Below are 56,988 nucleotides of genomic sequence, written 5' to 3' on the forward strand. Positions count from 1 at the left end.
AGATCTCGAGCGAACGCGCCCAGACGGGAAAGAGCGTGACCAGCTCGCGGAAGATCTCCGACGATCGCGCATCGCCGCGACGACTGCGCCCCGCCCACAACGAATGGAGGAAGGCGAAGTCGAAGCCCTCCTCGGGCGTTGCGGCCGAGGCCAAGGGGGTGACGTCGAAGACGGTGCGCAGGGTGCGCTCGCTGCGGGGGACGTCCAGCAGCGTCTGCACGTAGGGCAGCGCCGTGCGCACGGTGGGAGCCTCCTCCCACGCCGCAGCGAGCTCGAGAAGACGTTGATCGACGTGCTCCCGGAAACCCCGCACCGACAGCGCCACGCTTGTCGGGGCGAGAACGCCCGGAGTGAAGGACGCGGTCTCCGAATCGGCCTGCAGTCCCGCGAAAGCATGACCCGAGGTGTCGAGGAAGAAGTCCTTCAGCGCGGGCGGGTTCAGGGCGATGCTGTGGCCTGCCGATGTGGTGGTCATCGAGATCAGGCCGCGCCCCTCGAGGTCTTTCACGGTCTGCTCGTCCACCCGAGTACAGGCCTCGGGTTGCGGGCGTGAGTGGACGACGGCCAGATGCTCCAACCCGTCGAACGATGCGGGATCGAGGCCGGCGAGCCGCGTTTCGAGCCAGGCGTCCGTATGGGGGTTGCGGAGGTTCTGGCCGGTCATGACCCATCGGTCCCCGCGAAGCTCGATCAGGCCGTTGTCGCGGGCGCCGTCGAGGGTCGCGAGCGCGAGGCCGGTGATGCCGTGCGACTTGGCGAAGATGCGCGACACGATCTCGGTGTCGGGGCGCCCACCCAGGCGATCCTGGAGCAGCGCCGCAGTAGCGACGAAGTCCAGCGGGCGCAGGTCGACGCGCCGGCCCGGGTCTCTCGTGTAGCGCACCCCGTTGCGCACGAGCGCCCCGATGCTCCACGCTCGAGACAGCACGACCGGTGCCCCCGTGCGGTCGGCGGCCGCCTGGATCACGCTCAACGTGCTCCGGTCCACGTTCTCGATGCTGTCGATGATCACGGCGCGCTGCGCAGCGCCCAGAAGGGCAGCGGATGCCGCATCCACGAGACCGGCGTACGACACGGGAGCGCGCGAAGCCGGCAGCGTGAGGAGGGACTGCTGCAGTGCGAAGAATTCCCGATCACGCATGTAGGGCGTTCCGGTGATCACGAGCAGAGTGAAGCCCTCCGCTTCGAGCGTCGTCCGCAGCTCTGTGAGCAGCGTCGTCGCGCCCACGCCGCCCGGACCGCAGACATGGGCGGATCGCCCCTCACGCACACAGGAGAGGAGAGTTCGGAGCTCGTACGTGAACATGAACATCGTCTCCCCACTCTGTCACCGGGGGAACATTTCAACCAGACGCGCGCCCGCGCGCGGGGAGCAACCCGAGGCCGATGACAGCGACCACGGCGACGACGAGCGCCATCATGATCAGCGGCGACTTCACGGCGACAGCCACGTAGCCCGCCCAGGGAATCGCGATCACCACGCGCTCGGCCGATCCGACGACATAGGGGTCGGGATCGACCGTCGCATTGGCGTCCCCCTTCAACTCGACGGTCGCCCGCCCGTCGACGACGGACGTCGTCACCACGCGATGCGTGACGAGGCCGCGACCGCCCGGCCGGTCCACTGTGACGATGTCGCCCGGTCGGATCTCGTCTGCAGCCGTCGGCGCGACCAGCAGCAGAGAGCCCACCGGCAATGCCGGCTCCATCGATCCGGAGATGACGACCTGGGGGCGCATCTGGAAGAGGAGGCACACGATGACGATCACCGCGCTGGCGATGCCGATGAGCGCGCCGAGCCAGAGACCGGCGCCCCGCAGCATCCTCAGGAGACGCGTGCGTCGCTGCGGCGCCGCAGCGACGGCGGCCGCCGCGTCATCGCGCACGGTCGTTGGCGAAGGAGAGAAGGGAGGAGTCATGCGATATCAACCGTTCAAGCGTGGTGGAGGGGGAGGTTGGGTGTCAGGCCGAGCGCCCGACGACCTCCAGGTGGAGTGCGAGGTCTCCGCCGGTCAGATCGTGAAGGCGGGGATCGTCGAGGAGATGCAGCTTCACGGTCAACGTGCGCACCGCACGGGCCGCGGAGCTCGGAACGGTGTCACCGTCGGCGAGCCGAATACCGGCCGCGGCGACGAGACCGAGGTCGGCGCGAAGGCCGTCACCGCTCATCGCGACACCGGTCGCAGGGGTGTCGGGCGTTCCCGCGAGGACGCTCGACGAGCCGTCGGCATCCATCGACACGCTGTAGCGGACGAAGGGAGCGAGCGTGCCGGCCGCGGTGAGACGAAGGGCCATGCGGCCGTCCGCGGCCAGCGAGTTGTTGAACACCGCCAGGGTGAGGACGGCGGTGTTGCCCGGCACGAGGTCGCCGGTGTCCACGTAGGAGACGGTGACGCGGCCGTCGCGCGGCAGGCGCGCGATACCCGCGCTGTCGCGAACGGCGATGCCGAACTGACCGGACGCCGCGACTGCGACCGCCGCCTTGTCGGTGAACGCGGCCCACGATCCGACGGCGAGCGCACCGACGACGAGAACGCCGCACGTGCACACGGCGACGCACGCGAGGCGCCGCGCCCGGCGCCGGGTACCGCCGATGAGCAGCAGGCCGGCGACGAGGATGAGCGCCGCGCCCGCCGCGGCCGCCACGGTGAGATGGTCGCCGTTCATGCCCGTTGCCGCGAGGACACCGCCGGGCAGCATCCCTTCACTGTCGACGCGCAGCGTGACCTCGCCGGCCGCCGTGCGGAAGGAGTCATCGGCGGTGGTCGGCATCCGTGCGGTGAGGACCACGCACGCGCTCTCATCGGAGGCGAGGCGGCCGAGGTCGATGCGGATGCGACGCAGCTCGTCGGCTCCCAGCCCGTCGGCGAGCACGACGCCTCGGTCACTTCGCAGGGTGACACGCAGGCCGTGCTCAGCCGTCACCGCCGGCCCCGCCGTCGACGGCACGGTGAGCGTGGCGGTGCGCGCGAACCCCGGCGAGGGCGCACAGTAGCGCGCGTCGACCGTGTGGCCCGGCGCCGGCGCCCGAACGGCGATCGACTGGGTGCTCTGTGCCGCGGCCGGCAGCGGCACCGCTGCGGCGAAAACGAGCGCAGTGCCGAACCCCAACGCCAGGATGGCCGCCCGCCGGCGCACGCGCCCGGCCCTCCGCGCCAGGCGCCCGGCCCTCCGCGTCGTCGTCAGGGCGGTCATGAGAGCTTCTCCGTCAGCGTGACGGTGCGACCGCCCGTCGTCTCCGCGGTGATGGCGATGGCGGGCGCGACCGTCGCGGCGAACGCGGACGGCGGCGCGGACGGCGCGAGCCACACACGCACGGTGAGAGCGAGCCCGCCCGCGGCGGGAGCGGGCAGAGGCAGCCCCGCCCCGCCGTCCAGCGCGGAGATGTCGCGAGCCGACAGGGGTGCGCCGGAGGGCAGCAGGCTCGCCTCCGCCGCACGGACGTCGAACAGCAGCCACGGCGCGTCGGGGGCGGGATCGACCAGTCGGGCGTGCATGACCAGGTGCGGCGTCGGCGTGAGCAGGTGAACAGTGACGGTGAAGGATGCCGTCGCCACCGAGGGCGGCCCCGCCGGCGCGCTCGCGAGATAGGCGACCTTCTGCGCACCGTCGGCGTCCACCGTGATCTCATGCGGGTGGGCCGCATCGGGATATCGATCATCCTCGGACGGTCCCTGGGCGAGGCGAACACCGCCTGACTGAGTCGTCGCGGCATCCACCCCGCTGGTGAACGCGGCACTCGTCGCCACGACGGGTGGCACCGACAGAGCCACCACGAGCGCGGTGGCCAGGACGACGAGAGGGCCGCGCCGAAGGCGCGGGCGCTCGGTCCCGTGGCGGAAGGCGGTCATGGTCATCCTCCGGTGATGTCAGCGGTTTTCCGCGTGCACGTGAACACGCACGCCTGTGATGCGATCGAGAAGGGCCGGCGGCACGTCGGCGGGAAGCCCCACCGTCAGGCTGACGCGGCGGACCTCACCGGCAGACAGGTCGCGGTCGACGAGTCCCGCGACGCGGCCGGTTCCCTCGAGCACCTCTCTGCCCTCGGTCCCGGCGCGGAACCAGAGGTGATCGAAGAACTCGTCCTGTGCCGCCTGCTGGGGCGGGGGCACGATGCTCATCGTGACCGCGCCGGAGAGCTCGTCGCTGGCGTTGCGGATGAAGAGGTACACCGTGACAGCGCCACCGGGCTGCAGGTCCAGCGGCCCGCCGTCCGCGCGCAGCGGCACGGCGCTCGCGCGGCCACCTCCCGGACGCCAGTCCTCCGCGGTCGGGACCCACCGGCTGTCGGCCGACGCGGCGACCGACAGCCGGAAGGCATCGTCTCCGGGTGCCGAGAACACGACGAGACCCTCGTCCATCCCTCGCGACACCCCGAGCGTGGCGGTGACCCCGCCGGCGCCCAGCAGGACGGCCGCCAGCGCGACCAGCATCGCTGCGGACGAGGGTCGTCGTGCCCGCATGCGATCAGTCCGTGCTCTTCGAGGTGCCGTCGATAACCGCCTGGATGGCGACGGCCCCGCCGTTCGCAGCGTCGGTCGCCGCCTGGGTGGTGCCCTCCTTCAGCGTGAGCTTCAGGTAGAGCACCGTTCCTGATTTGGGGCTCAGCGTGGACAGGTCCACCCCGGTGCTGCTCGATCCCGCCGTGGCGGGGATCGTCAACCCCGTCTTGGTCCACGTCGTCGGGACCTTCGATGCATCGGCCGTCTCGGCCACATCGACAGACAGCAGCTTCATGTAGGCGGCGTTGCGGTCGCCCTGATCCGACGTCGACGCCGCCGGCGTCGTGTTCTTGAGGGAGAGCTTGAGCGTCGACTTCCAGTTCTTCGACTCGTTCAGCACGGGGATCTTCACGACCACCGAACCTCCAGGAAGGAGATTGCTCGCGCCCGGGATATCGGTGATCGCTGCAGAGTTCGGGAACGCTTCGACCCAGGTCTTCACGTCGCTCACGGTGTTCTCCATCCCCGTCGAGACCTGGATGTTGTACTTGTTGTCTGTGCTGCCGAACCCGCCGCCGCCGTTGAGATCGAGCAGCGCGGAGTCGGTGAAGTAGGCGCTCGTGGCGAGCGCACCCACGCCGAGCAGCGCGCCCAGGGCGAGGAAGGCCCTCTTGCGGCCACGGCGATCATCGTCGCGGGCGGTAGCTGTCGTTTCGGTCGTTGATGTCATCGGGATCAGTTCCTTGTCTGTGTGGTGCGCGGTCGTGTCGACGATGCGGGTAGTGCGGGATCACTCCACCGCACGCGATCGCCACAGAGTGCTGCGGGCCGCCGAATGAGCGCCGCGCAGGAGCATGCCCCCACCGAATGAGTGATCGACGCGGCGTCAGGGAGTGGTCGCGTCCCCACGCGCGATGACACACATTGCCCTGCGGGGCCGCTATGGTGCGCGCCGGCGCGTATCTGGCGGTGCGGATCGCCGGCGCCACTCAAATCCCGGGGGGTCGGCACTCAGCGCCGCACTCGGACGCCTCCCACGCACGCGGGAGACACCTGCGCTCGTGCTGCGGTGGTCTCCGGTGTGCACGGAAGGGACGGCCTTCGATGCACGAAAGGGGAGAGACCATGACCGTGAAGCAGACGACGAACCCAGGGGGCCGGTCGTTCGAGCGCGAGCGCGACGAGTCCCTCCGCATCGCACGCGCCATCATCTTGGGGCTGATCTTCTCGCCCGTCTTCTGGATCGTGGTCGTCATCGGCTCGCGTCAGGTGGGGGCGCTCCTTGATCTTCAGTGACCGCCGGTCCCGCATGCACACGGCGGGCGATCGATCCGAACCCCGAGACGAGTACGCCTATGTCATCGTCGAGACGCGCCTGCAGTCACGCACCGACGCCGAGGCCGAGAACTCCGATCAGATACGACACCGTTGGTCGGAGCTGAACGAGTGGGGCGCGATGGGGTACGAGCTGCTGCACACCGTCACCATCGCCACCGGGAGCCGGACAACGATCTTCGACACCCTGCAGCTGCACGTGCGTCCCTGAGGGCGGCGGCATCCGGCGCTGAGCGAGAAACCGCTTTCGCGCCGAGACATCTCCGCAGCGGGGGTTTCTCGGCGCGGAAGGTGTTTCTCGGGGCGGCGTGGGCGGCGTCAGCAGGTCAGACGCGCTCGGTGCCGCGCAACAGCACGGCCTCGGCGAGGGCACGGATGCCGTGGGCCACGTCGCCCGCGGAGACGGACTCGTCGGGGTGGTGGCTGACGCCGTCGGGGTTGCGCAGGAAGAGCATGCCGACGTCTGTCACCGCTCCCAGCGCCATGCCGTCGTGGCCGGCGCGGCTGAAGATCACCGGCGGCGCGTCCGACCGGGGCGGCAGTGTCGCCCGGATGCCGCCGGCCACCACCTCCCGCAGGAGGGGTGCGCAGAACACGGCGGGAGCGCTGTGCACCTCGCGGGATCGCCACCGCAGCGCCCGTCGCCCCATGATCTCGTCGAGCTCGCGCGCGAGCGCATCCCACACGCGATCGCGTTCGCCGTCGAACTCGCCGCGCAGGTCGAGGGAGAACTGCACTTCGCCGGGAATCACGTTGACCGCGCCGGGGAACGCTTCGAAACGTCCAACGGTGCCGACGATGTGGTGCTCGGCGGAGCAGATGCGCTCGACCGCCAGCGCCGCCTCGCTCGCGCCCAGCAGCGCATCGCGACGCATGTCGTAGGGCGTGCCGCCGGCATGACGGGCCTCGCCCTCCACCACCAGCTGGAACCGCCGCGCCGACGCGATCGATGAGACCACCGCCAGCGGCTCCCCCGCACGGTCCAGCTCGGGACCCTGCTCGATGTGCGCCTCGAGATAGCCGACGAGCTCATCCGGCCGCCGCGCGGCCTCGCCGACGCGCGCCGGGTCGAGTCCGAACTCGAGGAATGCGCGGCGCAGGCTCACCCCGCCGGCATCCGTCAGGTCCCACCAGGCGTCGTTCCACGTGCCGGCGACCGCGGACGAACCGAGCAGCGCCTTGCCGAAGCGGGTGCCCTCCTCATCCGAGAACGCCACGACCTCGATCGCGAACGGCAGCCGAACGGTCCAGCCGTCTCCGCCCGCGTCGCCGTCACGACCCACTGGCACGCGCAGCAGACGCACCACCTCCAACGCCATCAGCACACCGGCGATGCCGTCGTAGCGGCCCGCGTCGAGGACCGTGTCCAGGTGCGAGCCGAGCATGAGCGCGGGAGCGGCCGGATCACCGATGCGCCCGACCTGGTTGCCCGCGGCATCCTGCCACGTGCGCATGCCCAGCTCGCGCATCCACTCGGCCGCCAGCCGGTTGACGCGCGCGTGCTCGGGCGAGAGGTAGACCCGCTCGATGGATGCCGCGTCCGCGCTCACCCGCGCGAGCTCCTCGCACCGCGCCATCACGCGGCGCGCGGCCGCGGCGACGACGTCGGGCGCGGCCCGCAGGAGGGATGCCGAACTCACGCCTTCTCCGCGGGGACGATCGAGGCGGGCACGGCGGCGCCGGTGCGCGGCGCGTGGAGGGCCCCGGAGGCGGCGGCGAACACGTCGGCCGCGGCCTCGACGCCGCCACCGGCCGGAACCGCCGCGCCGAAGCGGCGCAGCACGCTCTCGAGGGCCGCGAGGGTCGTGAGCACGGCATCCTTCCGGGCGTTGTAGCCCATCGTGCCGATGCGCCACACCTTGCCGTGCAGCGGTCCGAACGACGTCCCGATCTCGATGCCGAAGTCGTCCAGCAGCGCCGATCGCGCGGCATCCCCGGGCACCCCTTCGGGGATCTCGACGGCGACGACGTTGCTCATCTTGTGGGCGACGTCGCCGAAGACGACGAGGCCGAGCGCCTCGACGCCCGCGAGCATCGCACGGCCGGCAAGCTCGTGGCGGGCGATGACCGCGTCGCGGCCTTCGAGCAGCAGCAGCCGGGCACACTCGCGCGCCCCGTAGAGCATGCTCGTCGCCTCGGTGTGGTGGTTGAGCCGGCGCGGACCCCAATAGTCGAGGATCTGCCCCAGGTCGAAGTAGTTCGAGCGCACGAAGTCGGCCGACGACTCGTCGCCGGGCTCACGGATGCCCGCCTCGACCTTGGTGCGCGAGCGGATCACCTCCACGGCCCGGTCACTGAGCGTGATCGGCGACGATCCACTCGGACCGCCCAGGCACTTCTGCAGTCCGGCGGTCGCGGCATCCAGCCCCCACGCGTCGGCCTCGAAGGCGTTGCCGCCCAGCGACGCGGTGGCGTCGGTGTAGAACAGCACGCCGTGGCGGCGGCAGATCTCGCCGACCTCGTCCAGCGGCTGCAGCATGGTGGTGGATGTATCGCCCTGTACGAGGGCGAGGAGGTTCGGCTTCACCCGGGCGATCGCCTCCTCGATGACGGATGCCGGGAACACCTGACCCCAATCGGTCTCGATGGTGTGCACCTCGGCGAGCGCCCGCTCGGCGATCTCGGCCAGCAGGTGCCCGAAGCGGCCGAACACGGGGACCAGCACCCGGTCGCCCGGCTTCACGAGCGAGACGATCGCCGCCTCAATGCCGGCACGGCTCGTGCCGTCGACGAGCAGGGTCGCGTCGTTGCGGGTGCTCCACACCCCGCGATACAGCTGCTGGGTCTCGGTCATCGTCGCCGTCATGAAGGGGTCGTACTGACCGACCAGCGGCGCCGACATGGCGGTCAGCACGCTCGGGTAGGCCGAGATGGGGCCGGGGCCCATCAGCAGCCGCGCGGGCGGGGCGATCTGGCCGGGGAGGGTGTCGGTGCTCATACGGGTTCCGTTTCGGTGATGCGGGCGTGGAGGGCGCGGCCGAGGCGCACGAGCGCGATGTCGGTGCCGGCGCGCGAGATCAGGCTGACGCCGACCGGGGCGGCGCCGCCCGCGGCGGCGATGGTCAGCAGCGGGGCCGACAGCGCGGGAAGGCCGCCCACGGCGGCCGGCGTCGTCAGGCGCAGGGTGTTCGTGCGCACGGCATCCACCTCGGCGCCGGTGGCCGTGCGCGACGGCGCCGGACCGGGCACGGTCGGCAGCAGCAGCACGGCGTCGCGGACGAGCGCGTGCAGGGCGTCGCGCCGGGGGGCCAGGGCCGCGCGCGCCGCGGACTCGTCGGCGGCGGTGACCGCGGCAGCGGCGCGGAAGCGCTCGGCCACGGCAGGTCCGGTCGAGCCGGGGTGCGCGCGCAGCCACTCCCCGTTGTTGCGCCAGGCCTCCGCCCCCTGCACGGTGCGAAACGGCACGAGGTAGTCGTCGAGGTCGCCGAGCGAGACCTCCTCGACGGGCAGAGCGGATGCCGCGAGCATCGCCTCGAAGGCCGCGCGGGTGGCCGGCTCGGCGGCGGCGAGTGCTTCGATCGGAACCCGGAACCGCCAGGGCAGGTCGTCGGCCGAGGCCCCGAAGACGGAGGCGGTCGAGTCCGACCCGTCGTAGCTGAGACACCAGTCCGCGACCGCCTGCAGCGTAGCACCGTCGCGGGCGAGCCAGCCGACGGTGTCGAAGCTCTGCGCGAGCGGCAGCAGCCCCTGCCGAGGAACGAGGTCGTGCGTCGTCCGCAGGCCCCACAGGCCCTGGTACGACGCCGGCACGCGCACCGACCCGGCGGTGTCGGTCGCGAGGGCGACGTCGGCCTGCCCGAGCGCGACGGCGGATGCCGGGCCGCTCGACGAGCCACCCGGAAGCGCCCCCGGCACGGCGGCGTTCGGCGGGGTGCCGTAGTGCGCGTTGTCGCCCGCGATCGAGTACGCGAACTCGTCGGTGCGCGCGATGCCGCGCAGCGACGCCCCACCGCGCAACAGGTCGCCCACCGCGGGGGCGCTGGTGGTCTCGGCGCGGGCGGAGTCGAGGTAGGTCGGGTTTCCCGCGCCGATGCGATAGCCCTTGATCGCGAAGAGGTCCTTCACCGCGACGGTGAGGCCGGCGAGCGGTCCGTCCCAGGCGCCCTGATACAGCGGGTCGCCGACGGTGCGCCAGATCGAGCGGTCGAACGCCGCGGAGCGCGGAGTGACGTGCGCAGCCGTGATGAGCCACCGCCCGTCGATCAGCTGCCACACCTGTGTCTGCAGACCGGTGCCGCCGGCAGCGAACCGGGAGACGGCGACGATGAGCGCGACCCCCTCGGCGAGCGGCCGGTACTCGACCCGCTCGATGGTGCGGGCCGACACCCCGCCGCGGGCGCCGCGGAACGCGCTGATCGCGTCGTGTCCGACCAGCAGCCCCGCGCCGTCGCCGCGCAGCGTGCGCTCACCGGGAGCGAACGCGGCATCCAGGGCGTCGAGGTCGTTGGACAGGATCGCCCGCTCGTACGCCTCGAACGCCGCGCGCAGCGCGTCGGGCATGGTCGGAGGCGCGGTCACGAGGCGTCCTCGCCGGTCAGCCAGGCGGGGCGGACGGCCGCGAAGTCCGACTCGCGGATGCGCGCGTGCACGCCGCAGACGATGTCGACGACCTGCGAGATGTCGAAGTCCGTGGCGGCCGACAGGTACGCGTAGGCCAGGTGCTCGGCCATGCCGTAGCGCGCCTGCAGCAGATCCAGCGCGGCCCGCACGGCCTTGCGCATCGCCTCGTCGAGGTCGACGTCGAGCCCCGTCGGCACGAGGTACTCGTCGGTGCGAACGAGCGGGCCAGTCACCTCCCCGAACGAGGCGAGCGCCTCCGCGCGCGGCACCACGTCGAAGCGCAGCGTCGCGCGCAGCGATGCCTCGAGTGCTGTCAGCGCGACCTCGCCGTCGCCCTGCGCGAAGTGCGGGTCGCCGACGTACGCCAGCGCGCCGGCCACCTGCACCGGCAGGTACAGCACCGAACCTTCCACGAGCAGGTTGATGTCGATGTTGCCGCCGTGCGCGCCCGGGGGCACCGAGTGGGGGCGCTCGTCGCCCGCGACGGCGACGCCCATCGTGCCGAGGAACGGCGCGAGCGGGAATCGCACGACGCGCTCGCCCCCGTCGATCAGGGGCAGGATGCCGCGGCCGTCCGACACCGGCGTGAACACGCTGACGTTCTCGGGCCCGCGCGGCAGGACCCCGACGAGCGCGCCCTTGCCGTGCCTGTTGGAGATGACCCCGTACGGCACGCGCGCCGCGAGATCGACGACGGTGATCTTCAGCAGATCGCCGACCTCGGCACCCTCGACGAAGATCGGCCCCGTCACGACGTGCGGTCCGTCGGCGATGGCGTCGCGGGCCACCGTGGCGGCGATCTCGATCGCGTCGGTCAGCACGTGCGCGGCGGGAACGCCGTGACCGGTGAAATACCCGAGGGGGTCCTGGCCCTGATCGGGCAGGATCCCCTCGTGACTGACGGTGTCGATCGTCACCGTCTCACCGGCGGCGATCGTCAGCACCGGCGCGTCGACGGCGCACGGCAGCCGCCCCCAGAGCACCGTCTCGGGGGATGCCGCGAGGTAGTGCTCCCCGGCGATGCGGCCCGATCCGGGCTGCAGGATCTCGATGGTCTCGGTCATGATGTCGCTCCCTCGCGCATCGTGTCGGCGACGGCATCCGCCCCGTCGGTCAGCAGTTCGATTCCCGGCCGGGCCCGCACGTCGTCGTCGCCCGCCCGGTACACGACGGTGCCGCCGACCACGGTGGTGACGACGCCGCCCCGCATATCGCGCCCGTCCCACGGCGACAGCTTGTGCCGGTAGAGCAGACGGTGCGCGTCGACGGTCCACGACCGCTCCGGCGCGAAGACGGTGAGGTTCGCCCGCACGCCCGGTGCGATGACGCCGAGGCCCGGCATCCCGGCGATGCGGGCCGGGCCGGTCGTGAACAGCGGCAGCAGGCTCTCCAGCGGGATGCCGCGGCGCGCCGCCTCGGTCCAGACGCTGGCGAACCCGGTCTGCACGCCCGCGATGCCTCCCCACGCCAGCCCGAAGTCGCCGCCGCCGGCGGTCTTCAGCGCGAGGGTGGCGGGCGAGTGGTCGCTGACGATGGCGTCGATCGTGCCGTCGAGTACGCCCTCCCACAGCAGGTCCTGGTTGGCGCGATCGCGGATGGGCGGGCAGCACTTGAACGCGCTCGCGCCGTCGGGAACCTCTTCGGCCGACAGCGTGAGGTAGTGCGGGCAGGTCTCGACCGTGAGGCGGATGCCGTCGGCCTTCGCCGCGCGCACGGCGTCGAGCGCCTGCCCGTCGGCGACGTGCACGATGTGAGCCCGGGCCCCGGTGGCGCGGGCCGCATCGATGACGGCGGCGATCGCCGCCTCCTCGCTGACCGGGGGCCGGCTGCGCAGGAACGTGTCGTAGTGACGTCCGAGTTCGCCCGCCGGGCCCGCGCCGACCTCGACGGCGGCCTCGTGCAGGTGCGCCTCGTCTTCGGCGTGCGCGATGAGCAGGCCGTCGAAGGCGGCGATCTCGGTGAGCGCGGCGTGCAGGCCGGCGCGGTCGAGGTGACCGAACTCATCGATGCCGCTCGGCACGAGGAAGCACTTGAAACCGACGACGCCGGCGGCAGCGAGCGCGGCCAGGCTTCCGAGGTTCTCGGGCACGGCGCCGCCCCAGTAGCCGATGTCGACCGCGAGCTTGCCGACCGCCGCCGACCGCTTGGCGGCGAGCGCCGCGGGCGTCGTGGTGACGGGTACCGAGTTGAGCGGCATGTCGAACAGCGTCGTGATGCCGCCCGCCGCGGCCGCGGCGGTGCCGGTCGCGAAGCCCTCCCAGTCGGTGCGCCCCGGCTCGTCGAGGTGCACGTGCGAGTCGACGAGTCCCGGCAGCAGCACCTCGTCGGCGCCGAGCACGACGACGTCGGCGGATGCCGCGGCATCCACCCCCGCGAGGTCCTCGGGCGCCGCGACCTCGGCGATCACGCCGTCGACGATCCGCACCTCGGCGGGCCGGAAGGCCCCCTCGATCCAGGCGCGCTCGGCCCGGATCACGCTCACGTCTGCCACAGCATCGCCTCTCTCACCGTCGGTTGCGTAAGCGACGTCATCGCGTCGCCCGCACGCACTTCCGACGCTACCCAGGCGTCGTTTCGCGGGTGTTTCCGCACCGGCGGCGGCGCATACTCGCCCCGAGAGCCGGTGCGCACGCCCATGCGGGCCATGCCGATCGCGAGGCCCACGGCGGCGGCGACCCCGTCGATGACGGGAGCATCGACACGGGCCGACAGTCGCGCGCAGAGGTCGGCCATGCCGGCGCAGCCCAGCACGATCGCATCGACCGGGTCACCGGCCGCCCCGCTCCCCGGGGGATCGAGCGCGGCGCGGCACTCCCGTTCGATGCGGGCCAGGGTCTGCTCGTCCGGCTCCTCGAGGTCGAGCACGGGGATCTCCACCGCGCGGTACTGCGCGCAGGCGCGCTCCATGCCGTAGCGGGCGACGAGGTCGCGGGCCCGACCGAGCGTGCGCCCGAGGGTCGTCACGATCGCGAAGCGACGCCCGGCGATCGCCGCCACGTGCATGGCGGCCTCCGCGATGCCGATCACCGGCACGTCGACGAGTTCGCGGGCCGCGTCGAGACCGGGGTCGCCGAAACAGGCGATGACGTAGGCGTCGCTGCCGCCGGTGGCCAGATCGGCGCGGATCAGCTCCACGACGGCGGCGGCCGCAGCCACCTCGTCGACATGGCTCTCCACCGCCGCCGGCCCCCGACCGGGATCGGGACACACGGCGGCGATCTCGACATCCGCACCCGACACCTCCCGGGCGGCGGCCGCAACGGTCGCGGTCATCGCCCGGGACGTGTTGGGGTTGATCAGGAGGATCCTCACGGAGCGCCGGATCCCGCTGTCGTGCCGGTGGCGGCGGCCACGGGGATCTCGGCCGAGATGGCGGGCGGCTCGGCGGCCGCGGTCGCCGCGGCACCGTCGATCGTGCCGTCGGAGACGCCGTCGCTCTCGCCGTCGAACGTCGGCACCCGGGGGTCGATGCGCTCGAAGAGCGCGAACGCGGCGTAGCCCAGGCCGCAGCCGATGAACCAGCTGTAGTCGCTGACCCACGAGATGTCGAACAGTCCCATGTCGGCGAACAGCTTCGGGAAGACCCCGAGGAACACCGCGGGGATGCCGGCGACCAGCAGCGCCTTCATCGCGTTCGGGTTGAAACCGCGGCGGTACCAGTAGGGGCCGGTCGGGTCCATCGTGAACATGGCGTCGGTCTTGATGCGCTGGCGTCCGGCGACGTAGTAGCCGGCGATGAGGATGCCGAACAGCGGACCGATGAGCGCGCCGAGCAGGCCCAGCGTGTAGTGGATGGCGTCGTCGTTGGAGTACCAGTTCCAGGGGGTCAGGAAGACGGATCCCACCGCGGCGATCATGCCGCCGGCGCGCCACGAGATCTTCTTCGGAGCGACGTTGGAGAAGTCGAACGCCGGCGAGATGAAGTTCGCGACGATGTTGATGCCCACCGTCGCGGTGACGAACGTGAGTCCGCCGAGCAGGATCGCGAACCAGCCGTCGATGGCCTCCACCGTCTTGATCGGGTCGGTGATGAGCTGACCGAACACGGGCACGGTCGCCGAGGCGGTGATCACCGTCAGCAGCGAGAAGAACAGGAAGTTGATCGGCAGACCCCAGAAGTTGCCGCGCTTGACCGCCGCGAAGCTCTTGCCGTAGCGGGCGAAGTCGCCGAAGTTGAGCATCGGGCCGGAGAAGTACGACACGACCAGCGCGATCGCGGCGCACATCACGGGGATCGACGACCAGAAGTCCAACTGCTTGGTCGACAGGTTGAACGAGATGTTCTGCCAGCCGGCCTGCGACACGAGGTAGACGGCGAGCGCGATCATCACGACGTAGACGGCCGGGCCCGCGAAGTCGATGAAGCGGCGGATGACCTCCATGCCGTTCCAGAACAGCAGGAACTGCGCCACCCACAGGATGCCGTAGGAGATCCAGCCGAGAGCCGACAGCCCCAGGAACGACACGTCGAGCAGGGCGGCCGAGCCGGGCACGAACTTCAGGAACACGATGTTCAGCGACTCGGCGGCCAGGAACGTCTGCACGCCGTACCAGGCGATGGCGATCAGTCCGCGGATGATGGCGGGGATGTTCGCCCCGCGGATGCCGAAGATCGCGCGGTTGACGACGGGATACGGCACCCCCGTCTTCTGGCTGGGCTTGGCGACGAGATTGGCGAAGTACTGCACGATGACGATGCCCACCAGCAGCGCGATCAGCACCTGCCAGCTCTGCAGGCCCAGCGCGAACAGCGAGCCGGCGGTGACGTAACCGCCGACGGAGTGCACGTCGCTCATCCAGAACGCGAAGATGTTGTACGCGCTCCACTTCTGCTTGCGCAGCGGCGCGAGGTCCTCGTTGGCGAGACGCTCGTCGTACTGCGGCTTCATGTTGCCGGCGCCCGTGGGCATGCCGGCGGCTTCGACGATGTCGTAGACACCGGTCGACGGCGGGGTCGATGTTGGGGTCAGAGAGGTCATGGGTACCTTCCAGGGGTTCCGAGGCAGTGACGGAGGTGGGGCGGACCGCGACATGGAGTCCGTGGCCTGGGTGGTGCGTAATGTGAAGTTATTGCTTCACGCTGCGCGCGCGATTTCGCTCATGTAACGGCTGTGTGAAGTTGGACCTTCACATGTGACGAACGCGTGAACCCCGACCGGAGCGGCGCCCGCTCGGCATCCGCGCCCGATACGATCGCGACATGACCCGCGCCCCCGCCGTCGATCCGCCGGAGCTCGATGCCGATCGCGCCGACAGTGCGACCGAGGGCGTCGGTGAGCGGCTGCGCGCGCTGCGGGTCGCCCGTGGCATGTCGGCGCGCGACCTTGCACGTCGACTCGGCATCTCGCCCAGTGCGGTGTCGCAGATCGAGCGCGGCGTGATGCAGCCGAGCGTCTCGCGCCTGATCGCGATCACCGACGAGCTCGACGTTCCGCTGACGTCGGTCTTCGACCCTTCCGGATCGCAGGCGCCGGCCACACCGACGAGCTTCGGACTGCGGCGCGCCGAGCACGACACCACGATCGTGCTGGAAGACGGCGTGACCTTCCGCCGCATCTCTCCGGTGCCGACTCCCGGCGTCGACTACTTCGAGTCGACCTACCCGCCCGGCGCGACCGCCCACAGCGATGCCGGGCTCTTCCGTCACGAAGGCTACGAAGTCGGCACGGTCGTCTCGGGCGAGCTGACCGTCGACTTCGATGACGAACGCGTTGTCCTGCGCCCCGGCGACGCGATCAGCTACCCGTGCTCGCGTCCGCACCGACTGCACAACACGTCCGGCGAACCGGTCGTCGCCCGCTGGCTCGTCGTGCACGGAGCCCACTGATGGTCGCCGAGATGAGCATCGACGCGTTCGACGCGCTCCCGGTGGATGCCGCGGCATCCACCGTCGGCGTCTGGGCCGCCGTCCCCGCCTGGGTCGACGCCGTCGTCGCGGGGCGTCCCTACGGAACGCGCGACGCGCTGATCGCCCGGGCGGACGCCCTCGCGCGCACCTGGACGCGCACCGAGCTCGACACCGCCCTCGCCCACCACCCGCGCATCGGCGAGAAGCCGCGCGGCGCGGGAGCCGACGCCGAGGCGTCGCGCCGCGAACAGGCGTCGATGTCGTCGGCCGCGGCCGCGACGGCGACCGCGATCGCCGACGGCAACGCCGCCTACGAGGAACGCTTCGGCCGCGTCTTCCTCATCCGCGCGGCCGGACGCACGCCCGAGCAGATGCGCGACGAGCTCGAGCGCCGCCTCGGCAACGACGACGAGACCGAGGCCGCCGAGGCCCTCGACCAGCTGCGCGAGATCGCGCTGCTGCGGCTGGAGGCGACGATCGCATGACCCACCTCACCACGCATGTGCTCGACGGCGCGGCCGGAGCCCCGGCATCCGGCGTCGACGTGAAGCTCCTCGACGCCGACGGAGTCGCCGTCGCGAGCGGGCGGACGGATGCCGACGGGCGTCTCGCCCTCGGACCCGACGAGCTGCCCCGGGGCACCTACGCGCTCGTGTTCGCGACCGCGCCGTACTTCGCAGCCCGCGGCACCGAGACGTTCTATCCGTCGGTCACGGTGGCCTTCACCGTCGCCGACACCCGTCACTATCACGTGCCCCTGCTGCTCAGCCCGTTCGCCTACTCCACCTACCGCGGCAGCTGACCCGGCGCGGGGCGGCCACGGGCCGGGCGCGGCCCGTGGAACCGCGAGACACCGTCCCCGCACCGAGACACGCGCTGGGCACCGGTGTCTCGGTGCGCAGCGCGTGTCTCGCGGGCGGCGGCGGGCCGGGGCCGAGCGTGCGGGGCCCCCGGGCGCGGGGGGCGGGTGGGAGGGCGCCGGCGGTTACGCCGGGGAAACGTTGCGGTGACACGGCATCCGTAGCGTGGCGGGCATGAAGGTCATCGTCGTCGGAGCGGGTGTCGGAGGAACGAGCGCGGGCATCGCGCTGCAGCGGCTCGGGCACGAGGTCGTCATCTACGACCAGATGCGCGAGAACCGCCCGGTGGGAGCGGCGCTGTCGCTGTGGTCGAACGGCGTGAAGGTGCTCAACTGGCTCGGACTCGGCGCCGAGGTCGCAGCCCTGGGCGGCGACATGGCCGACATGGTCTATCTCGACGGCCACACCGGCGAGACGATGTGCGACTTCTCGCTCGCACCCGTCACCACCCAGACCGGTCAGAAGCCGTACCCCGTCGCCCGCGCCGACCTGCAGGCGCTGCTCATGGAGCGGTTCGGACTCGACGGCATCCACCTCGGCAAGAAGCTCACCGGCATCGCCGACGACGGCACGCGCGTGACCGCCACGTTCGCCGACGGCACGACCGACACCGCCGATATGCTCATCGGCGCGGACGGCGCCCGCTCGATCGTCCGCGATTATGTGCAGCCCGAGGGCGCGCCGCCGATCGCGCGCGAGTACTCGGGGTACACGAACTTCAACGGACTCGTGCCGGTCTCGGAAACCATCGGGCGCGCCACGGCCTGGACGACGTATGTCGCCGAGGGCAAGCGCGCCGCGGTCATGCCGATCGCCGGCGACCGCTTCTACTTCTGGTTCGACATCCCGCAGCCCTCGGGACTCGCGTACGATCGCGGCGACCTCGCGCCGCTGCGCGAGGCGTTCGGCGACTGGGCACCCGGGGTGCAGGAGCTGCTCGACGCGATCGATCCGGCCGCCTCGCTCAACCGCGTCGAGATCTGGGACATCACCCCGTTCGACACCTGGACGAAGGGCCGGGTCGCGATCCTCGGCGACGCGGCGCACAACACCTCCCCCGACATCGGCCAGGGGGCGTGCTCAGCGCTCGAAGACGCGTTCGCGCTCGGCATCGCGTTCGCCACCAACACGCTGAGCGTCGCCGACACCCTCCGCCGGTACGCCGCCATGCGCGTCGAACGGGCGGGCGAGCTGGTGCTGCGGGCGCGAAAGCGCGGGTGGGAGACGCACGCGTTCGACCCGGCCGTCACCGACGCCTGGTACGAGAGCCTCCGCGGCACCGACGGCGCCGGCATCATCCGCGGCATCGTCGGCAACATCGAAGACAGCCCCGTCAACCTCGGCGGCGGTCTGCTCGCGGACTGAGTGCGCCGCGGCATCCGCCCCACCCCGTCGGCGCGTCAGGGCGAGAGCCTTGCCGTTCGGGTGCGCGCACCTGGGCAGGGCGGGCCGGCCCGCGAGGGCGCGGCGTCAGAGGCGGCGGGCGATGGATGCCGCGACCGTGAGCCACGCATCGCGGGTCTCTGGCGACAGGGCATCGAAGTCGATCGGACCGCCGTCGACGAGCGCCGCATCGAAGGGCACGTGCACGACCTCGGCCGTGACCTGCGAGAAGTGGCGCTCGAGGCGCTCGGCGAGCTTGCGATCGGGCTTGGCGGACGGCGCCGCCAGGATCGTGACGGCCTCGTCGATCTTGTGGTCGAAGCCCTTCTCGCGCAGGCCGTCGAGCAGCCATGCGGCGCTGGCTGCGGTGTCTTCGCGCACGGTCGAGACGATGACGAGCTGGTCGGCTGCGGCGACGGCGGCGACCCAGTTCGAGGCGCGCATGTTGTTGCCGGTGTCGACGATGAGCAGGCGGTAGTAGCGCGAGAGCACGTCGTGCAAGCGGTCGAAGGCGGTCGCGTCGATGGTGGAGGATGCCGCGGCATCCTCGTCCGAGGCGAGCACGTCGAAGCGGGCGTCGACCTGCGTGCGTACGTAGGTGTCGAGCGCCGCGAGGCTCGCTCGATCGGGCGTGGCGAAGCGGTCGAGGTCTTCGAGCAGGTCGACGGCCGTGCGGTGGTGCGGCGCGTTCTGCGCGCGCCAACCGAGCGTGCCGCGGGTCTCGTTGTTGTCCCAGGCGAGCGTGGCCCCACCGCGCTGGGTGCCGAAGGTCGCCGCCAGCAGCAGCGTCGACGTGGTCTTGTGGGCCCCGCCCTTGGGATTGAGCACCACGATCGTGCGCGGCGCGTCGAGACGGCGCTGCACGAGTCGCTCGCGGTCGAGGCGCGACTGCTCGGCCTTGCCCGGGCGCGGCGAGATCGCGCCGCCGGTGAGGCGACGGATCGCTCCGCGCCACCCCTCGGTCGCCCGCGGACGCGCGCGGTCGGCGCGAGAGTTGAGCAGGTCGTCGACCGTCGGCGTGGCCCGCTGGGCCGGGGTGCGCTGCGCACCCTCGCGGCGGGTGCCGCCGCTGCGGAGGGGCCCGTCGATCGCACTCACCGCGGACGTCGCGGGGGAGGGCTCGGAAGTCGCAGCGGGCTCGCTCGCACCCGCCGCGACGGGCACGGCGGAGATCGGGGCGATAGGGGCCGCTGCGGGCGCAGCCGCCGAGACGGGCTCGGCCACCACCTCCGTCGCGGACGCGGTGGCCTCGGTGAAGCTGCCGTCCGGGCTGACCACGAGCGCCCACCGCGTCGCACCATCGACGACGGTCGCCGTGACGGGCTCCCCCGCCGACGCGGCCATCAGCCGGATCGACTCGACGATGCGGCTGCGCAGGCCCTCCTGCGTCGAGGCGAAGACCTCGTCGACCTCACCGGCGAGGTGGATCTCGGCGGCGGTCTGCGAAGTCACGAGCACGGTGGGTTCGAAAGTCACGCCTCCGAGTATCCCATCCGGTGCTGCTCGCCGCCGGGGCGGGGCCTCACCCGGCGGCGAGCAGGTCATCCACGGTGCGGCGCACCTCGGCATCCGTCCCGGCATCCGCGCCGGTCGCCGTGAGCGTGAAAGCACGCGCCGCGACGTCGAAGACGAGCTCCACCCGATGCTCCGCATGCACCCAGCGCAGCACCCCGGTGGCGTCTTCCAGCTCGGCGGTGAAGTCGCCGTCGAAGGCCGGATGCGCGGCCCGCAGCCGCAGCAGCTCGCCCAGAGCGCGCACGACCGGGCGGTCGAGCTCGGCGGCGATCTCGTCGGGAGTGTAGTGATGGCGGTTGACGTCGCGACCGACCCCCGTGGCGCGCAGGAGGTCGACGTCGTTGCGACCGGCGAACAGGCCGACGTAGTACACCTGCGGGATGCCGGGCACCATCAGCTGGATCAGCCGCGCCAGCAGGTAGGCGCGATCGTCGGCACCGACCGCGTCGTAGTAGGTGCAGTTGACCTGGTAGAGGTCGAGGTTCGACGCCGCGGCGCCCGTGGCGAGCCGGCTCGTTCCACCGCTCGCGTCGTGGATCGCCTCGACGAGCGCGTCGATCTGCGCGGGCGCGAGCAGCCCCGGAACCCCGGGCTTGAGGTCGCTCTCGCCGACGTCGACGATGCCGATGCCGTCGTGGGTGTCGAGCACCGTGATGGTGTTCGCCGGGCGCACGGCGAGCCACTGCGCGAGCGGGCGGAGGTCGTGCGCGTGCAGCGCGTGCAGCACGAGCGGCGGCAGCGCGAAGTCGTAGACGTAGTCGACGCTGCGGGCGATGTCGATCTGCTGCGTGAAGTGGCCGTGCACCTCCAGCAGCACCTGCATGCCGCGCTCGTGCGCGAGCGCGAGGATGCGCTGCGTGTACCGATCGGTGGATGCCGTCATGAAGCAGTCGGTGCCGGCTTCCTTGCCCGTGTAGCCGACGGCATCCAGGCGCAGCATGGTCACGCCGGCGCCGGCGAGGGCGTCGATGACCGAGACGAGATAGTCCCATGCCACCTCCGTACGCAGGTCGATGTCGACCTGGTCGGCGGTGAAAGTGGTCCAGACGAGGCGCTTGCGCCCGCCCAGCTCCATCACCGTGAAGGGCAGGCCGGGCCGCGGGCGGTAGATCCGGGCGAGGTCGTCTTCGCGGGCGCCGTCGGGGAACACCGCGTCGAGGGTGAGGAACATCGCCGCGAAGGGCGAGGCGTCGCCGCGGCGGCGGACGTCCTGGAAGGCGTCCGATTCGGCCGAGACGTGGTTGACGATGACGTCGCTCATGACCACGGCCTCGCCGCTCAGGGCGCGGACGTCGTCCCAGGTGCCCAGTCGCGGATCGATGCGGGTGTGATCGCTGGGATCGAAGCCGGCGTCGGCTCCGTCGAACGGGGTGAAGTACGGCAGCAGGTGGATGCCGCCGAACATCCCGGCGAGGCGCGTCTCGAGCAGGTCGCGCACACCGGTGACGGTGCCGGCGAGGCGGTCGACGTAGGTGATCAGCTGCGGGGGCGTGCTGTTCATGAGAGGTCCTTCCAGAGATCAGGATGCCGCGCAGATCACGCTCGGCGGAGGATGCGGCGCAGCCACGCCCGACGCGCGCGGCGGGCGTCGCGGGAGATCGGCAGCCACGGGGCCATGAGGTCGAAGGCATGCGTTCCCCCGGGCCACACGTGCAGCTCCGCGTCTCCGCCCGCGCGCCAGATGGCGTCGGCGAAGGCGACGCACTCGTCGCGGAAGGTCTCCGCCGAACCGACGTCGATGAACACGGGCGGCAGATCGCTCAGATCGGCCGCGAGAGCGGCGGACGCGTACGGCGACACCGGAGCATCGCGGTCGTCGTCGCCGAGGTAGGCCGCCCAGGCCACCTCGTTGGCAGCGCGGTCCCAGGATCCATGACCGGCCATCTGCTTCGCCGAGGGAGAGCTGGAGCGATGGTCGAGCATCGGCGCCTGCAGGAGCAGGCCCAGGGGCCGCGGCCCGCTGTGGTCGCGGGAGTAGAGCGCGAGCGCGGCGGCCAGGCCGGCGCCGGCGCTGACGCCGGTCACCACGATGCGCTCGCGATCGAGCGCGGCCGGGGCCTCCGGTCCGCTCACCCAGCGCAGCGCCGCCATCGCGTCCTCGAGCGCCGCGGGGTACGGATGCTCGGGGGCGAGGCGGTACTCGACCGACACGACAGCGCAGCCCACACGATCGGCCAGCGCGATGAGGGCGGGCATCTCGGAGTCGGCGTCGCCGGAGACGAGCCCGCCGCCGTGCAGGTGCAGCAGCACCGGCACGGGCCGGCACGCCTCGACCGGCACGCTGACGACGACCGGCACGGCCGAGGAGCCGACGCCCACCGTGTGCAGCGTGCGGACGAAGGCGCCGTGGGCGGTCAGCTCGGCCTCGGTCGCCGGCGCGGCGTTGCGTCGCAGACGAGGGACGTCGTCGGCGGTGATGGACACGACGATGTCGTCGAGTTCGTCGAACGCGCGCGCGACCCCCGGGTCGAGTGGCGGCCGGGCGGTGGAGCTCATCCCTTCACCGCGCCCTGGAGCAGCGCCGCGACGAACTGCCGCTGGAACACCAGGAACACGATCAGCGTGGGCAGCAGGATGAGGATCGAGCCCGCACACAGCAGCGGGATGTCGGTTCCCCACTGCCCCTGGAACGCGCCGAGAGCACCGGCCATCGTGCGCTTCGTGGGGTCGTCGACGAGAACGATCGCGAGCAGGAACTGGTTCCAGGTCCACAGGAACAGCAGGATCGCGAGCGACGAGATCGCCGGGCCCGACAGGGGCACGTGGATGCGCCAGAACAGCTGCCAGGTGGTGGCGCCGTCGGTCCGCGCGGCCTCGGTGAGCTCGTGCGGCATGTTGACGAAGTGCGCGCGCATCCACATGACGGCGAACGGCATGAACAGACCGATCAGCGGGAGGACGATGGCCCACTGGGTGTTGAGCAGGCCGTAGCTGCGGATCTGGTAGTAGATCGGCACGATGATGCCCTCGATGGGCAGCGTCAGACCGAGCACGAAGACGACGAAGAGGGTACGCGAGAAGGGCACCTTCAAGTGACCGAGGGCGAAGCCCGCGAGGGTCGCCACCAGAAGGCTCACGGGAACGACGCCGAGCTCGATGAGCATGCTCGAGCCGAGCATCTTGAGCATGTCGGCGGACTGGAACGCGAGTGCGAAGTTGTCCCAGTGCGGCTCGTCGGGCCACGACAGACCGGCGGGATAGGTGCCCGGGGCGTGCAGCGCGGTGACGAACAGCGAGATGAACGGGATGATCGTCAGCGCCATGACGACGATGAGCAGGAGGCGGCCGGACCACACCTCGACGGCGGAGGTCTTCATCAGCTCTCGTCCTTTCCGCGGGTGAGCTTGTTCAGCGGCAGCACGACGGCGAGCACGAGCACGGTCAGCACGACCGCGAGTGCGGAGGCCTGTCCGACCTGGCGCTCGAAGAAGGCGAGGTAGTAGATCTCGAGCCCGGGCACCATGGTGCTGCGGCCGGGCCCGCCCTGCGTCGAGATGTAGATGATGTCGAAGCTGCGCAGGGCCCCGATCACGGTGATCAGTACCGCGACGCCGAGTTCCTGACGGATGGCGGGCAGCGTGACCGTGAAGAACTCACGGATGGGCCCCGCACCGTCGATACGAGCGGCCTCGTACAGGGCGGGATCGATCTTGGTCATGCCCGCGAGCAGCAGCAGCATGCAGAGGCCCAGCGACACCCACGCACCGATGACGCCGACGGCCGGCAGCGCCGTGTCGAAGTCGCCGAGCCACGCGCGGGTGATGCCGCCGAGGCCGATCGCCGTGAGGAACTGGTTGATCGCGCCGTCGGCGGCCAGCAGCCAGGTCCACATGATGCCCGCCGCGACCAGCGGGATGACCTGCGGGAGGAACAGGACGGTGCGCGACACCGATGCGAGGCGGCTGCCTCCGAGCTTGCGGATGAGGGCCGCGGCGATGAGGCCGACCGTCACCGGGATGATCGAGAAGTAGAGGATGAGGGTCAGCGCGTTGACGATGGGACCGAGCAGCTGCGCGTCGGTGAAGATACGCACGTAGTTGTCGATGCCGGCCCAGGTCGCGGTGGTGACGCCGTTCCAGTTGTAGAAGGAGTACTGCACGGTCGAGCCGAGCGGCACGAGGACGAACAGCGCGTAGAAGGCCAGCGCGGGGGCGACGAGCGCGAGACCGACGACAGCCTCCCGCGACCATCGCGCGCGGCGCGGGCGATGGTCGCGGGTCGCCGTCGCACGGTCCCGCGCGGCCCGGGTCTCCCCGGGCCGCGTGGACGTGCTCATGGATCAGCCCTTCTTGCTGCTCAGGTAGTCGGTCTGCACCTGGGTGAGCAGGCCGGCGGGGGTCTGCTTGCCGGCGAACAGCTCCTGCAGGTTGGGCGTGAGGCTCTTCGCGTAGATCGAGCCGGTGGCGTTGGCGATGAAGTCCATCGACCCGTTGTTCTGCGACAGCTGCGCACCGGCGGCGAGCGTCTCCGCCGTCACCGTGCCGTCCTTGACGGCGGGCATGAAGGCGTCGGCCGGTCCCATGGGGTGCGAGCCGCCCTTCTCGACGGCGATCGTGCGGGCCGTCTCGTTGGTGGCGACCCAGTTGAAGAAGAACGCCGCGCAGTCGGGGTGAGCGGCCTTGGCCGACACACCGTACGTCAGCGGGGCCGACATGGCACCGTTCTGCCCGCCGGCCTCCAGCGGCGGAGCGAGGAAGAAGCCCACGTCGCCCGGCATCTGGGTGTCGAAGTTGCCCGACTCCCAGTCGCCGTCGAAGATGAACAGGCTCTGCCCGCTGGTGAACCGGCTGATCATCTGCGAGTAGTCCATCGAGTTCGCGTCGTCGGCGAAGTATCCCGCCTTGATCCAGGAGTCGAGGTGCTCGGCGGCCTTGACGTTCTCCGGGGTGTCGATCGTGGCGCCGTCCTTGAGGAAGATCCAGTCGTTGATCGTGCTCGGCTTGCCGTAGCTGGCCATCAGCGCCTGCAGCGGGAAGGCGAGGCCACCGGTCGCGCCGCCGTTGAACTGCGCGATCGGGGTGATGCCGGCATCCTTCGCCTTCTGCAGGTCGGCGTCGAGCTCGGCCAGCGTCGTGGGCGCGGAGGTCATGCCGATCTGTGCGGCGAGCTTCTTGTTGTAGAAGACACCGGTGACGGAGTAGTTGACCCCCATCGCGTACAGCGAACCGTCGCCGCGCTGACCCTGGTCGTTGACCCGCAGCTGCTCGAGCTGCGACGACGGCCACTTGTCCCAGCCGTAGCCGGTCGCGTAGGCGTCGAGGTTGTACAGCAGCTTGTCGTTCACCAGGTCGACGATGGTGGGCAGGCGCATGATGTCCGGCGGAGAGTCGACGAGCACGCGGGGCGCGTTCTGCGTGATGACCGCGAACTGGTCTTCGCGGGTGTTGAAGGTCACGTTCGGGAACTGCTTCGTGAACTCCGCGGTGAGGTCGTTGAACAGCGGGAAGCCGGTTTCGACGTAGGCGCTGAGGGTGACCGGGTCGGTACCGCAGCTGAGGGTCACGGCACCGGTCGGCGCCTGGGTGCCGGAGGTGTCGGCTCCGGGAGGGGCACAGGCGGTGAGGGCAAGGCCCGCGGTCACGGTCGTGGCGAGAACCGCCCAGCCGCGCATGCGCTTCGTGTTCGACATCGTTGTCTGCCTTTCCATGCAGTTTTCTCGGTGCGAGGAGGATACTTGCTGCTATACCGATTCAGCTCGCGTGCTAAAACGTACTAGCAGATATCGGTCGGCGCAACCCCTCATCGCGGAGGGACGTCCGACCGGAAGGGGGATCCGATGGCGCGCACGCGCGTGACTCTGTCGCAGGTGGCCAAGGAGGCCGGAGTGGCGGCATCCACGGCATCGCTCGTGCTCGCGGGGCGAGCCGACGAGCTGCGGATCTCGGCGACGGCGCAGGAACGCGTGCGCGACGCGGCACGCCGTCTCGGCTACCGCCCCAACGCACTGTCGACGGGGCTGCGCACCGGGACGACGCGCACGCTGGGGTTCGTCTCCGACTCGGTGGCCTCGTCGCAACTGGCCGGAGAGATGATCCGCGGCGCGATCGAGGCGGCACGTGCCCGCGGCTATATGGTCTTCGTCGGCGAGACGGCCGGTGACGCGCATCTGGAGCGCGACCTGCTCGACGCGATGTTCGACCGGCAGGTCGACGGGGTGGTGCTGGCCACGATGATGACCCACGCGCGCGCTATCCCTGTGGAGGCGACCCGCATGCCGACCGTGCTGCTGAACATCGAGCCGACCGACGACGCCGACTACGTGCGCGTGCTGCCGGACGAGGTCGCGGCCGGTGCCGACGCCGCGCGCCTGCTCGTGGACAGCGGGCACCGGCGCATCCATCTGATCGGCGTCGGTGACGACCCGGCCACCGCGCACCCCTTCGGCCTCGCCGCCGCCCAACGCCTGCGCGGCGCCCTCGCCGTGTTCGCCGAGACGGGGCAGCAGATCGTGTCGGCTCGTCCGACGGTGCAGTGGCTGCCGCCGGAGGGCTTTCGTCTCGTGTCGGAGGTGCTCGACAGTGGCGCCGAGGTCGATGCGCTCCTGTGCTTCAACGACCGCCTGGCGATGGGCGCCTACCAGGCGCTCCAGGAGCGCGGGGTGCGTGTGCCCGAAGACGTCTCGGTGCTCTCGTTCGACGACACGTCGTTCGCCCGCTGGCTGCGGCCGGGCCTGACGACCTTCGCCTTCCCGCAGCGCGCGCTCGGCCGCGCCGCCGCGGACGAACTCATCGACCTGATCGAGCGCGGTGCCGCGACGGACGGATCATCCGCTCCCCCGGCGCACCTGGTTCCGCTGCCGTTGCGGATGCGCGCCTCGGTCGCCGACCGGACTTAGACCCGGAAGACGGAATGGACCGGGCCGCACACCGCGCGCCCCTGAAGCTCGACGAGCTCCATCAGCACCGCCGTCCCCGCCAGCTGCAGCCCGAGCTCGTCGAGCAGGTGCTGGCCCGCACGCAGGGTGCCGCCCGTGGCGAGGATGTCGTCGACCAGCAGCACGCGCGTTCCGGCTGCGAGGTCGTCGCTCATCTCGATCTCGGCCGTGCCGTACTCGAGGGCATACGACACGGATGCCGCGGGCCGCGGCAGCTTGCCCGCCTTGCGGATCGGGGCCATGCCCACACCCGCCGCGATCGCGACGGCGCCGGCCAGCATGAACCCACGCGCCTCGACGCCTGCGACGACGTCGAACTGCCCGACGAACGGTTCGATCACGGCATCCACGACGGTGCGCAGCGCCCGCGCGTCGGCGAGCAGCGGGGAGATGTCGCGGAACAGCACGCCCGGCTGCGGGAAGTCGGGGATGCCGGCGATGAGCGATTCGGCGTGGGCGAGGGCCTCGGAAGTCACCGGTCAAGGCTAGCCGCCGCCGGACGCGACCCGATCCGGATGCTCGCCCGCCATGTGCGCAAGCGCTTGCGCTACGCTGATGCCATGACGTCGCAGTTGACCTTCTCCCTCCCCGACATCGGCGAGAGCCGCCCCGGCGCCGAATGGTGGCGCACCGCGGTGATCTACCAGATCTACCCGCGCTCCTTCGCCGACGCCTCCGGCGATGGCATCGGTGACCTCCCCGGCGTGACGGCGCATCTCGACGACCTACGCGCCCTGGGCGTGGACGCCGTGTGGCTGAGCCCCTTCTACCGCTCTCCGCAGAAGGATGCCGGGTATGACGTCGCCGACTACTGCGACGTCGACCCCCTGTTCGGCACGCTCGCCGACTTCGACGAGATGCTCGCCGGCGCGCACGATCGCGGCATCCGCGTGATCGTCGACCTCGTGCCCAATCACAGTTCCGACCGGCACGTCTGGTTCCAGGAGGCGCTGGCCGCAGCCCCCGGCAGTACCGCGCGCGCCCGCTACCTCTTCCGCGACGGCAAGGGTGAGAACGGCGAGCTGCCGCCGAACAACTGGGAGTCGGTCTTCGGCGGCCCGGCGTGGACCCGCGTCACCGAGGCCGACGGCACGCCGGGGCAGTGGTACCTGCACCTGTTCGACACGAGCCAGCCCGACTTCGACTGGTCGAACCCCGAGGTGCAGGAGGAGTTCCGCGGCATCCTGCGGTTCTGGCTCGACCGCGGCGTCGACGGCTTCCGCGTCGATGTCGCGCACGGCCTCGTCAAGACCGACGGTCTGCCCGACCACCTTCCCGCGGTGGATGCCGACAGCATGGGCGGCTCCGACGACGACGTGCCGTACTGGGGTCAGGAGGGCGTGCACGAGATCTACCGCGACTGGCACCGCGTGCTCGCCGCATACGACGGCGACCGTGCGCTCTGCGCCGAAGCGTGGCTTCCCACCGTCGACCGCACCGCCGAGTGGGTGCGCTCCGACGAGATGCACCAGGCGTTCAACTTCCCGTACCTCATGACGGAGTGGGATGCCGCGGCCGTCCGCGAGGTCATCTCCGAGTCGCTGCGGGCGTTTCCCGCCGTCGGCGCCCCGGCCACCTGGGTGCTGTCGAACCACGACGTCGTGCGCCACGCATCGCGGCTCGCGCTGACCGCCGAGAACCCGCAGGGCCACGGCATCGGTCCCGACTCCCCCGGCCAGCCGATTCCCGAGGTGGGGCTGCGTCGCGCCCGCGCCGCGACGACCGTGATGCTCGCCCTTCCCGGCTCCGCATATCTCTACCAGGGCGAGGAGCTCGGCCTTCCCGAGGTCATCGCGCTGCCGCCCGCGTCTCGGCAGGATCCGACCTGGTTCCGTACCGACGGCGAGCGCTACGGCCGCGACGGGTGCCGGGTGCCGATCCCGTGGACCGCGGATGCCGCCGCCTACGGCTTCAGCCCGACGGGCCAGTCGTGGCTGCCGCAGCCGGCCGAATGGGCCACGCTCGCCCGCGACGCGCAGGAGTCCGACCCCGACTCCACGCTGTGGCTGTACCGCACGCTGCTGGCGACCCGCCGCGCCGAGGGCCTCGGAGCGGCGACGCTGGAGTGGCTCGACGGCTACGGCGACGACGTGATCGCGTTCCGTTCCGGTCGCGTCACCGTGCTCGCCAACGCGGGCTCGACGCCGGTGACGCTGCCCTCGGGCACCGTGCTGGTGGCGAGCGCACCGTTCGACGGCACGGAGCTGCCCGTCGACGTCGCGGTATGGATGGTCGCGGACTGACGTGACCAGCATCGAGGAGGTCGCGCGCGCCGCCGGCGTCTCGACGGCGACGGTGTCGCGCGCCCTCAGCGGACGGGGGCGCCTGTCGGAGGCGACGCGCGAGCGGGTGCGCGCGTCGGCCGCCGAGCTCGGCTACGTCGTCTCGGCCGCGGCATCCACCCTCGCCTCCGGGCGCGCCGAGAACATCGGGGTGATCGTTCCGCTTCTGGATCGGTGGTTCTTCGCGACGGTGCTCGACGGCATCGCCGCGCAGCTCGCGCCGCGCGGCTACGACATGACGCTGTACAACCTGACCGACGACCCGGAGCAGCGCCGGAACCTGTTCGAGACCTCGCTGCGCCGACGGCGCGTCGACGGCCTCATCGTGCTGTCGGTCGAGCTCAGCGCCGACGAGCGACGTCAGCTCGGGGCGCTGCCCGTTCCCGTCGTCGGGCTCGGCGTCCCCCACGCCGACGTCGCCGGGCTGCGCGTCGACGACACGGCCGTGGGGCGCCTCGCGACCGCGCATCTGCTCGGACTCGGCCACCGCGACATCGTGCACCTCGGGTGGAGCCTCGCCGACGACGCGGGCGAGACCCTCGACATCCCCACCCGGCGGCGCCGCGGATTCGCCCAGGCGATGCGGGATGCCGGTGTCGCCGAGCCCCGTTTCGTCGCGGCCGACTTCACCGTCGAGGGCGCGCGCCGCGTGTCCCGCGAGCTGCTGTCCGGCCCCAACGCGCCCACCGCGATCTTCGCCGCGTCGGACGAGATGGCGTTCGGCGTGCTCGCGGCCGCGCGGGAACTCGGTGTCGAGGTGCCCGGCGGGCTGTCGGTCATCGGCGTCGACGGGCACGAGCTGGCGGGACTGTTCGCGCTGACGACGATCGAGCAGTTCCCGCACGCGCAGGGCGAGCGCGCCGGACAGGCGGTGCTCGCGGCCTTGGGCGTCGAGGATGCGCCAGCCGGCCCGGCATCCCTGCCCTTCGAGCTCGTGGTCCGCGGCTCGACGGCGCCGCCGCGCTGACCTCTCGGTTCACGCCGCCGGCGGGCTCGGGGAGGACGGCCAGGCGACCGCCGCGTACTCTCGATGGCATGAGCATCGACCTCGAAGCCCTCTACATCGACCTGCACCGCCACCCGGAACTGTCGTTCCAGGAGACCCGCACGGCGGGCGTGATCACCCGTGAGCTCGCCGCTCTCGGACTCGACTACGTCGAAGGCCTCGGCACGACCGGCGTCGCCACGAGCATCACCGGCACCGCCGCCGGCGACGGCCCGGTGGTGTGGCTGCGGGCCGACATGGACGGCCTTCCGGTGGCCGAGCAGACCGGTCTCGCCTACGCCAGCACCGCCCGCGGCATCGACCCGGCCGGCACCGACGTGCCCGTGATGCACGCGTGCGGCCACGACATGCACGTGACGGCCCTGCTCGGCGCGCTCGAGCGGCTCGCAGCGACCCGCGACGAGTGGTCGGGAACCGTCGTCGCCGTCTTCCAGCCCGCGGAGGAGTACGGCGCCGGGGCTCAGGCCATGATCGCCGACGGTGTGCTCGACCAGTTCCCGAAGCCCGACATCGTGCTCGGCCAGCACCTGACGCCGCTTCCGGCGGGCACCATCGGCGTCCGGCCCGGCACGCAGATGGCCGCCTCGGACGGCCTCACCGTGCGGCTGCTCGGCCGCGGCGGCCACGGCTCGCGCCCCCACGCCACGATCGACCCCGTCGTCATGGCCGCGGCGACCGTCATGCGCCTGCAGACCGTCGTGTCGCGCGAGATCGACCCGCGGGAGATGGCCGTCGTCACGGTCGGCTCGATCCACGCGGGCCTGAAGAACAACATCATCCCCGCCGAGGCGAAGCTCGAGCTGAGCCTGCGCTACCCCGACGACGAGGCGCGTGCCGACGTGCTGGCGCGGGTCGAGCGCATCGTGCGGGCGGAGGCCGCGGCATCCGGTGCGGAGAAGGAGCCGGTCATCACGACCGACCACTCCCTGCCGCCGACGATCAACGACCACGACGCCACCGCGCGCCTCAGCGCCGCGTGGGACCGCGCCTTCGGCGACGGGACGGTCGTCGACCCCGGCATGTTCACCGGCAGCGAGGACGTCTCGTGGTTCGCGCGCGAAGCCGGCGTGCCGCTCGTCTACTGGTTCTGGGGTGGCCTCGACCCGCAGCAGTTCGCGGATGCCGTCGCGCGCGGCACCGTCAACGAGGACATCCCCACCAACCACTCGCCGTTCTTCGCTCCGATCCTGCACCCCACGATCGAGCGGGGTGTGGACGCGCTCGTCGTCGCGGCGCGGGAGTTCCTGGGATGAGCCTCGAGGATCTGTTCGGTCCGCAGCCCGACGAGCCGGAACGCGCGGCGGGGCGCGAGCAGCGCGCGCCGCGCGAGCCCCGGCCCGCCCGCGAGCCGAAGCCTCCCCGCGAGCCGAAGCCACCGCGCGAACCCCGCCAGCCGAAGCCACCGCGCGAACCCCGCACCCCGGGAGGCGGAGGCGGCTCGCGCATGACGCTGATCCTCGGAATCGTCGCCGCCGTGCTGGCGGTGGCGGTCGTCGCCGTGGTCGGCTTCGCGCTGACCCGCCCGTCCGATTCGGCGCAACCGGCACCCTCGGCACCGTCGGTGCCGACGGATGACGCGTCGGTGCCGGCATCCACCCCCTCTTCGACGCCGAGCCCCACGACGACCGCCGCCGCCACGGGGGTGGCGTTCTCGGCCACCGGCTTCACACTCACGAGCGCCTCCGGCCAGCCCTTCACCTACCGGTGGGCCGACGAGCCGACCGCCGCCGTCGCGGCCCTCACCGCGGCCTTCGGGGCGCCGCCGACGCAGCGCACGCAGGCCGGCAACGGCTCGACGCTGCCGGATTACACCGTGTACGCGTGGAACGGATTCTCGTTGTTCGAGATGGTCCCGACCGCGACGCTGACCCGGGCCGACTTCTCGCAGCCCGCGTACGCGCTGTTCACCGCGAACGAGGTGGGCGGAGTTCCGGTCACGGCGGAGTTCGGCCTGAAGATCGGGATGAGCGCGGCCGAGGTGCGGGCCCTCACACCCGCTCCCGCGAGCGAGACGCCGCGCCCCTCGGGCAGCATCCGCTTCGCCTTCGACCCGCAGCGTTCGTCGTTCAAGAACGGCACGCCCTCCTACAGCGTGTTCGCCGACACCGACGGGGCCGACGGGCCGGTCGGGACGATCCTGTACTTCTACGCTCCGCAGTAGGTCGCCGCCGCGGATCGGACGGGCGCCCTTCCGCTCTGTTCACAACTCCGGAGATTCGACGCCGCCCGCAGCCGACGCCAGGCCGTTCACCCGTTTCGGGACGACTTCTCCGGAGTTGTGAACGCCGTCCCGCCGTCCCCCACCACGGCAGCCGACTCCCTCGCATCGACGAGCCACTGACCGCTCAGCAGCCCGGGCAGTCCGCGGCCGCCGCGCGTGGTGAACACGAGGACGACGGATGCCGCGGCGAACACGAACTGCACGAACGTCCACGGCTCCGGCACGAGATCCAGCAGCAGATAGCCCCCGATGCCGGCGAGGAACCGCAGCGGCCGCGCCACGGGAGCCGGCAGCGGCCCCCCGCGATAGCGCAGCTCGACGGCCAGGTCTCCCGGCGTGCGGCCGGTGGCGAGGACGACGACGGCCCAGATCGCGATCGGCGTCACCGTGAGCGCGAAGCGACCCGCGGCACCGTCGAGGACGGCGGCATGGTCGCGAACGACGTACTCGAGGAACACCTGCACGGCGACGGCCGAACCGTACCCGACGAGCACGACGCCGAGCAGATCGCAGAACATGGCGAGCAGCCGGCGTCCGCGCGTGACCGGATGCGGGCGGCTCCCGGCATCCGTCGATCGACGCACCCACCACCGTCGGGGGACGATCAGCGCGACGAGCGAGCCGAGCACCGCCCCGACCGTGTTCGTGAGCATGTCGTCGACGTCGAAGACGCGGTACGCACACGGGTACAGTCCCCACACCCCGGTGAGCTGGGTGGTCTCGATCGTCAGCGACACCAGCAGACCGGTCGCGAACGCGACGACGATGCCGCGACCTCCGAGCACCCGCAGGAAGAACCCGAGCGGCATGAACAGCAGCACGTTCAGCGCCAGTTGCAGGACGGCGAAGTCGGTGAGGCTGCGGGCGCCGCGAAGGTCGTCGATGAAGGCCCAGATGTTCAGGTTCACGCCCGCGCAGGCGTAATTCTCGGCGTCGGGCAGGGGAAGCAGCGTGTACGTCCAGATGGCCCAGAAGTAGACCAGCGCGGCGGCCCACAGCAGAAATCGCCCGACGGTGAGCCGGCCGCGGCGCCGATAGCTGATCGCCACGAACGGCACGAACAGCACGATTCCCACGACGAATCCGATGCCCAGCGCGACGACCCCCGAGTAGAGCTCATTCCCCATGCGTCGATCCTTGCAGCCTCGCGGCGTCATTCTCACGCTCGCCGGGATTGCGCGGCGACACGCGACCGCGTAATGTCGCCCGCCGTGACAGACGACAGTCGCGGCCCCGGCGAAGAGACGCCGATCGCCAAGCGCATCCTCATCGGCGAGCCCCTCACGAGCGAGGAGCTCGAAGGACAGCTGCTGCCCAAGAAGATGGCGCTGCCGATCTTCGCCTCCGACGCCCTCTCCTCGGTGGCCTATGCCCCGCAGGAGCTGCTGATGATCCTCCTGATCGGCGGCACGGCCTTTCTGGCGCTCAGCCCGTGGGTCGCGGCGGCGGTCGTCGCCCTGCTCATCGTGGTGGTGCTCAGCTACCGCCAGCTGATCAAGGCCTACCCCTCGGGCGGCGGCGACTACGAGGTCGCCCGCACGAACCTGGGCGAGAAGGCCGGCGTCGTGGTCGCGGCGGCCCTGCTGGTGGACTACATCCTGACGGTGGCCGTGTCGGTCGCCTCGGGCGTGGACAACATCATCTCGGCCCTGCCGAACCTCGACCCCTGGCGCGTCGAGCTCGCGGTCGGCTTCGTCGTGCTCATCATCCTGGTCAACCTCCGCGGCGTCCGCGAAGCCTCGACGGCCTTCGCGATTCCGACCTACCTGTTCATCGGTTCGGTCATGCTCATGATCGGTACGGGCCTCGTCCGCTGGATGCTGGGCGATGCGCCGATCGCCGAGAGCGCGCAGTTCGCCGTGCAGGCGGAAGACCTCAGCCAGGCCGCTCTCATCCTGCTGATCCTGCGCGCGTTCTCCAGCGGCTGTTCCGCCCTGACCGGCGTGGAGGCCGTCTCCAACGGTGTTCCGGCGTTCCGCCAGCCGAAGATCCGAAACGCCCAGACAACGCTCGTTCTGATGGGTTCGATCGCCATCACGATGTTCGCGGGCCTCACGGTGCTCGCTCTCGTGGCCGGTGTGCACTACTCGGAGGATCCGTGCCGGCTGATCGGCTTCAACTGCGAGGCGCTCGTGCAGCCGAGCCTCATGGCGCAGGTGGCCGCTGCGACGTTCGGCAACGGCAGCATCCTCTTCTTCGTGGTGCAGGCCGCAACCGCCGCCGTCCTGCTGCTGGCCGCCAACACGGCTTTCAACGGCTTCCCGCTGCTGGGCTCGGTGCTCGCACGCGACGGCTATGCGCCGAAGGCCCTGAACACGCGCGGCGACCGTCTCGTCTACTCGAACGGCATGATCATCCTGGGCCTGGCCGCGGTGCTGGTGCTCGTGATCTTCCAGGCGAAGCTGACCACGCTGATCCAGCTGTACATCATCGGCGTCTTCGTCTCGTTCTCACTCGGCCAGCTCGGCATGGTCAAGCACTGGCGGCGCGAGCTGCGGCTACTCTCCCCGAAGGCGGCGAAGGCACGGCGAGAGGCGATCTCGGGCCTGTTCATCAATGCGCTCGGGGCGACGTTCACGATCGTCGTCCTCGTGATCGTGACGATCACGAAGTTCACCCACGGCGCCTACCTCGTCTTCATCGCGATCCCGCTGCTGTCGTTCCTCATGATCGGGGTGCACCGCTACTACCGCGACGTCTCGCACGAGATCGCCATGGACGACGACGTGCACTACGGCTCGACCGGCGATGTCGCGCTCGTGCTGGTGGGCACGCTGCAGAAGCCGACGGCGAAGGCGATCGACTACGCCCTGTCGGGCAGGCACGACAAGACGTTGGCGGTACACGTCGCGGTCACGGCGGAAGAAGCCCGCGACGTGCAGGAGGACTGGAAGTTCCACAACATGCCGGTTCCGCTCGTGGTGATCGAATCGCCCTACCGGCACTACGCGGCTCCGATCGCCCAGTTCATCACGAAGTACCGCGAGAAGCACGGCAGCGCCGTCGTCACGGTTTACATGCCGCAGTACATCGTCGGTCACTGGTGGGAGACGTTCCTGCACAACCGACGGGCGCGCCGCATCGCACAGCAGCTCATGCTCGTGCACGGTGTGCAGATCACGCTGGTGCCGTGGCTGCTCGACTCGTCGGAGCTGATCTACGGCCGCCGCTCCCGCCCGCTCCTCGGCGATGACCGTCGTGACGGCCGGCTGCCGAGCTACGGACTCGTCGCGCACACCGAAGACGAGAGCTGACGGCATCCGAGGCGGCTCCGTCGCGCCGGAGCCGGGTGGGATGCCGGGGCGTAGCCTAGAGGGGTGACTTCCGCGACCGCGTCCCCCGCTTCCGCCGCGCCTGCGGCGACCCTCGACGCCTCCGCGATCAAGGCGGACTTCCCGATCCTGGCCGAGCAGGTCAACGGTCACCCCCTCGCCTATCTCGACTCCGCGGCCACCAGTCAGAAGCCGCTCGCGGTGCTCGACGCCGAGCGCGACTTCCTCACGCACGCGAACGCCGCGGTGCACCGTGGGGCGCACACGCTGGCCGCCGAGGCGACCGAGCTGTTCGAGGACGCCCGAGCCACCGTGGCGGGATTCGTCGGCGCACGGCCTGAGCAGCTCGTCTGGACCAGCGGCGCCACGATGGGCCTGAACCTCGTCGCATACTCGATCGGGAATGCGGGGCTGGTGCGGCCGGGCGACGAGATCGTCACGACGGCGATCGAGCATCATGCCAACCTCATCCCCTGGCAGGAGCTGGCCGCTCGCACGGGCGCCGTGCTGCGACACATCCCCGCCCACGACGACGGCACGCTCGATATGGATGCCGCCGCGTCCCTCATCACGGCGCGCACGCGCGTCGTCGCCTTCACGCACGTCTCGAACGTCCTCGGCATCGTGAACCCCGTCGCCCAGCTCATCGCGCTCGCTCAGGGTGTGGGCGCGATCACGGTGATGGATGCCTGCCAGTCAGCGCCGCACCTGCCGCTCGATCTGCCCGCTCTCGGCGTCGACCTCGCGGTCTTCAGCGGACACAAGATGCTCGGCCCGTACGGTGTCGGCGGACTGTACGGACGCACACCGGTGCTCGAGGCGCTGCCGCCGTTCCTCACGGGCGGCTCGATGATCACGACCGTGACGCTCGATCGCGCCGAGTACCTGCCTCCGCCGCAGCGCTTCGAGGCCGGAACGCAGCCCGTGGGACCGGCGATCGGGCTGGCCGCCGCCGTGCGCTACCTCGACGACATCGGCCTCGATCGGATCCATGCCCACGAGGGCATGCTCGCTCAGCGCATGCACGCGGGCCTCGCGGATATCCCCGGCATCCGCCTCCTCGGCGACGCCGTCGGGGTCGAGCGCGTCGGGCTGTGGGCCTTCGACGTCGACGGCGTGCACGCGCATGATGCCGGCCAGTACCTCGACGCGCTGGGCATCGCCGTCCGCGTCGGCCACCATTGCGCCGCGCCCCTGCACTCGCGCTACGGCGTCACGGCCAGCGTTCGCGCGAGCGCCGCCCTCTACAACACCACCGACGACGTCGACCGTCTCATCGAGGCCGTCGCCGGCATCCGCCCTTACTTCGGAGTCTGACATGAGCGATCTCGACGCCCTCTACCGTGAGCTGATCCTCGATCACTCCAAGCACCCGCAGCACTTCGGCCTCACCGACGAGGGCGACGCCCCCGCCACGGTCGGCACGATCGGCACCTCGCACCAGAAGAACCCCGTCTGCGGCGACGAGATCACGCTGCGCGCCCGCGTCGACGGCGAGACCATCGCCGACGTGCAGTGGGAGGGTCGGGGCTGCTCGATCTCGCAGGCCTCGGCATCCATGCTCGCCGACCTCGTCGCCGAGGAAGGGCTCAGCCGGGCCGAGGCCCTGCAGCTGATCGAGGGGTTCCGTGAGGCGCTGCGCTCGCGCGGAACGCTCGAGCTCGACGAGGAGGTCTACGGCGACGCCGCGGCCCTGTCGGGGGTGTCGAAGTTCTCGGCACGCGTGAAGTGCGCGATGCTCGCCTGGGTCGCCCTGGAAGACGCCATCGCCAAAGCCTGACGTCCGCCCCCACCCCTTGCCTGGGGCGGCTGCCGAACCGCCACGATCTGCGCGAGCCGCCAGGACCTGGCGTAGCGGCTCGCGAGAAACGCAGCGGCTCGGCGAGAAGGAGAGGGAGAGGGAGAGGGAGAGGGAGAGGTCAGGAGCCGAGGAACTCGAGCGCGGCGCCGCGGAAGACGCGGGAGCCGGGCGCGTTGAAATGGTGCCGGTCGGGGATCTCGACGAAGCGTCCCTGCGGGCACGCGGCCGCGAGCGTCTTCGAGCCTTCGATGATGCCGTCCAGCGATCCCGTCGCGAACATCACCGGCTGCTGCGGTGCATGGGCGGGGTCGGGGTCGACGGTCTTCGATGACCGCATGCCCTCGGCGATCGCGAGGAGCGCCCGCAGGTCGTTGCCGGGCACGCGCTCGGTGAGGGCGATGTAGTTCTGCGTGACGCGATCGGTGACCGGCGTGCCGTCGGCGATGAGCGCGCGCACCTGGTCGAGGTCGAGCCGCGCCAGCGGGATGCCGTCGGGAACCCCGCCGAGCACGGCCCGCGGGATGCGCGGGGCGATGTCCTGCACGACCTCCCATCCCACGCGGGCGCCGAGCGAGTAGCCGACGTAGAACGCCTCGTCGACGAGGTAGGTGTCGAGCATCGTCTCGACGTCGCCGGCGAGCTGGCGGATGTCGTACGCGCGGGGCTCGTGCGGCTTGTCGCTGGCGCCATGGCCGCGCTGGTCGAGCGCGAGCACCCGATAGCCGGCGGCGGTGAGGTCGCGCACCCAGCCCGTCGCGACCCAGTTGTCCTTCGTGCTCGAGGCGAACCCGTGCACGACGACGACGGTGGGTGCGTCCTCGTCACCCCACGAGTACGTCGCGATGCGGTAGCCGTCGCCGACCATCAGGTACTGCGGGTCGGGCATCTGCGTGAGGTTCTGAAGCGGCGCGGTCACGGTGTCTATCCTGCCGTCGATTCGGCGGCCCCGGTCGCCGCGGCCGGTCACTCCTCGACGCGGACCTCTTTCCAGAACGCGACATAGCCCGAGAAGTCCTTGCCGACGCGGGCGATGCCGCTCTCGTAGGGCGTCGGGTACGACCAGGCGCGATCGGCGAGCAGCTCGTCGCCGGAGCGCACGGAGTAGTACTGGCACTCGCCCTTCCACGGGCAGGTGTAGGGCGTGGGGCTCTCCTGCAGCAGGTCCCAGTTCACGCTCGACGGCGGGAAGTACCAGTTTCCTTCGATGGAGATCAGGTCATCGCGGTCGGCTTCGGCCACCGTGACATCACCCAGAACAGCTTTCATCGCGTCCTCCGCTTCGCTCGCATCCCACCCTTCCACCGTCGCACGCGGCCCGCAACGAGGTCGGCGGCCGGCTGCTGCGGAAGCGGGATGGGCTGCGTGACCACGGCATCCACGACCATCGACCCGTCGGTGGGGCCGATGACGGCGATCGGGGTGGTGAGGGTCGGTTCGGCGGGGTCGACCGGCATGCGCTCCAGTGCGCGGTGGGCGCGCAGGTACGCGGGGATGAGGATGACGCTGGCGCCGACCCAGGCCAGTGGGTTGCTCCACACGACGCCGACGAATCCGAAGATGTGGCCGAGCACGACCGCCGCGCCCACGCGCATCGCCAGCTCGACGAGCCCGGTCACCGTCGGGATGACGGTGCTGCCGAGCCCCTGCAGCGTGCCGCGCAGGATGAACAGCACGCCCAGCGCCGTGTAGCTCGCGCCGTTGATGAGCAGCATGAGCGCGGCCAACCGCACGACGGTGTCGCTGCCGTCGCCGACGAACAGGCGCACGAGCGGCGCGCCGAACGTGATGAGCAGTGCGCCGAGCACGACAGCGGCGATCAGCGCCATCCAGATCGCCTGCCCGACGCCGCGACGGATGCGATCCGGGCGGCGCGCTCCCAGGTTCTGGGCGGCGTACATGGATGCCGCGAGCCCGAGAGACTGCAGGAGCGCCACGGCCAGGCCGTCCACGCGGGAAGCCGTCGTGTAGGCGGCGACCGCATCGGCGCCCAGGGTGTTCAGCGCGACCTGCACCGTCAGGGTGCCGATCGCGATGATCGACGCCTGGAACCCCATGGGCAGGCCGAGTCGCAGGTGCTCGACGAGATCGGCTCGCGTGATGCGCCAGTCGGCGCGCNGCACGTGGAGGACGGGCAGCCGACGGCGGACGTAGACGAGGCAGAGGATCACCGACAGCGCCTGCGAGACGACGGTCGCCAGTGCCGCTCCGGCCACGCCCAGTCCGAACGGCCCGACCATGAGGATGACGAGCACCACGTTGAGTCCGCAGGCGATCGTGAGGAACACCAGCGGCGTGCGCGAGTCGCCGATCGCCCTGATGATCGCGGAGAGGTAGTTGAAGCCCATGATGGCACCGGCACCGAGGAAGCTGACCTGGGCGAACACCGTCGCCTCGTCCATCAGCTCCGGAGGCGTCTGCAGCAGGTGCAGGGCGGGTCCGGCCAGCAGCGGCGCGCCCACGGTGAGCACGATCGTCGTGATCGCGGTGAGAATCGTGCCCGCCGCCACCGAGCGGCGCACCGCCGTGACGTCGCGGGCGCCGAAGGCCTGCGCCGTGGGGATCGCGAATCCGCTCGTCAGGCCCCAGGCGAAGCCGAGCAGCAGGAACAGCAGACTGCCGGTCGCGCCGACCGCGGCGAGCGCATCGACGCCGAGATGGCGCCCGACGACGATCGCGTCGGCGAACTGATACAGCTGCTGCACGACGTTGCCGATGAGCAGGGGCACCGCGAAGGCGAGGATGACGCGCCAGGGGCTACCGGTGGTGAGAGAACGTGACATACGGCCGGGTTCGAGACGGGGGCGGAAACGGCGAAAGGCGCTCCTCACGGGAGCGCCGGATTCCAGGCTATCGAATCGATTCGAGAAGCGCAAGGTCCGGCATCCGTCGGTCGCATTCGGCGCGGCCGGTACTGTTGCAGGCATGTCCGTAGGTCTGCTCGCCGTCGTCGATGACATCCTCAGCGCGGCGCTGAAGGCGTCGGCCAAGTCCGCAGGCGTCGTGATCGACGATGCGGCCGTCACCCCGCAGTACGTGCAGGGGCTCTCGCCCGCGCGGGAGCTTCCGGTCGTGGGTCGCATCGCCCTCGGGTCGCTCGCGAACAAGTTCCTCATCATCATCCCCATCGCGATGCTGCTGACCGCGTTCGCACCGTGGGTGCTGCCGTGGCTGCTCATCGTCGGCGGCGGATACCTCTGCTTCGAGGGCGCCGAGAAGGTGCTGGAGTGGTTCGGCTTCCACCACGGCGGTCACGACGACGAGGGAGGGCGTGACGAGAAGCGCCTCGTGATGGGCGCGATCCGCACCGACCTGATCCTGTCGACCGAGATCATGCTGATCGGCCTGTCGAACGTCGATCCCGATCTCGACTTCTGGCTGCGGCTCGCCGTGCTCGCGGTCATCGCACTCGCCATGACGGCGCTGGTCTACGGCGCCGTCGCCCTGCTCGTGAAGATCGATGACATCGGCCTGAAGATGGCCAAGAGCTCCTCGGCGCGCGTGCGCCACACCGGCACCCGCATCGTGCGGTCGATGCCCGCGGTCTTCCGCGTCATCTCGATCGTCGGCACCGTCGCGATGCTGTGGGTGGGCGGCCATCTCGTGCTCGCCAACCTTGGCGAGGTCGGCTGGCATGCCCCGGTCGAACTCCTGCACGCCGTCGAGCACGCGCTCGAACCGCTCGGCCCGGTCGTCGTGTGGATCGGCGACACGGCCGTGTCCGCCGTCGCAGGACTGTGCGTCGGGCTCGTGATCGTCGGCATCGCGCTCGTGATCGGCAAGGCGTTCGGTCGCAACCTGAGCTTCAGCGAGGGGCACCGCGCGCCCCACGGCGAGACCGACTGACGGCGACGGCCCCGCGGTCGAGCGCCGACGTCCTCGCAGTCGAGAAACCACATCCACTCCGAGAAACCGTCGGCGCCGTGGTTTCTCGGGGCGGATGTGGTTTCTCGCGTGTGGGCGCGGCGGGCGCGGCGTCAGTCGAGCGTGATGACCGGGTCCGCGCCGTCCGGGCGGGTGACGTGGATGCCGCGAGCGTCCGCGACCGTCCACGTCGGCGCCGCCGCGGCGGCGTGCGGGCCGACCCCGATCACGCGCATGCCCGCGGCGAGCCCGGCGGCGATGCCGTTGTCGGAGTCCTCGACCACGATGCATCGTGCGGCATCCACTCCGAGCGCCGCGGCCCCCGCGAGAAACCCCTCGGGATCGGGCTTGCTGCGCGAGACATCACCCGCGGCGATGACGACCGGCGGCATCGGCAGCCCGGCGGCACGCATGCGCGCCGCGGCGAGCTCGGCCGTGGCCGAGGTGACGAGCGCGTACGGCACGCCCTCGCGGTCGAGGGCGGCGAGCAGGTCGGCGGCGCCGGGGATCGCCACGACGCCGTCGGTCTGCGCCGTCTCGGCGGCGAGCAGCTCGGCGTTCTCGGCGAGGTTGATCTCGTGCGGACGATCGGGAAGCAGCAGCGCCATCGAGTCCTGCCCCTGGCGGCCGTGGATCACCGCGAGCGTCCGTGCCGGATCGACGCCGTGATCGAGCGACCACTGCGTCCACAGGCGCTCGACGACGGCGTGCGAATCGACGAGCGTGCCGTCCATGTCCAGCAGCAGCGCGGCGGCCCGCGTCTCGATGCGAACGACGGATGCCGGCACGCGCAGCACCTCCCACCCGCCGCCGAGCGGTGGCACGTGCCACCCGGCGTGGACGGTGCCATCACCGTCGCGCGACACGATCACCCGGTGCGGCGAGGTCGTGTCGACGAGGTGCACGAGCGCGGCGCCGTCGTCGCGGCGTTCCCCGCGCGTCGCGAGGCGCAGATGAGTGGCGGCGGGGGCATCCTCGAGGGCGGGTCCCGTCACGGACACCTCCTGCCAGAACGTGTCCACCGGCACCGAGCCGACGCCCGGCAGCACCAGCGTCCAGCCGTCGCCATCGGCGCGGTCGTGCAATGCGGCACCGTCGAGCGGGTCGGCGGCGAGCAGGCGGTCGCGCTCGGCCCAGGTGTCGCGCTCGACGCGGCGCGCCGACACGGCGGCATCTGCCGCACCGGCATCCGCCCGGCCGGCGGCATCGGCCCCGCCTGCGACATCCGCCCCACCGGCCGCGTCCGCGACCTCGACGGCCGCGACGAAGGCCCAGAACGCGCGCAGCGTCGCCTGGGTGTCGAGCGTGGCGCCCTGGTAGGCGATGACGAGATCATGCTCGGGGAGGACGAGACCGAACTGCCCCGCGGCGCCGTCGAGCCGGAACCCGTGGCGGCCGCGCCAGACCTGGTAGCCGTAGCCGAGGGCCCAGTCGTTGACCTCGCCGGTGGCCGCAGCCGGGCCGTCGAAGGCGGCGGTCTCGGACCAGGGGCGCGACATCTCCTCGACGTACCACGCGGGCGCGACCTGCACGCCGTCGAACGCCCCGCCGGCGCTCAGCATGATGGCCGTGCGCGCGAGGTCATCGACCGTCAGGTGGAAGCCGGACGCACCGTGCTCGATGCCGCCGTACGGCGACATCCACCGCTCGCCGATGCCGAGCGGATCGAGCAGTCGCGGGCGCAGGTACGCGGTGAGGGGCTGGCCGGTGACGCCGGTGACGATCGCTGACAGCAGGTGCGTGGCCGGAGAGCTGTACGCGAAGTGCGTGCCCGGGGCGAAGGCGGGCGCCTCGCGCAGCAGCACGAGCGGATCGGCGCCGATGCGCTCGATCTGCGCGGCCGAGTGGCCGGTGTTCATCGTGAGCAGATGGCGCACCGTGATGCCGTGCGGGTTCGCCTCACCCACGTGCAGACCCGCAGAATCGTCGAGGCCCAGCCGCCCCTCGTCGGCGAGGAAGCCGATCGCCAGTGCCGTGTAGGTCTTGGATGCCGAGTACACGAGCGCCGGCCGCTCCAGGTGGTACGGCGCCCACGCGGTCTCGAACGCCACCTCGCCGTGACGGGCGACGAGCAGCGCGTGCGGGTCGAGGCCCTCCGCGGCGAGGCGCTCGGCCAGCGCGAGGACGGCGGCTTCGGGGATGCCGAGCCCCTCCGGGGCCCGACGGACCAGGGGGCGGGACGACAGGGGACGACGGGACTGCGGCGAGGAAGTCATCTCCTCCACTCTACGAGCGGAGCCCTGGTCGGGGGCCGTCCGCCCCGGCATACCGCGGTCGCGCTCAGTCGCGGAGAGCGCCCAGCACGGCGTCGAGGGCGGCGACGAACCGGCGCGCGTCGGCCTCGGTCAGCACGAGCGGCGGCTTGACCTTCAACACGTTCTGGCGTTCCGAGGCGGCCTGCACGATGAACCCGTGCCCGAGCAGCAGATCGCACACGCGCGCCGCCTCCTCCCGCGCGGGCTCGAGCGTCTCGCGATCGCGCACCAGCTCGATACCGAGATACAGACCCGTTCCGTGGACGGCGCCGATGAGCGGATGCCGCGGCATCAGCGCCCGCACGCCGTCGGCGATGATGCCGCCGACCCGCGCTGCATTCTGCTGCAGCCCTTCCGCGTCGATGATGTCGAGAATCGCCGATCCGGCGACGGCGCTCGCGGGGGCGCCGCCCGCCGACGAGAAGAACGTGCCCTCGCGGGCGAGCGCGTCGACGATCTCCCGCCGCGTGATGACGGCACCGAGCGGATAGGCGTTGCCCGCGGCCTTCGCCACCGACACGATGTCGGGCACGAGCCCCTGCATCGTGCTCCCCCAGAACGACGATCCCAGGCGGCCGTAGCCGACCTGCACCTCGTCGGCGATGACCAGTCCGCCGTGCGCGCGCACGGCCTCGGCCACCATCGTGAGGTAGCCGGCCGGAGGGATGACGCCACCGGCGTTGCCCAGCACCGGCTCGCAGATGAAGGCGCCGGCCGGGCGGCCCTCGTCGGCCAGGGAGCGCGCGAGGTCGGCGACCTCGCGCGCGTAGGCGGCCCCGGCATCCGGTCCTCGGTGACGGCCGCGGTAGGCGTTCGGGGCGTCGACGAGGTGCACCCAGTCGGGGCGCGAGTCGGCGGCGTGCGGGTTGTCGAACGCCGAGGTGCTCACGGCGTCGGCCGCGCTCGTCCAGCCGTGGTAGCTCTCGCGCACCGCGATGACGTCGCGCCGGCCGGTCGCGACCCGGGCGAGCGTGAGGGCGAGGTCCACGGCCTCCGACCCGCTGTTGACGGGGATGACGGTGTCGAGCGACGGGTCGGGGCTGTGCGCGACGAGCCGCGCGGTGAACTCGGCGAAGGCGTCGTAGAGGAAGCGCGAGTTCGTGTTCAGCAGGTGCAGTTGACGCGAGATGCGGTCGGCGAACTCGGGATGGGCGTGCCCGATCGCGGTCACGTTGTTGACGAGGTCGACGTACGCGCGACCCTGCGTGTCGATGAGCAGCGCTCCCCACCCGCGCTCGATCTGCGGCGGCTCGGCGTAGAAGCGCTCGGCGGCGGCGCCCACGGCCTGCTCGCGCGCCCGCCGAGCACGGCGCGTCGCCCGCACCGGATCGGGTACGCGGTCGGTGCCCACGATCACCGAGGGATCGGCCGCCCCGGGAGTCTCGGCTTCGCCCTCGGCATCTGCGAACACGTCGCCGGGCGCGGCGTCGCGCATGCGGCGCGTGATCCGCACGCGCCCGAGTCCCGGTTCGAGCTCGGCGACGCGTCCGAGGCGGGCGCCGGCATCCACCCCGCTATCCGCGACCGCCGGGTCGAGAACGATCCCCTCGATCCGCAGCACGACACCGGCATCGCGCACCTCGACCGCGCCGGCGGCGCCGTCGGGATCGGTGTCGACCGTCAGGGTGCCGCCGAACGGCGCGGTCACCTCGACACCTGGGCGGGTCCACAGCTCGACGCACCGCGCCCGGGTGGCAGCGGGCCGGGTGGTGTCGGCCGACACGCGGCTCAGCCGGCTCTCGCCGTAGCGCAGCACCGCGACGGGACCCTCGGCGAGCGCCTCGCGGACGAGGCTGCGCTCGATGCCCGGCGTCGCCCAGCGCCCCCGGTCCAGCAGCGGGCTGCGGATGCCGAGATCCACGGTGGCCGCGGCATCCAGCTGCGACAGGACGGGACGGTAGACGAGGCCCGCGCGGTGCGGCCGGCCCGCGGCCAGGCGCAGCTGCGCCGTCACCTCGGCGGACGGCACCCGCGCCGTGCGCGCGAAGACCTGCCATTCGTGCTCGACCCGCTCGCGCGCGTAGTCGTTGCCCGGGTCGATGCGCAGCTGGCTCCACCCGCTGACGGCGAGCACCGCTCCGCGCAGCACGACGAGGGGCCACAGCGCCTCGATCTCCGCGTCGGTGAGGCGCGCGCGCTGATCAAAACCCGCGACCGCGCGGGCGACGATTGCGAGGTCGTCGGTGCGACCCATGAGGTCGGCGAGGAGCATCGCCAGCTCGGCGGCGCGCCACGACGTGGCGACATCGCCCAGGTCGATCACCCAGTGCCGCCCGCGCCGATCGCGCATGACGTTGTCGGCGGTGAGGTCGCCGTGGATCACCTGCCGCGGAAGGTCGGCCGCGACGGCGTCGAGCTCGGCGGCGGCGCGGCGGGCCGCCGCCAGGCACTGCTCGCGACGGTCCTCGGGAAGGTCGTCGATGAGCTGCTCGACGACGGCGAGGGCGTTGCCGAGCTCCCACTGCAGGTTGCGGTCGGTGTCCTCGGCATCCATTCCGGCCAGAACGTCGGCGACCTCGGCGACGAGCTCACCCAGTTCTTCGGCCTGGGCGCCGTCGGCGTCGGTGATGTCCGACAGCGGTTGCCCGTCGACGATCTGGAACCCCGCGACGCGAGCGACCTGCCCGTCGGCGCAGACGATCTGCGTCGTGCGAGCGCCGCCGGCGGTCGTCAGCACTTCCGGTGTCAGCAGTCCTTCTGAGCGCAGGCGATCGGAGGCCGCGATGTGCAGGTCGACGGCGAACGCGTCGACCGTCGGGTGGAAGATCTTGACGAGCATGCCCGCCCCGTCCACGCCGCGCACGAGGAAGTTGCGGTCCTGCTGACTGCCCAGCTCGGTGAGCTCACCGTCCACGCCGTACTCGCGCCGCGCGAGCGCGCGAACCTCGTCGAGGTCGACCTCGGGTCGGGCGAGCAGCCAGTTGTCGGTCATCGGGTCACGTCCTTCGGGAGAGGGCGGTCGAGCGGAGATGCCGCCGGTGCGCGCCGCACGGGCACCACGATTCTGGCGGATGCCGCGGCATCCGTGTGTCCGGATCAGCGGCGTCGACCGGTCATCTCGTCCGCCGGTCGATGCCGAGGCTGTGGTGCCTCGCCGCGCCTACTGCACCGTCCACCAGGCGATGTCGACGAGACAGAGCTCGCCGCCGGCCTCCCGGTAGAAGACGTCGCCTGGATACTGCGCACCCGCGACGACGCCCGACGCAGGGAGCGAGAGGTTGATGCTCCACGTCGGATCATGATGGGCCATCTCGGGCCAGTGGGCGGCGACGAACCGCTCGGGCTCTTGAGCGGTGAGCCCCTCCCAGTCCGCCGGATCGCGCACGTCGGGTTGCGATCCCGGGCAGACGAGTGCCGCAGCCTCGCCCGCCGCGGCGGCCGCGATCAGTTTCTGGGTCGTGTCGATGACGTGTGCACCGTCGGCGCCCCAGATGAGTTCGTTCATCGTGCAGCCGCTGAGGCCGACCGCGAGGGCTGCGCTCAAGCCGACGACGACGACGATCTTCCGCACCGGCGTCATGCGGCGACTCTACCCGCCACAGACGGGCACCGCCACGCCCAGCCGCAGGACCGCCTCACCGCTCCCGCAGCGCGGTGACCAGCTCCTTCGCGTAGCGAGAGCCCTGGGCGGTCGTGCTCCAGGCGATGCCGATCGCGCGCACGCGCTGCGGCTCCAGCGGCAGATAGACGACGCCGGGGTCATCGCGGCCCGGAGTCCGCGGAAGGATCGAGACGCCGAGGCCACCCGCGACGAGGCTGCGCATCGTGTCGATCTCGCTGCTCTCGAAGGTCACGTTCACGGTGACGTCGGCCTCGTCCAGGATGCCGGTGACCGCCGTGTGCAGCTCGGCGATACGTGAGAAGCCGATGAAGTCGCGGCCGGCCAGCGCGCGCACGTCGACCGGGCCGGATGCCGTCGCGAGCGGGTGACCGGTGGGCACGGCGATGCACAGCGGTTCCTCGGCGAGCGCGAGCCAGCCGATGTCGTCCGAGGTCGCGGAGGTCGCGAGCGGAGCGGTGCTCAGGGCGATGTCGATCGTGTCGAGGGCGAGCCAGCCGTAGAGATCGCGGGCGAAACCCTGCCGCAGCGACACGCGCACGTCGGGGCGCAGCGCGCGGAAGCGCTGGATGACATCGGGCACCATCCACCGCGCCACGGAGTGGAGGAACCCGACGCGCAGCAGACGGCCCTCGTCGGCGATCAGCTCGGCGTGGCGGCGGGCCGACTCGACCGCGTCGAGGACGCCGGCCGCATCGGCCCGGAAGGCGAGACCGTTAGCGTTCAGCTCGAGCCGCTTGCCGTGTCGCGAGAACAGCCCCATGCCGACCTCGTCTTCGAGGCGGGCCAGTGCGCGCGACACGTTCGACTGGTTGATGCGCAGCTCCGCAGCGGTGTCGCGAGTGTTCTGCGTCTCGGCCAGCGACAGGAAGATGCGGAGGGTCTGCTCGTCCATGACACCGATTATGCGCCGATCGCATCACAAGTGGCATCCGTTTCATTTCCGGCCCATCCGTGACCGGACGACGATGGTCCGCATGGCCGTCACCGTGCTCGATCGCACCCCCACCGGGTCGATCGCGCGCATCGCCGCGGGCACCCCCTCCTACCGACGCGTCGTGGGGCTGCTCGCCGCGGGAGGCCTCGCGAACTTCGCGATCATCTACTTCCCGCAACCGTTGCTGCCGGCGATCGCGGCGTCGTTCGGAGTGGATGCCGGGGTCAGCGGACTCGCGATCTCGGCGACGACCGCGGCCATGCTGCTCGGGCTGCTGCTGTCGGCACCGCTGTCCGACCGCATCGGGCGGGTGTCCGCGATGAGCGGGTCGCTGGTGGCAGCCGGCGTCCTGTCGGTCGCGTGCGCGTTCGCGCCCACGTGGGAGGCCTTCCTCGCGTTGCGTGCCGGCGGGGGTCTCGCGCTGGCGGTGCTGCCGCCCGTCGCGCTCGCCTACCTGCGCGACGCCGTCCGCGACGACGCGCACGGGCGCGCCAACGCGCTGTACATCTCGGGCACGGCTCTTGGCGGCGCCGTGGGTCGGCTCGCGCCGCTGCCGTTGGCGACCCTCGGCGGTTGGCAGGTCGTGAGCACCGTGCTCGGCGTGCTCAGCGTCGTCGTCGGCGTGCTGGTCTGGTTCGCGCTCCCCCGCGACGGCGCCGCCCCGCTGCCGCTGCGGATCGGCGACCTCCTCGGCGGCACGGTCGCGTCGCTGCGCGACCCCGTCATCCTCGCCGTGTGCGTGGCGGGCGCGCTCGCGATGGCGACGTTCGTCGGGCTCTACAACGCGGTGCCGTTCCGCCTCGACGGCCCCCCGTTCTCGCTCGGCGCGGCCGAGGTGTTCGTGTACTTCGCGTACCCCCTCGGCATCCTCGCGCCGGGCCTGTTCCACCGGATCTCGAGGCGCCTCGGCCGCGCGGTGACGTCGCTGCTCGGCGCGATCGCGATGCTCGCCGCGATCGGTCTGGTGTTCTGGCCGAACGTCATCGCGGTGTTCGCCGGTCTCGGTCTGCTCACGGCGGCCTTCCTCGGAACGCACTCGATCCTCAGCGGCTGGGTGGTCGCCCGCGCTCAGGCGGTGGGACGCAGCACCTCGCGGGCCTCCAGCGCCTACCTGCTCACCTACTACCTCGGCAGCACCGTGTCGGGAGCGGCATCCACGCATCTGTTCGCCAGCGCGGGGTGGACGGCCGTGATCCTTCTCGCGGCCGGGCTGACGACGCTGTGCGCGGCGCTCTTCCTCGCGCTGCGCCTGAGAGGCTCAGCCGGAACATAGCGCCGCGTGCGAAAACACCCCTATGGATGAACCCGCACACACGTCTCATCAGCCCTCCGGCGCCGAGGCGTCCTTCCCTGGACCCGCTCCGCGGCTGCCCTTCAGCCAGCTGGCCATCTGGGGCTTCGTGATCTCCTGCGTGAGCCTGTTCGTGTTCGGGTTCCTCGGCACGGTGGGCGCGATCATCTCCGCGCAGGGTGCCCGGGCGGCGATGCGCGGACGTGCGAGAGGCAAGGGGTTGGGACTGGCCGGCTTCGTCATCGGTGCGGTGGCATTCCTCTTCTGGGCGATCGCATTCATGGTCTCCCGCTCCCACTGACATCGGCGGCCGCCTCACGAGAGCACCACGAGGCGCTGGGTCGCCCGGGTCATCGCGACGTAGCGGTCGACGGCGCCCGTGACGTCATCGCCGAAACGCCCGGGGTCGACGAGCACGACCAGGTCGAACTCGAGCCCCTTGACCCGCTGCGCATCGAGCGAGGCCACGCGCGGGCGCGGGACGAAGGCGGGAGCGCCGATCACCACCGCCGTGCCGTCGGCGCTCTCACGCTCCCAGGCGTCGACGATCGCGTCGAGGTCGCCGCGCAAGCCGTAGCTCACCGGAGTGCCCGTGCTGCGGATCGACGCGGGCACGTTCGCGTCGGGCAGCACCGCCCGGATCACCGGCCCGGCGGCATCCATCACCTCGCTCGGCGTGCGGTAGTTGACGGACAGGGTGGTGACGAATGCAGGACTCAGACCGACCCGCGCGAGCCGCTCCCCCCAGTTCTCGGGGAATCCCCGCCGCGCCTGTGCGCGATCTCCGACGATCGTCACGCTCTGCGACGGGCACCGTCGCAGCAGCATCCGCCACTGGGCGTCGGTGAGTTCCTGTGCCTCGTCGATCACGAGATGCGCGAACGGCCCGGCGTACGGATCCCGATCGGATGCCGCGCGCTGCGCGAGCGTGCGACGCAGATCCTGACCGCGGAGCATCGACATGATCCGCAGGTCACCGTCGTCGGCCGCGATGAGGTCGCTCACGACGTCGGACATGACTCGCCGCTCCTCGGCGGCCGCACGACGGGCGCGGCGCTCGCGCATTTCCTGCCGCGCATCGCCCACCGCGATGCGTGCCGCGTCGAGGAGGGGCAGATCGGCGTCGGTCCACGCCGCGGGCGCCCCTCGCGCGATCACGGCGTCGACGTCGGCCGGGGTCAGCCACGGCGCGCACCGCCGCAGCATCTCACCCGTCGTGAGCAGTCCGCGCAGCAACGCGTCGGCATCGAGCAGCGGCCACGACCGGTCGAAGAGCGCCCGCAGCTCGTCATCGTTCTCGAGCGTCTCCCGCGTCGACTCGTCCTCGCCCCACCCCGACCCGTAGGCGTCGAAGTCGCCGTCGGAGCGCGACGAGGGACGCGAGGCCTCGCCCCAGCCCTCACCCCAGCTCTCGTCCCCGCCGTCGGCGACACCATCTCCGCCGCGCAGTTCGTCGTCTATGCGGTCTTCGAGCAGGTCGAGCAGGCGGTCCCGGGCCCGCGCACGCAGTGCGTTGTGCGACAGCGCCTCCGCGTCGGCGAAGACCTCCGCCCACTCCGCGGGGGTCACCACGACCGTCCCCCACGCCGTCTCGATCGGGGTGCGCCGCCGCGGCGGGCGCTGCCAGAGGCGTACCGCGGCGGCCACGGCATCCACCATGCGCCCGTCGCCGAGCAGACGGCGAACCTCCGGATCGTCCTCCTCCCCCACATCGCCGCCGTCGACGAGGTCGTTCACCGCACAGACGAGCGCACCGTCCTCGCCGAGTCCGGGGAGCACGTCGTCGACGTAGTCAACGTACGGGCGATGCGGCCCGACGAACAGCAGTCCGCCGCCCCCCGACTGCACACGCGGATCGGCGTAGAGCAGATACGCCGCGCGGTGCAGCGCCACGACGGTCTTGCCGGTTCCGGGGCCACCGTCGACGACGAGGGCGCCCCGCGCATCGGCGCGGATGATGGCGTCCTGATCGGACTGGATCGTCGCCAGCACGTCGCGCATCTTGGGCGACCGGCTGCCGCCGAGGCTCGCGATGAACGCCGACTGGTCATCGAGCGCGGCGCTGTGGTCGATGCCGTCGTCGGCGAACACCTCGTCCCAGTAGTCGACGATGCGCCCCTCGCGCCACCGATACCGGCGTCGACTGGTGAGCCCGAGCGGATGCGCCGCCGTCGCGGCGAAGAACGGCGCGGATGCCGGGGCCCGCCAGTCCATCAGCAGCCGCTCCTCCGCGGCGTCCGCGAGGCCGAAGCGTCCGATGTAGATGACGATGCCCCCCTCGTCGACCATGCGACCGATGCACGCGTCGAGGCCGAACCGGCGAAGGATGCGCAACCGCGCCGACAGGCTCTGCACCTCCAGATCGCGTTCGAGTGCGCGCTGGCCTCCGCTAACGGCTTCGTGCTGGAGCGCGGCCAGCCGCGTCTGGGTGCGCTCGACCTCGGCGGCCAGCACCCTCGCGATCGCCGCGAACTGTCGTTCGTCGCGGTCGATGAGCGCGGGGTCGGCCTTGCGCTGCAGGCGCGGCGGCAGATCGAACACGCTTTGTTGAGACTTTTCGCTCGGCATCCCACTCCCCCTCTGGCGCCGAAAAGCCGACGCGACCTGCGATTCTGCCTCACGCAGGGGGCCTTGCGGCAAGTCCCCCTGCGCGCGGGATAATGGAAAGGGCACCCCGGATGGCGTGAAATGTACTCATGCGAGCAACCGTCATGTTCGGCGCGGGAGACGTCCGCGTCGAGAACGTCCCCGATCCCGTCATCCAGCAGCCGACCGATGCCGTGGTGCGCATCGTCCGCGCGTGCGTCTGCGGCTCGGACCTGCACCCGTATCACTCGATGACCGAGAGTTCGACGGGCCGGCGGATGGGGCACGAGCTCATCGCCGTCGTCGAGGAGACCGGCGCGGACGTCACCACGGTGCGCCCCGGCGACTTCGTCGTCGTGCCCTTCGTCTACTCCGACAACACGTGCGTCTTCTGCCGCGAAGGGTTCCAGACCTCCTGCCAGCACGGCGGCTTCTACGGCAACGGGCGGGTCGGCGGGCTGCAGGCCGAGCGGGCCCTCATCCCGCAGGCCGACGGCACGCTCGTGGTCGTGCCGGGTGTCGACCCCGACGCGGCATCCGACTCCCTGCTGGCGTCGCTGCTGACCCTGTCGGACGTCTACCTGACGGGCTACCATGCCGCGCATCTCGCCCGCGTGCGGCCCGGCCAGACGGTGACGGTCGTCGGCGACGGTGCCGTGGGGCTGTCGGCGGTGCTCGCCGCCCGCACCCTCGGCGCGGAGCGGATCATCCTCATGGGCCGCCACACCGACCGCACCGATCTGGGCGTCGAGTTCGGCGCGACCGACGTCGTCGCCGAGCGCGGCGCAGAGGGCATCGACCGCGTGATGGACCTCACGAACGGCGAGGGCAGCCACGTGGTGATCGAGGCGGTCGGCCACATGCCCGCGTACGAGCAGTCCTATGGCGTCGTGCGTCCGGGCGGAGTCATCTCGCGCGTCGGCGTGCCGCAGTACGAGAGCGCACCGGTGGGCTTCGCCTCGCTGTTCGGCAAGAACATCACTCTGACGGGCGGCGTCGCCCCGGTGCGCGCCTACCTCGACGACGCGATTCCGCTCGTGCTCGACGGCACGATCGAGCCCGGCCGGGTCTTCGATCGCATCATGCCGCTCGACGAGGCGCCCGCTGCCTACGCCGCGATGGACTCCCGAGAGGCGCTGAAGGTGATGCTGACGGTCTGAGCCGTCGAAGCGCCCGGCAGCAGGCTCACGCGTTGAGCAGCTCCCAGTGGCCCTCGGAGATCACGTCGACCTCGCCGTCGACGACACGGATCGCCGTCTGGTCGTCGATCGCGTAGGCGCGACCGCCGATGCCCTCCGCCCACCGGTGGGCCGCCGCGGTCGTGTTTCCGGTCCAGCCCGGATAGTCCAGATGCGGGAAGATCGAGAAGTCGACCAGTCCCAGCGTCTCGTCGGTCCCGCCCGGATGCCGGTCGACGAACTCCGGTCCGATACGCGGCGTGAGGGCCATGCTGCCCGCGCTGATGCCGACCCAGACGGTCTCGTGCAGCTCCGGCAGGAGGTCGGCCAGTCCCGACCGACGGATCCATTCGGCCAGATACACCGCTTCGCCGCCGTCGACGAGAAGCGCATCGGCTTCCTGCACCCACGGCATCCATCGCTCGGGCGCGATCGTCGGCAGGGCGGTGAGCTCGAGCACGCCGACCTCACGCCACCCGAGCTCGACGGGGCTGTGGATGCCGCCGGGCCACCGCCCCGCCGTCGAACGCCACACCGTCTCCGGCGAGCACATCGGCTGCCCCCACTGCGCGGTCGGGATGAACAGCGCGGAGCTGTCTGCGATGGGTTTGCCGAGCAGGTCTTCGAGAGCGGTGCGGATGCTGTCGTTCGTGACGCCGCCCGAGGTGAGCAGGAGCTTCATGCGGACAGTCAATCGCGTACGGCGGCGCGCGGCCAGGGGGTGAGCCTCCGCCTGCCGGCGGTGCAGTGTTAGCGTGCGAGGGTGACCTCGACGCCGCCCCCCGATTCCGCGACCGCCCGCTCCATCCGTGTTTCCGCGGCCGTCATCACCGACGTCGACGGACGGCTGCTGCTCGTGCGCAAGGCGGGGACGACCGCGTTCATGCAGCCGGGCGGCAAGCCGGAGGCGGGCGAGGACGCGGCGCAGACCCTCATCCGCGAGCTCGCCGAGGAGATCGGGCTGCGCCTGCAGCCGAGCGACCTCACGCCGCTCGGCGAGTTCACCGCCCCGGCCGCGAACGAGCCGGGCTTCGCCGTCGTCGCCGACGTCTTCCGCGTCGACATCGGCGATCAGCAGCCCGTGACGGATGCCGAGATCGAGGAGCTGCGCTGGGTCGACCGGGGCGCGGCATCCACTCTGGAGATCGCCCCTCTCGCCGCGGCCTACTTCCTGCCCGAGGCTTGAGCGCCGCCGGCGGCGGCCGACCGGCTCACCACGAGCTCTTGCGGTAGTCCTTGAGGAAGATGCCGAAGAGGTCTTCGCCCGCCTCGCCGCGCACGATCGGGTCGTACACGCGCGCGGCGCCGTCGACGAGGTCGAGGGGGGCGTGGAAGCCCTCCTCCGCGAGGCGCACCTTCGTGTAGTGCGGGCGCTCGTCGGTGATCCAGCCGGTGTCGACGGCCGTCATGAGGATGCTGTCGGTTTCGAACATCTCGCGGGCGCTGGTGCGCGTGAGCATGTTGAGCGCCGCCTTCGCCATGTTGGTGTGGGGGTGTCCGGGACCCTTGTATCCACGACCGAACACGCCCTCCATCGCCGAGACGTTCACGACGTACTTGCGCCGCGCCGGGGACGCCGCCATCGCGGGGCGCAGACGGGACACGAGGAGGAAGGGCGCGGTCATGTTCGCGAGCTGCACCTCGAGCATCTCCAGCGGTTCGACCTGCTCGACCGACTGGGTCCAGCTGTTGATGTGGTTCTCGTCGGGCACGAGCCCGCCCGCGTCGATCGCCGTGCCGGCGGCGAGACGCTCGAGCGACGACGACCCGGCGGCCATCGCCTCGGCGGTGAGCTCCTCGGCCGTCCGTGCGGCCGCCGCGAGGATGGGATGGCTCGAGACCGACTGGGCCAGTGCGAGCGGGTGGGCGTCGTTGGTGTGGCCGAAGGTCAGCAGTTCGGGCAGCGGGCCCTGCGGCAGCGGCGCGAGCTCGGCGTCCACGAGCGGCTTGTACGCCCCGGCGGAGCGACGCACGGTCTGCGCCGCGTTGTTGATGAGGATGTCCAGCGGTCCGTCGGCGGCGACGGCATCCGCAAGGCCGATGACCTGGGCGGGGTCGCGCAGGTCGATGCCGACGATCTTGAGCCGGTGGATCCAGTCGCCGCTGTCGGGCAGCGCCGAGAAGCGGCGAACGGCGTCGCGCGGGAAGCGGGTCGTGATGGTCGTGTGGGCGCCGTCGCGCAGCAGGCGCAGCGCGATGTACATGCCGATCTTCGCGCGGCCTCCCGTGAGCAGGGCGCGCCGTCCGGTGAGGTCGGTGCGGGCGTCGCGCTTGGCGTGGCTCATCGCCGCGCAGTCGGGGCAGAGCTGGTGGTAGAACGCGTCGACGATCGTGTACTGCTCTTTGCAGATATAGCAGGCGCGGGGCTTGATGAGCTCGCCCGCGGTCGGCGCCGCGGTGCGGGCCGCCAGGGGGATGCCGCGGGTCTCGTCGTCGATGCGGTCGGGCGCGCCCGTGGCGGTCGCGGCGACGACGGCACGATCGGCGTCGGCGATGCGCTGACGCTTCTCCTTGCGCGACATGCGCTTGACGTCCTTGTACATCTTGCCGGTCTGGCGACGCAGGGCGATGTAGGCGGGGTCGTCGCGATCCAGGAGGGATGCCGCGTCGATGACGCGCAGCGCGATCTCCAACTCGTGGGGGTCGATCGCGACGGGGGTCGTTGTCGGGGCCGGGGTCGCCGCATCGTCCGGGTCGGGCGTGATCTCGGTGTCTGCAGGCGTTTCGGGCACGAGGGATTTTATCGGACGCGGCTGAGCGCGGGCCCGGCGGACAACGGGGCGCGCGGGAGCCGCCGTCGGCGCGCGTCAGCCTGCGATGCCGAGCAGCTGCTTCGCCGCGGCGACGGCCGGCGCGCCGAAGAGACGCGGGTCTTCGTTGAGCGCACCCGAGCTGATCGAGACGCCCACTCCGGGCATGTCGACGAGCGTGCCGTAGATGCGCAGATCTCCGGTGGACTTCGTGCCATAGGCGATGCCACCGCGAGCCTCGACGGCCCCATCGGCGATGTACTCCGACCCGATGGCGGCGATGTCCTCCTTCTTGGGCACGTCGACCGCGCCGTTGTTGGTCGTCACCGTGACGAGGACGGTGTTCACGTAGTCGCCGGTCGTCGACATCCAGTTGCACTGCACGGTGCCGTCTTCGTTGCTCTGGTCGCTCAGTTCGAGTCCGTCGATCGCCGAGCCGAGCACCGAGCCCATGGCGGCGCAGTCGGGGTAGCGGGCGAGCACGTCGGCGAGCGCCATGGTGGGCGCCGACGGCGCACTGCCGCCGACGGCATCTCCGCCCCCATCCCCGTCGCCGGGGTCGGTCGCCCCGTCCGTCGGCGCACCTGTGTCGCCACCGATGGCTCCGGATGCGGAGATCGACGGCGAGGCCGCCGTGCTGCTTCCGGCGGCGCATCCCGCGAAGGCGAGAGCGCCGGCAGCGACGAGGACGGCGAAGGTGGCACGAGAAACGAGGCGGGGGGCTGTCACCCCGGCATCCTAGCCATCCGTCGAAGTCGGCCTCGGAAGTTCTCCACAGCCCCTCTGCCCCCGCTAGCCTGGCGCCATGTCCGAAGACCAGATCGACGACGGCGCCCACGGGGCCGCTCACGGCGAGAAGGCCCTCGACCGGCTGGTCGCGTTCAGCGACGCGGTCGTCGCGATCGCGATCACTCTCGTCGTGCTGCCCCTGGTGGATAAGGCGATGGATGCCGAGTCGGCGTCGGCTTTCTTCGCCGACAACGTGACCGGGATGATCTCCGCGGCGCTGAGCTTCGTGGTGATCGCGGCCTTCTGGCGTGCCAACCACGTGATGTTCGTGCACGCCCGCGGCTACACCCGCCTGGTCGGCCGCCTGCAGACCCTCTGGCTCGCGACGATCGTCTTCCTGCCGGTCGCGACGGCGCTCGATCTCGCCGGGCCGGGCACGGACA

Annotated in this window: 52 protein-coding genes (2 of these 52 running past the window's edge); 20 read left to right on the forward strand and 32 right to left on the reverse strand. The window is 71.3% G+C overall.

What is annotated here, in order from left to right; genetic code table 11:
• The 6 genes from CEP17_RS09595 to CEP17_RS09620 all read right to left on the reverse strand — a co-directional run.
• Positions 1 to 1,306 carry the 5' portion of a helix-turn-helix transcriptional regulator gene (locus CEP17_RS09595; RefSeq protein WP_162722428.1) on the reverse strand. 1,208 nt of this gene lie to the left of the window's left edge, so only the first 1,306 of its 2,514 coding nucleotides appear in the window; it begins with the start codon at positions 1,304 to 1,306; its stop codon lies off the left edge, out of view.
• Positions 1,307 to 1,343: 37 nt separating this feature from the next.
• A complete protein-coding gene (locus CEP17_RS09600) occupies positions 1,344 to 1,886 on the reverse strand; it encodes a signal peptidase I (protein WP_162722429.1) in 543 nt (180 codons plus the stop codon).
• Positions 1,887 to 1,962: 76 nt separating this feature from the next.
• The gene (locus tag CEP17_RS09605) at positions 1,963 to 3,195 is read right to left on the reverse strand and encodes a hypothetical protein (protein WP_112932075.1); all 1,233 of its coding nucleotides are present in this window, start codon (positions 3,193 to 3,195) and stop codon (positions 1,963 to 1,965) included.
• Positions 3,192 to 3,851, reverse strand: coding sequence for a hypothetical protein (locus CEP17_RS09610; RefSeq protein WP_112932076.1), 660 nt, complete (start codon positions 3,849 to 3,851; stop codon positions 3,192 to 3,194). The genes CEP17_RS09605 and CEP17_RS09610 overlap by 4 nt, the downstream gene beginning before the upstream one ends.
• 18 nt (positions 3,852 to 3,869) lie before the next feature.
• A complete protein-coding gene (locus tag CEP17_RS09615) occupies positions 3,870 to 4,463 on the reverse strand; it encodes a hypothetical protein (RefSeq protein WP_162722430.1) in 594 nt (197 codons plus the stop codon).
• 4 nt (positions 4,464 to 4,467) lie between these two features.
• Positions 4,468 to 5,172: a hypothetical protein gene (locus CEP17_RS09620; RefSeq protein ID WP_036318834.1), complete on the reverse strand. Its 705-nt coding sequence runs from the start codon at positions 5,170 to 5,172 to the stop codon at positions 4,468 to 4,470.
• Positions 5,173 to 5,567: 395 nt separating this feature from the next.
• Between CEP17_RS09620 and CEP17_RS15120 the strand changes: the two genes are divergently transcribed.
• Positions 5,568 to 5,738: a hypothetical protein gene (locus tag CEP17_RS15120; RefSeq protein WP_162722431.1), complete on the forward strand. Its 171-nt coding sequence runs from the start codon at positions 5,568 to 5,570 to the stop codon at positions 5,736 to 5,738.
• The gene (locus CEP17_RS09625; RefSeq protein ID WP_162722432.1) at positions 5,725 to 5,988 is read left to right on the forward strand and encodes a hypothetical protein; all 264 of its coding nucleotides are present in this window, start codon (positions 5,725 to 5,727) and stop codon (positions 5,986 to 5,988) included. The genes CEP17_RS15120 and CEP17_RS09625 overlap by 14 nt, the downstream gene beginning before the upstream one ends.
• Before the next feature lie 115 nt (positions 5,989 to 6,103).
• Here CEP17_RS09625 and CEP17_RS09630 read toward each other — a convergent pair whose 3' ends face one another.
• The 7 genes from CEP17_RS09630 to CEP17_RS09660 are packed head-to-tail and all read right to left on the reverse strand — an operon-like array spanning position 6,104 to position 15,316.
• Positions 6,104 to 7,417, reverse strand: a complete 1,314-nt coding sequence (locus CEP17_RS09630) for a Zn-dependent hydrolase (protein ID WP_112932079.1) — start codon at positions 7,415 to 7,417, stop codon at positions 6,104 to 6,106.
• Complete coding sequence (locus tag CEP17_RS09635) at positions 7,414 to 8,715, reverse strand: alanine--glyoxylate aminotransferase family protein (protein WP_112932080.1); 1,302 nt, start codon at positions 8,713 to 8,715, stop codon at positions 7,414 to 7,416. Before CEP17_RS09635 ends, CEP17_RS09630 begins: the two co-directional genes overlap by 4 nt.
• Positions 8,712 to 10,295: an AtzH-like domain-containing protein gene (locus CEP17_RS09640; protein WP_239498489.1), complete on the reverse strand. Its 1,584-nt coding sequence runs from the start codon at positions 10,293 to 10,295 to the stop codon at positions 8,712 to 8,714. Before CEP17_RS09640 ends, CEP17_RS09635 begins: the two co-directional genes overlap by 4 nt.
• The gene (locus CEP17_RS09645; protein ID WP_112932081.1) at positions 10,292 to 11,401 is read right to left on the reverse strand and encodes an acetamidase/formamidase family protein; all 1,110 of its coding nucleotides are present in this window, start codon (positions 11,399 to 11,401) and stop codon (positions 10,292 to 10,294) included. Before CEP17_RS09645 ends, CEP17_RS09640 begins: the two co-directional genes overlap by 4 nt.
• The gene (gene allB, locus CEP17_RS09650; protein WP_112932082.1) at positions 11,398 to 12,828 is read right to left on the reverse strand and encodes an allantoinase AllB; all 1,431 of its coding nucleotides are present in this window, start codon (positions 12,826 to 12,828) and stop codon (positions 11,398 to 11,400) included. The genes CEP17_RS09645 and allB overlap by 4 nt, the downstream gene beginning before the upstream one ends.
• A complete protein-coding gene (locus CEP17_RS09655; protein ID WP_112932083.1) occupies positions 12,816 to 13,649 on the reverse strand; it encodes an aspartate/glutamate racemase family protein in 834 nt (277 codons plus the stop codon). The genes allB and CEP17_RS09655 overlap by 13 nt, the downstream gene beginning before the upstream one ends.
• A complete protein-coding gene (locus CEP17_RS09660; protein WP_112932084.1) occupies positions 13,646 to 15,316 on the reverse strand; it encodes an NCS1 family nucleobase:cation symporter-1 in 1,671 nt (556 codons plus the stop codon). Before CEP17_RS09660 ends, CEP17_RS09655 begins: the two co-directional genes overlap by 4 nt.
• Before the next feature lie 221 nt (positions 15,317 to 15,537).
• On the opposite strand from CEP17_RS09660, the gene CEP17_RS09665 reads away from it, so the two are divergent.
• From CEP17_RS09665 to hpxO, 4 genes are all read left to right on the forward strand, one after another.
• Positions 15,538 to 16,164 carry a cupin domain-containing protein gene (locus CEP17_RS09665; RefSeq protein WP_112932085.1) on the forward strand — a complete coding sequence of 209 codons (627 nt, stop codon included), beginning with the start codon at positions 15,538 to 15,540 and terminating at the stop codon, positions 16,162 to 16,164.
• 11 nt (positions 16,165 to 16,175) lie between these two features.
• Positions 16,176 to 16,670, forward strand: a complete 495-nt coding sequence (gene uraD / locus CEP17_RS09670) for a 2-oxo-4-hydroxy-4-carboxy-5-ureidoimidazoline decarboxylase (protein ID WP_239498490.1) — start codon at positions 16,176 to 16,178, stop codon at positions 16,668 to 16,670.
• On the forward strand, positions 16,667 to 16,987 hold the full coding sequence (gene uraH / locus CEP17_RS09675) for a hydroxyisourate hydrolase (protein WP_112932087.1): 321 nt from the start codon (positions 16,667 to 16,669) through the stop codon (positions 16,985 to 16,987). The genes uraD and uraH overlap by 4 nt, the downstream gene beginning before the upstream one ends.
• Positions 16,988 to 17,219: 232 nt before the next feature.
• Entirely contained in the window at positions 17,220 to 18,410 is a 1,191-nt protein-coding gene (gene hpxO, locus CEP17_RS09680) for an FAD-dependent urate hydroxylase HpxO (RefSeq protein WP_112932088.1), read from the forward strand.
• 105 nt (positions 18,411 to 18,515) lie between these two features.
• Here hpxO and CEP17_RS09685 read toward each other — a convergent pair whose 3' ends face one another.
• From CEP17_RS09685 to CEP17_RS09710, 6 genes are read right to left on the reverse strand one after another with little or no spacing between them, the layout of a single operon-like run.
• Positions 18,516 to 19,904 carry a chromosome partitioning protein gene (locus tag CEP17_RS09685; protein ID WP_112932089.1) on the reverse strand — a complete coding sequence of 463 codons (1,389 nt, stop codon included), beginning with the start codon at positions 19,902 to 19,904 and terminating at the stop codon, positions 18,516 to 18,518.
• A gap of 46 nt (positions 19,905 to 19,950) precedes the next feature.
• Positions 19,951 to 21,444: a sucrose phosphorylase gene (gene gtfA, locus CEP17_RS09690; RefSeq protein WP_112932090.1), complete on the reverse strand. Its 1,494-nt coding sequence runs from the start codon at positions 21,442 to 21,444 to the stop codon at positions 19,951 to 19,953.
• A gap of 35 nt (positions 21,445 to 21,479) precedes the next feature.
• Positions 21,480 to 22,439 (reverse strand): alpha/beta hydrolase fold domain-containing protein, encoded by a 960-nt coding sequence (locus CEP17_RS09695; protein WP_112932091.1) that lies wholly within the window; start codon positions 22,437 to 22,439, stop codon positions 21,480 to 21,482.
• Entirely contained in the window at positions 22,436 to 23,260 is an 825-nt protein-coding gene (locus CEP17_RS09700) for a carbohydrate ABC transporter permease (RefSeq protein WP_036318796.1), read from the reverse strand. The genes CEP17_RS09695 and CEP17_RS09700 overlap by 4 nt, the downstream gene beginning before the upstream one ends.
• On the reverse strand, positions 23,260 to 24,219 hold the full coding sequence (locus CEP17_RS09705; RefSeq protein ID WP_036318793.1) for a sugar ABC transporter permease: 960 nt from the start codon (positions 24,217 to 24,219) through the stop codon (positions 23,260 to 23,262). Before CEP17_RS09705 ends, CEP17_RS09700 begins: the two co-directional genes overlap by 1 nt.
• A gap of 3 nt (positions 24,220 to 24,222) precedes the next feature.
• On the reverse strand, positions 24,223 to 25,590 hold the full coding sequence (locus tag CEP17_RS09710) for an extracellular solute-binding protein (RefSeq protein ID WP_239498491.1): 1,368 nt from the start codon (positions 25,588 to 25,590) through the stop codon (positions 24,223 to 24,225).
• 129 nt (positions 25,591 to 25,719) lie between these two features.
• On the opposite strand from CEP17_RS09710, the gene CEP17_RS09715 reads away from it, so the two are divergent.
• Positions 25,720 to 26,778 (forward strand): LacI family DNA-binding transcriptional regulator, encoded by a 1,059-nt coding sequence (locus CEP17_RS09715; RefSeq protein WP_112932092.1) that lies wholly within the window; start codon positions 25,720 to 25,722, stop codon positions 26,776 to 26,778.
• Here the strand turns inward: CEP17_RS09715 and CEP17_RS09720 are convergent.
• Positions 26,775 to 27,293, reverse strand: coding sequence for an adenine phosphoribosyltransferase (locus CEP17_RS09720; protein WP_036318781.1), 519 nt, complete (start codon positions 27,291 to 27,293; stop codon positions 26,775 to 26,777). The two genes, CEP17_RS09715 and CEP17_RS09720, sit on opposite strands and share 4 nt — an antisense overlap.
• Before the next feature lie 84 nt (positions 27,294 to 27,377).
• On the opposite strand from CEP17_RS09720, the gene CEP17_RS09725 reads away from it, so the two are divergent.
• From CEP17_RS09725 to CEP17_RS09740, 4 genes are all read left to right on the forward strand, one after another.
• The gene (locus CEP17_RS09725) at positions 27,378 to 29,060 is read left to right on the forward strand and encodes an alpha-amylase family glycosyl hydrolase (RefSeq protein WP_112932935.1); all 1,683 of its coding nucleotides are present in this window, start codon (positions 27,378 to 27,380) and stop codon (positions 29,058 to 29,060) included.
• A gap of 1 nt (position 29,061) precedes the next feature.
• Complete coding sequence (locus CEP17_RS09730) at positions 29,062 to 30,066, forward strand: LacI family DNA-binding transcriptional regulator (RefSeq protein ID WP_112932093.1); 1,005 nt, start codon at positions 29,062 to 29,064, stop codon at positions 30,064 to 30,066.
• A gap of 68 nt (positions 30,067 to 30,134) precedes the next feature.
• Positions 30,135 to 31,358 (forward strand): amidohydrolase, encoded by a 1,224-nt coding sequence (locus CEP17_RS09735; RefSeq protein WP_112932094.1) that lies wholly within the window; start codon positions 30,135 to 30,137, stop codon positions 31,356 to 31,358.
• 191 nt (positions 31,359 to 31,549) lie between these two features.
• Positions 31,550 to 32,266 (forward strand): hypothetical protein, encoded by a 717-nt coding sequence (locus CEP17_RS09740; protein ID WP_239498492.1) that lies wholly within the window; start codon positions 31,550 to 31,552, stop codon positions 32,264 to 32,266.
• Between the two features lie 86 nt (positions 32,267 to 32,352).
• On the opposite strand, the gene CEP17_RS09745 is transcribed toward CEP17_RS09740, so the two are convergent.
• Positions 32,353 to 33,453 (reverse strand): VanZ family protein, encoded by a 1,101-nt coding sequence (locus CEP17_RS09745; protein ID WP_112932096.1) that lies wholly within the window; start codon positions 33,451 to 33,453, stop codon positions 32,353 to 32,355.
• A 72-nt stretch (positions 33,454 to 33,525) separates the two neighbouring features.
• Here CEP17_RS09745 and CEP17_RS09750 point away from each other — a divergent pair, with 72 nt between their 5' ends.
• The 3 genes from CEP17_RS09750 to sufU all read left to right on the forward strand — a co-directional run bounded on the left by CEP17_RS09750 (position 33,526) and on the right by sufU (position 37,378).
• Positions 33,526 to 35,580, forward strand: a complete 2,055-nt coding sequence (locus CEP17_RS09750; protein ID WP_036318755.1) for an APC family permease — start codon at positions 33,526 to 33,528, stop codon at positions 35,578 to 35,580.
• A 63-nt stretch (positions 35,581 to 35,643) separates the two neighbouring features.
• A complete protein-coding gene (locus CEP17_RS09755; protein WP_112932097.1) occupies positions 35,644 to 36,915 on the forward strand; it encodes a SufS family cysteine desulfurase in 1,272 nt (423 codons plus the stop codon).
• A gap of 1 nt (position 36,916) precedes the next feature.
• On the forward strand, positions 36,917 to 37,378 hold the full coding sequence (gene sufU / locus CEP17_RS09760; protein WP_112932098.1) for a Fe-S cluster assembly sulfur transfer protein SufU: 462 nt from the start codon (positions 36,917 to 36,919) through the stop codon (positions 37,376 to 37,378).
• A 139-nt stretch (positions 37,379 to 37,517) separates the two neighbouring features.
• Here the strand turns inward: sufU and CEP17_RS09765 are convergent, their stop codons facing one another.
• From CEP17_RS09765 to CEP17_RS09775, 3 genes are read right to left on the reverse strand one after another with little or no spacing between them, the layout of a single operon-like run.
• Positions 37,518 to 38,315 carry an alpha/beta fold hydrolase gene (locus CEP17_RS09765; RefSeq protein WP_036318747.1) on the reverse strand — a complete coding sequence of 266 codons (798 nt, stop codon included), beginning with the start codon at positions 38,313 to 38,315 and terminating at the stop codon, positions 37,518 to 37,520.
• 47 nt (positions 38,316 to 38,362) lie between these two features.
• Positions 38,363 to 38,665: a DUF427 domain-containing protein gene (locus tag CEP17_RS09770; protein ID WP_036318744.1), complete on the reverse strand. Its 303-nt coding sequence runs from the start codon at positions 38,663 to 38,665 to the stop codon at positions 38,363 to 38,365.
• A complete protein-coding gene (locus tag CEP17_RS09775; RefSeq protein WP_112932099.1) occupies positions 38,662 to 40,179 on the reverse strand; it encodes an MATE family efflux transporter in 1,518 nt (505 codons plus the stop codon). Before CEP17_RS09775 ends, CEP17_RS09770 begins: the two co-directional genes overlap by 4 nt.
• 142 nt (positions 40,180 to 40,321) lie before the next feature.
• On the opposite strand from CEP17_RS09775, the gene CEP17_RS09780 reads away from it, so the two are divergent.
• Entirely contained in the window at positions 40,322 to 41,242 is a 921-nt protein-coding gene (locus CEP17_RS09780; protein WP_112932100.1) for a DUF808 domain-containing protein, read from the forward strand.
• A gap of 131 nt (positions 41,243 to 41,373) precedes the next feature.
• Here the strand turns inward: CEP17_RS09780 and CEP17_RS09785 are convergent, their stop codons facing one another.
• From CEP17_RS09785 to CEP17_RS09800, 4 genes are all read right to left on the reverse strand, one after another.
• Positions 41,374 to 43,476 (reverse strand): HAD-IA family hydrolase, encoded by a 2,103-nt coding sequence (locus tag CEP17_RS09785; RefSeq protein ID WP_112932101.1) that lies wholly within the window; start codon positions 43,474 to 43,476, stop codon positions 41,374 to 41,376.
• 64 nt (positions 43,477 to 43,540) lie between these two features.
• Positions 43,541 to 46,447, reverse strand: a complete 2,907-nt coding sequence (locus tag CEP17_RS09790) for an aminotransferase class III-fold pyridoxal phosphate-dependent enzyme (RefSeq protein ID WP_112932102.1) — start codon at positions 46,445 to 46,447, stop codon at positions 43,541 to 43,543.
• 168 nt (positions 46,448 to 46,615) lie between these two features.
• Complete coding sequence (locus tag CEP17_RS09795; RefSeq protein ID WP_036316781.1) at positions 46,616 to 47,035, reverse strand: hypothetical protein; 420 nt, start codon at positions 47,033 to 47,035, stop codon at positions 46,616 to 46,618.
• 55 nt (positions 47,036 to 47,090) lie between these two features.
• Positions 47,091 to 47,969 (reverse strand): LysR family transcriptional regulator, encoded by an 879-nt coding sequence (locus CEP17_RS09800; protein WP_112932103.1) that lies wholly within the window; start codon positions 47,967 to 47,969, stop codon positions 47,091 to 47,093.
• A gap of 82 nt (positions 47,970 to 48,051) precedes the next feature.
• Here CEP17_RS09800 and CEP17_RS09805 point away from each other — a divergent pair, with 82 nt between their 5' ends.
• A complete protein-coding gene (locus tag CEP17_RS09805; protein WP_239498493.1) occupies positions 48,052 to 49,284 on the forward strand; it encodes an MFS transporter in 1,233 nt (410 codons plus the stop codon).
• Between the two features lie 22 nt (positions 49,285 to 49,306).
• Entirely contained in the window at positions 49,307 to 49,603 is a 297-nt protein-coding gene (locus CEP17_RS09810) for a DUF4190 domain-containing protein (protein ID WP_112932104.1), read from the forward strand.
• A gap of 14 nt (positions 49,604 to 49,617) precedes the next feature.
• Here the strand turns inward: CEP17_RS09810 and helR are convergent, their stop codons facing one another.
• Positions 49,618 to 51,870, reverse strand: a complete 2,253-nt coding sequence (gene helR / locus CEP17_RS09815; protein WP_112932105.1) for an RNA polymerase recycling motor ATPase HelR — start codon at positions 51,868 to 51,870, stop codon at positions 49,618 to 49,620.
• 128 nt (positions 51,871 to 51,998) lie between these two features.
• Here helR and CEP17_RS09820 point away from each other — a divergent pair, with 128 nt between their 5' ends.
• Entirely contained in the window at positions 51,999 to 53,048 is a 1,050-nt protein-coding gene (locus tag CEP17_RS09820) for an alcohol dehydrogenase catalytic domain-containing protein (protein WP_204359823.1), read from the forward strand.
• 25 nt (positions 53,049 to 53,073) lie between these two features.
• Here the strand turns inward: CEP17_RS09820 and CEP17_RS09825 are convergent, their stop codons facing one another.
• The gene (locus CEP17_RS09825; RefSeq protein ID WP_112932106.1) at positions 53,074 to 53,748 is read right to left on the reverse strand and encodes a Type 1 glutamine amidotransferase-like domain-containing protein; all 675 of its coding nucleotides are present in this window, start codon (positions 53,746 to 53,748) and stop codon (positions 53,074 to 53,076) included.
• A gap of 81 nt (positions 53,749 to 53,829) precedes the next feature.
• Here CEP17_RS09825 and CEP17_RS09830 point away from each other — a divergent pair, with 81 nt between their 5' ends.
• Positions 53,830 to 54,252, forward strand: a complete 423-nt coding sequence (locus tag CEP17_RS09830; RefSeq protein WP_112932107.1) for an NUDIX domain-containing protein — start codon at positions 53,830 to 53,832, stop codon at positions 54,250 to 54,252.
• A gap of 25 nt (positions 54,253 to 54,277) precedes the next feature.
• Here the strand turns inward: CEP17_RS09830 and CEP17_RS09835 are convergent, their stop codons facing one another.
• Both CEP17_RS09835 and CEP17_RS09840 read right to left on the reverse strand, forming a co-directional pair.
• Entirely contained in the window at positions 54,278 to 55,771 is a 1,494-nt protein-coding gene (locus tag CEP17_RS09835) for an SDR family oxidoreductase (protein WP_112932938.1), read from the reverse strand.
• 102 nt (positions 55,772 to 55,873) lie between these two features.
• The gene (locus tag CEP17_RS09840; RefSeq protein WP_112932108.1) at positions 55,874 to 56,545 is read right to left on the reverse strand and encodes a hypothetical protein; all 672 of its coding nucleotides are present in this window, start codon (positions 56,543 to 56,545) and stop codon (positions 55,874 to 55,876) included.
• Between the two features lie 76 nt (positions 56,546 to 56,621).
• On the opposite strand from CEP17_RS09840, the gene CEP17_RS09845 reads away from it, so the two are divergent.
• Positions 56,622 to 56,988, forward strand: the 5' portion of a protein-coding gene (locus CEP17_RS09845) for a TMEM175 family protein (protein WP_112932109.1). The gene runs 254 nt beyond the window's last position; 367 of the gene's 621 nt are visible here — the first part of the coding sequence; its start codon is at positions 56,622 to 56,624; its stop codon lies beyond the right edge, outside the window.

It is taken from the genome of Microbacterium sp. PM5 (assembly GCF_003293595.1).
Taxonomy (GTDB): Bacteria; Actinomycetota; Actinomycetes; order Actinomycetales; family Microbacteriaceae; genus Microbacterium.

Coding starts and splice junctions, on each gene's coding strand:
- CEP17_RS09705 (WP_036318793.1), bottom strand. CDS start 24,219: ATGAGCACGTCCACGCGGCCCGGGGAGACCCGGGCCGCGCGGGACCGT.
- CEP17_RS09825 (WP_112932106.1), bottom strand. CDS start 53,748: ATGAAGCTCCTGCTCACCTCGGGCGGCGTCACGAACGACAGCATCCGC.
- CEP17_RS15120 (WP_162722431.1), top strand. CDS start 5,568: ATGACCGTGAAGCAGACGACGAACCCAGGGGGCCGGTCGTTCGAGCGC.
- CEP17_RS09770 (WP_036318744.1), bottom strand. CDS start 38,665: ATGAAAGCTGTTCTGGGTGATGTCACGGTGGCCGAAGCCGACCGCGAT.
- CEP17_RS09740 (WP_239498492.1), top strand. CDS start 31,550: ATGACGCTGATCCTCGGAATCGTCGCCGCCGTGCTGGCGGTGGCGGTC.
- CEP17_RS09800 (WP_112932103.1), bottom strand. CDS start 47,969: ATGGACGAGCAGACCCTCCGCATCTTCCTGTCGCTGGCCGAGACGCAG.
- CEP17_RS09725 (WP_112932935.1), top strand. CDS start 27,378: ATGACGTCGCAGTTGACCTTCTCCCTCCCCGACATCGGCGAGAGCCGC.
- CEP17_RS09750 (WP_036318755.1), top strand. CDS start 33,526: ATGTCGCCCGCCGTGACAGACGACAGTCGCGGCCCCGGCGAAGAGACG.
- CEP17_RS09745 (WP_112932096.1), bottom strand. CDS start 33,453: ATGGGGAATGAGCTCTACTCGGGGGTCGTCGCGCTGGGCATCGGATTC.
- CEP17_RS09620 (WP_036318834.1), bottom strand. CDS start 5,172: ATGACATCAACGACCGAAACGACAGCTACCGCCCGCGACGATGATCGC.
- CEP17_RS09660 (WP_112932084.1), bottom strand. CDS start 15,316: ATGACCTCTCTGACCCCAACATCGACCCCGCCGTCGACCGGTGTCTAC.
- CEP17_RS09710 (WP_239498491.1), bottom strand. CDS start 25,590: ATGGAAAGGCAGACAACGATGTCGAACACGAAGCGCATGCGCGGCTGG.
- CEP17_RS09615 (WP_162722430.1), bottom strand. CDS start 4,463: ATGCGGGCACGACGACCCTCGTCCGCAGCGATGCTGGTCGCGCTGGCG.
- CEP17_RS09790 (WP_112932102.1), bottom strand. CDS start 46,447: ATGACCGACAACTGGCTGCTCGCCCGACCCGAGGTCGACCTCGACGAG.
- uraD (WP_239498490.1), top strand. CDS start 16,176: ATGAGCATCGACGCGTTCGACGCGCTCCCGGTGGATGCCGCGGCATCC.
- CEP17_RS09645 (WP_112932081.1), bottom strand. CDS start 11,401: ATGACCGAGACCATCGAGATCCTGCAGCCCGGATCGGGCCGCATCGCC.
- CEP17_RS09695 (WP_112932091.1), bottom strand. CDS start 22,439: ATGAGCTCCACCGCCCGGCCGCCACTCGACCCGGGGGTCGCGCGCGCG.
- CEP17_RS09715 (WP_112932092.1), top strand. CDS start 25,720: ATGGCGCGCACGCGCGTGACTCTGTCGCAGGTGGCCAAGGAGGCCGGA.
- hpxO (WP_112932088.1), top strand. CDS start 17,220: ATGAAGGTCATCGTCGTCGGAGCGGGTGTCGGAGGAACGAGCGCGGGC.
- CEP17_RS09820 (WP_204359823.1), top strand. CDS start 51,999: ATGCGAGCAACCGTCATGTTCGGCGCGGGAGACGTCCGCGTCGAGAAC.
- CEP17_RS09635 (WP_112932080.1), bottom strand. CDS start 8,715: ATGAGCACCGACACCCTCCCCGGCCAGATCGCCCCGCCCGCGCGGCTG.
- CEP17_RS09700 (WP_036318796.1), bottom strand. CDS start 23,260: ATGAAGACCTCCGCCGTCGAGGTGTGGTCCGGCCGCCTCCTGCTCATC.
- CEP17_RS09665 (WP_112932085.1), top strand. CDS start 15,538: ATGACCCGCGCCCCCGCCGTCGATCCGCCGGAGCTCGATGCCGATCGC.
- CEP17_RS09795 (WP_036316781.1), bottom strand. CDS start 47,035: ATGACGCCGGTGCGGAAGATCGTCGTCGTCGTCGGCTTGAGCGCAGCC.
- CEP17_RS09605 (WP_112932075.1), bottom strand. CDS start 3,195: ATGACCGCCCTGACGACGACGCGGAGGGCCGGGCGCCTGGCGCGGAGG.
- sufU (WP_112932098.1), top strand. CDS start 36,917: ATGAGCGATCTCGACGCCCTCTACCGTGAGCTGATCCTCGATCACTCC.
- CEP17_RS09810 (WP_112932104.1), top strand. CDS start 49,307: ATGGATGAACCCGCACACACGTCTCATCAGCCCTCCGGCGCCGAGGCG.
- helR (WP_112932105.1), bottom strand. CDS start 51,870: ATGCCGAGCGAAAAGTCTCAACAAAGCGTGTTCGATCTGCCGCCGCGC.
- CEP17_RS09610 (WP_112932076.1), bottom strand. CDS start 3,851: ATGACCGCCTTCCGCCACGGGACCGAGCGCCCGCGCCTTCGGCGCGGC.
- CEP17_RS09735 (WP_112932094.1), top strand. CDS start 30,135: ATGAGCATCGACCTCGAAGCCCTCTACATCGACCTGCACCGCCACCCG.
- uraH (WP_112932087.1), top strand. CDS start 16,667: ATGACCCACCTCACCACGCATGTGCTCGACGGCGCGGCCGGAGCCCCG.
- gtfA (WP_112932090.1), bottom strand. CDS start 21,444: ATGAACAGCACGCCCCCGCAGCTGATCACCTACGTCGACCGCCTCGCC.
- CEP17_RS09805 (WP_239498493.1), top strand. CDS start 48,052: ATGGCCGTCACCGTGCTCGATCGCACCCCCACCGGGTCGATCGCGCGC.
- CEP17_RS09780 (WP_112932100.1), top strand. CDS start 40,322: ATGTCCGTAGGTCTGCTCGCCGTCGTCGATGACATCCTCAGCGCGGCG.
- CEP17_RS09785 (WP_112932101.1), bottom strand. CDS start 43,476: ATGACTTCCTCGCCGCAGTCCCGTCGTCCCCTGTCGTCCCGCCCCCTG.